This window comes from Phenylobacterium sp., from assembly GCF_036723115.1.
Classification (GTDB): domain Bacteria; phylum Pseudomonadota; class Alphaproteobacteria; order Caulobacterales; family Caulobacteraceae; genus Phenylobacterium.
On sequence record NZ_DAIMHV010000005.1, the window covers coordinates 1 to 52,869 of the forward strand.

The following is a 52,869-nucleotide window of genomic DNA, read 5'->3' on the forward strand; positions in this document are numbered from 1 at the left end:
ACCCCAGCCAGACCGCGGCGGCCGCAGCGCTCACCGCCATGATGGACGAGGGCGGGTTCCATGTGGCCCTGCTGGACGGGGTGACCGGATCAGGCAAGACCGAGGTCTATCTGGAGGCCGTGGCCCACGCCCTGGCGCAGGACCCGGCGGCCCAGATCCTGGTCCTGCTGCCCGAGATCGCCCTGACCCAGGCGGTGATCGCCAGGTTCGAGGACCGCTTCGGCGTGCGCCCCGGAGAGTGGCATTCCGACGTGGCGCCGCCGGCCCGCCGACGGGTGTGGGAGGCCGTGGCCACCGGCGCCTGCTCCATCGTGGTCGGCGCCCGCTCGGCGCTCTTCCTGCCCTTTACGCGGCTCAAGCTGATCGTGGTGGACGAGGAGCACGACACCTCGTTCAAGCAGGAGGAGGGCTTCATCTACCAGGCCCGGGACCTGGCGGTGGTGCGCGGCAAGATGGAGGCGGCCGCCGTGGTCCTGGCCTCGGCCACCCCGTCTCTGGAGACCCTGCGCAACGCCGAGACCGGCCGCTACCGCTGGCTTCGTCTGGCGGCCCGGCACGGGACCGCCCAGTTGCCCGAGATCGGCCTGGTGGACCTGCGCGAGACGCCGCCGGACAGCGGCCGCTGGCTTTCCCCGCCGCTTGTTTCTGCCATGGCCGAAACCCTGGCGCGGGGGGAGCAGACCCTGCTGTTCCTCAACCGCCGCGGCTATGCGCCGCTGGTCCTCTGCCGGGCCTGCGGGGAACGGCTGACGGCGCCCGACACCGATTCCTGGCTGGTGGAGCACCGCTATTCCGGCCGGCTGGTCTGCCACCTCACCGGCTTCTCCATGCCCAAGCCCAAGGCCTGCCCCCACTGCGGGGCGGTCGACAGCCTGGTCTCCATCGGGCCGGGGGTGGAGCGGGTGGAGGAAGAGGCGCGCAGCCTGTTCCCGGAGGCGAGGGTCGCGGTCTTCTCGTCCGACACCGTCTTCGACGCCCGCGAGGCCCGGCGGCTGGTGGAGTCCATGGCCGCGGGCGAGATCGACATACTGGTGGCCACCCAGGCTGCGGCCAAGGGGCACAACTTCCCCAACCTGACCCTGGTGGGCGTGGTGGACGCCGACCTTGGCCTGCGCGGGGGCGATCTTCGGGCCGCCGAGCGGACCTATCAGCTGCTGGCCCAGGCCACCGGCCGCGCCGGGCGGCGGGATCGGCCAGGCCGCGCCCTGTTGCAGACCTATGCCCCCGACCATGCGGTGATGCAGGCCCTGGCCGCCCAGGATCGGGACGCCTTCGTCGCCGCCGAGATGGAGGCCCGCGAACTGGCCGGCCTGCCGCCCTTCGGCCGCCTGGCCGCCCTGATCCTCAGCAGCGAGAACGCCCAGGCCCTGGAACAGGCGGGCCGCGACTTGGCCGCCGCCGCGCCCAATGCCGAAGGGGTGGAGATCTATGGTCCGGCCGATGCGCCCCTGGCCCTGGTGCGCGGCCGCAGGCGCAAGCGCTTCCTGGTCCGGGCCGACCGCAATGTGGACCTGCCGGCCTATCTGGCCGCCTGGCGGGCGCGGGTGAAGACCCCCGCCGCCGTGCGCCTGGTCATCGATATCGATCCCTACAGCTTTCTCTGAGCGCAGCCCTGTTCAGCCTGATCGTCCCGGTTAGAGCCCGGCACGGGCCTCTGAGGGCGCCGAGATCCGGCGGCTGGCGGCCAGCGTCGCCAGGCCGGTCAGGAGGCTGGCGATCGGAACGATGAGCAGGCCAAGCCCCAGGGTGTTGGTCATTCCGGCGGCCGCCGCCCCATCGCTGATGACGCCGACCAGGACGGGACCGAGCGCCGGACCCAGCAGGCCCGAGGCGATCAGCATCAGGCTGGTGGCCAGGGCCTGGCGGCCAGGACCCGCCACCAGATGGGCGACCCCGAACGCCCAGGGCAGCAAGAGGGCGAAGGCGAACATGGTCGGCATGAAAAGCAGGATCGACATCCAACCCGCCGGCGCGAACAGGGCCGCCGCCGTGATCGGCGCTGCGATCAGCAGCAGCCAGCCGGGCGGATCGATAAGCCGTCGCCGGCCGGACCGCAGGGTCCAGTCAAACCCCCTGCCGCCCAGGAGCGCGCCGACCACGCCGAGGCCGCCCTGGAGCAGGCCGAAGGAGAGACCGACCTCCCCGGCGCTCAGGCCATGGGTGCGGATCAGGAACGGCGCTGAAAAGGCGTAGAAGGGGACAGATGCAAAGCCGATCGCCAGGGCCGCCAGGATCAGGCCGCGGAATCCCGGCGCGGTCGCCAGCCGAAGGGCGTCGGCCAGCATGGGGCGGCGATCGGCCTCCGCGCGCGGCAGGGCCGGGGTGGGTCGTATGATCCGCCAGGCCAGCAGGAAGGCGATCGCGCCCAGGGCGCCGGCGCCGATCAGCGCCGTTCTCCAGCCGACGGTGTCGGCCATGGCGCCGCCGACGGCGAAGCCCACCATGGTCCCCAAGGGAATACCCATGGAAAATAGGCCCAGCGCCAGGCCTCGCCGTTCGGGCCGCACCTGTCGGGCGATCAGGGCGTGGCCGGCCGGCATGCCGCCGGCCTCGCCGAAAGCCACGCCGAAGCGTGTGAGCGCAAGCAGGAGAAAGCTGGCGGCGAACCCGCCGAGCGCGGTCATGGCGCTCCAGACCAGCAGACATCCCAAGAGGACGAGCCGCGGCGATCCCCGGTCGGCCAGCCTAGCCAGCGGCAGGGACAGGAGCGTGTAGCAGACGGCGAAGGCCGCGCCGGTGAGCAGGCCGATCTGGGTGTCGCTGAGCCCCAGATCGGCCTTGATGGCCTCGGCCAGGATGAAGGGCAGGATGCGGTCGATCTGGCTGATGGCGCTGATCAGCATCAGGGTCCCCAGCAGGGCCGCGAGCCGCCAGCCGGACACGAAGTCCATGGGAGTCGAAGGCGCGGTCATGAGCGCACCTCGAACCGCAGGCCGGTCAGGTCCTGGGCCAAGCGCCACAGGCGAACGCAGGCCTCCACGTCCTGCGCAGGTCGCGGGACCCGCGCCGGGGCGGGAAAACCGTTCAGTTCGGCCCGGCCGTCAGGACCGTAATAGCCGCCGCCTTGCGCCTCCGGCGCGGTGGCGGCGAACAATTGCGGCAAGGCGCCTTGCGGCACAGGCTGGAACATGAACCACAGCATGGCGCGCATGACCCGGCGCAGGCCGCCCGGTCCGCCGGGCGTATTGTACAGGAGGCCCGTGCGCGACACGCCGGGATGGGCGGCGATGCTGGCGATCCCCCAGCCTTGCGTCTGGCTCCGCCTTTGCAGTTCCAGGGCGAACATCAGGCAGGCGAGCTTGGACTGGGCATAGACCGGCATGGGGCGATAGCCGCGACGGGCCTGGAGGTCGTCGAAGTCGATGGCGCCCCCGCGGGCGGCGATGCTGGACACGGTCACCACCCGGGCTTGTCCGGCGTTCACCAGCAGGGGCAGCAGGCGGGCCGTCAGCGCGAAGTGACCGAGGTAGTTGGTCCCGAACTGAATCTCGAACCCGTCCTCGGTCTCCATCCGCCGCTGGGGCGTCATCACCCCGGCATTGTTGATGAGCAGGTCCAGCCCGTCGGTCTGGCTGCGCAGCCGATCGGCGAAGCCCGCGACGGAGGCGAGGCTTCCCAGGTCGAGGGATTCAAACCTCACCGACGCCTGCGGCGTTTCGGAGAGGATGCGGGCGACGGCTTCTGCGCCCTTGGTCGCGTTGCGGCTGGCCATGACCACATGGGCGCCGGCCCGGGCGAGCTCTCGGGCGGTTTCGAACCCCAGGCCGGCGGCGCCGGTCACGACGGCGGTCTTGCCGTGCTGGGATGGAATATCGGCTGCGGTCCAGCGGCTCATGGGGAAGCTCCAGTCTGTGACCGCCGCAAGGGGAGGACGGGCGGTCGCCAGCGCTCAGACTTGGCCAGGGAAGCGAGATTGCGAATGTCGGATGCCCCGCGATTTTTGCCTGAAACTCCAAGCCGCCTTGTGGGCCGCTGGGCAAGGGCGTAGCCCTTGAGGACCCAGGAAGGAGCGCCCCATGACCAGCCCTCTGACGCACGCCATCGCCGCAGTCCTTGACCGCGCAGGGGTCGAGAACGGCGGAATCGAGACGCAGGTCCCGGGGCTGCGGCTGATCCGCACCTATGGCTGCGTTCCCCCCCGGCACATGACCTACCGCCCGTCCCTTTGTCTGATCGCCCAGGCGGCCAAGCGGGTCATGGTGGGCGACAGCACGCTCGTCTATGGCCACATGCAGTCCCTGGTGATCACCGTGGAGGTCCCCGTCCTCAGCGAGATCATCGAGGCCACCCCGGAAAAGCCCTTCATCGGCGCCACCCTGGCGCTGGACCCTGACATCATCCTGGACGTGGTCACCCGCATGGAGGCGGCCGCGCGCCCGAAAGGGCCCGCAGGCCTGGGACTGGTGGTCGCCGATGTGGACGAACGCATCGCAGCGGCCATGCTGCGCCTGATCGAACTGGTGGAGCAGCCGGCCGCCGTGGAAATCCTCTATCCCGGCGTCATGCGCGAGATCGTCTATTGGCTGCTGACCGGCAGGGCTTCGGCCAATGTGGCCCGCATGGTTCTGCCCGAAGGCTCCCCCCAGAAAATCGCCGTGGCCATCCATCACCTGCGGGAGCACTTTGACGCACCGCTGAGCGTGGCCGACCTGGCGGGGCTGGCCGGGATGAGCCCCTCGGCCTTTCATCAGCACTTCAAGGCGCTGACCTCGATGTCGCCGCTTCAGTACCAGAAGCATCTTCGCCTGCTGGAGGCGCGTCGGCGCATGTTGACCGAAGGCGAACGGGCTGGGGACGCCGCCTTCTCGGTGGGCTATGAAAGCGTCTCCCAGTTCAGTCGGGAATATGCCCGCATGTTCGGCGCGCCCCCGCGCCGGGAAACCCAGAGGGCGCGCGAGAACCTGTCGGGCGCCTTCGCCGCCGCGGTTCCGATGGCTGAGGCCCTCTAGAATCCACTGAAGCGCCCGCCCGTCACCGGACGAAGATCGCTGGGGCTCAGGCCGCCGAGGGGGTGACGTCCTGGATCAGCAGGGCGTGGAGCGCGTCGGGCGTGGGGGCGGCGCGCAGATGCTCGCGCAGCTGGGGGTTGCGCAGCATGCGCGAAACCCGGGCCAGGGCGCGCAGATGCTCGGTCCCCGCCTCCAGCGGGGCCAGCAGGGCGAAGATCAGGTCGGCGGGCTGGTCGTCGATGGAGCCGAACTCCACCGGCTGGTCCACCCGCAGGAAGACGCCGCGAATCCGGTCCAGGCCGTCAATGCGGGCATGGGGCACGGCCACGCCGTGGCCGATGCCCGTGGAGCCGGCGGCCTCGCGCTCGCTGAGGCCGTCCAGCACCTTGCCGGCGTCCAACCCGAAGTTCCGGGCCGCCAGCTCGGCGATGTGCGCCAGAATCTGGCGCTTGTCTGTCGCGCTGACGCGCAGCGCGATCGCGCCGCGGTCAAGGAGATCGCCGATCTGCATGCGTGCTTCAGAACGCCTGTTCTACAAATGCCGAACCTTGCGCGAAGCCGCTGGTGAGCCGGAACGGTGGCGGACCTAAGCCGCGCCGAGGCTTCCGTTCCCGTTCACCGATTTCGTGCGTTCGGGGTCAATCCAGCCGATATTCCCGTCGGGCCGGCGATATACCACGGACAAACCGCCGTGAGCGGCGTTCCTAAACACGATTGTTTGAGTTCCCGTCAAGTCCAGCTCCGTGACCGCCATGGAAACGGTCATGGTGCGAATGGCCTTCTCGGTTTCGGCGATGACCATGGCCGCGGGGGCGTCGTCGGCGGCGGCTTCGGCCTCGTCGTCCCAGTCGGATTCGTCCTCGCCCTCGGGCGCGCGCAGAACGAAATAGGAGGCGGTCTCGGCCTGCTTGGCCAGGGCCTGCTGGTGATGATCCTTCAGCCGTCGCTTGTAGCGGCGCACCCGGGTCTCGATCTTCTGCAGGGCGGCGTCAAAGGCCGAGTGGGCGTCGGAGCCCAGGCCGTGACTCTGCAACTGCTGACCCGTGGCGAGCGTGAGCGCGCAGTCGACCTTGAAGGCGTGGCCCTCTCGGCTGACCACGACGTCGGCGCCGCCGCCTTCGCGATCAATATATTTGCCAATGCTTGTGGTGAGTTCGTCAGAGACCCGCTGACGCAGGGCCTCTCCGACATCGACATGTTTGCCGGTGACTTGGACTTGCATAGCACCATGAACGCGCCGGCGCCCGGTTGGTGTCAAGACTTCAGACGCCGGAGATGATCTGCATCAAAAGCCTGTGGATGACCCCGATCGCCACCCCCAGAACCCCCAGGCTGAACACCGCCACCGCATAGCCGGCGAGCGCCAGGACCCCGTCCCGCTGGATCAGCGCCATGCCGAACAGGCTGATGGCGGCGGCCGGCAACAGGTTTCCGCCGGGGATGGGCAGCATCAGGATCACCGCCAGAAGGGTGCAGACGAGGCCGATCAGCCGGTCACCCACCGGGCCGAACAGAAAGGTGAGCCTGGCCCTCGACACATGTTCGATCCGCTCCACCCAAGGCAGGAGGGCTTTGAACACCCCCCTCAGCCGGCCCATGTCGAACCGCTGCTGGCGCAGGGTCGCCGGCAGCCAGGGGGTCTTCACGCCGGCGGCCAGTTGCGGGGTGAAGAGGGCCAGGGGCAGGCCCAGCAGGGTGGAAGAGCCTGGCGGCAGCGGCAGGAGATTGGGGCCGGCGAACACGAACAGCAGCGCGCCGAAGGCCCGGCGGCCGAAGCGGGAAAGCACCTGGCCCAGGGTCTCCTGCGCATGGGATTCGTCGCACAGATCCCGCAGGATGTCCGACAGGCGCAGACGATGTTCGGTGGGGGCGGGCGACGGGTCCATGGGCCACAGCCCTAATCCCGTCGCCAGCTCCGGTGCAATCTGGCGTCGTCCCCAGGCTTTACTTTGCGCGCTCAGGGGCGTATCGGCCCAGCCATGCTGCATCTGGCCGCCATGACCATGATTATTAAAACCGCCGCGCCTCGGGGCGCGGGGGTTCGGTCGCGGCTGCTTCACGCCAGCTGACCACCCCTGCCAGACCCCGCCGGACGGACGGGGTCGCTGGATGGAACAGGGAACCTCGCCTCCGGATCGCCAATCCCCGGAGACGTCCCCATGAGCCTCGATCTTCTCGACCCCCAGCCCGCCGCCGCCGAAGGCCTGCGCCCGCGCGCCCTTGATGTCGCCGTGGTGGGCGCCACCGGCGCGGTGGGCGCCGAACTGCTCGCCTGCCTGGAGCGGCGGAACTTCCCTGTGGGCCGCCTGCGCCTGCTGGCCTCCCCCCGCTCGGCGGGCCAGACCCTCAGCTTCCGCGGCGCGCCGGTGACGGTGGAGGTTCTGGATCAGGACAGCTTCCAGGGCGTGGACCTGGCGCTGTTCTCCGCCGGGGCCTCGGTCTCCCGGGCCTATGCGCCGCTGGCCCTGGCGGCCGGCGCCTGGGTGGTGGACAACTCCTCGGCCTTCCGCGCCGACGAGGCCGTGCCCCTGGTGGTGCCGGAGGTGAATGGCCACAGGCTGGGCGACCAGGCTGGCCGGCTGGTGGCCAATCCCAACTGCGTGGCGGCCATCGCCTCGGTGGCCCTGGCCCCCCTCCATGCCCGCCGCCTGGTGGTGCGGATCATCGGCGCCACCTATCAGGCGGCGTCTGGCGCGGGCGCTGCTGCCATGGCCGAGCTTCAGGAGGCCACCGCCGCGGCCGTGGCGGGCCAGGACTATCCGCCCCAGGTCATGGCCCATCCCTACGCCTTCAACCTGTTCAGCCATGACGCCGCCGTCGATCCCGAAAGCGGCTACAACGGCGAGGAGCTGAAGGTGATGGCCGAACTGCGCCGCCTGCTGGCCGCCCCCGACCTGCCGGCCAGCTTCACCTGCATCCGGGTGCCGGTCCTGCGGGCCCACGCCATGGCGCTGACCGTGCGGTTCGCCGAGCCGGTCAGCGTCGAGGAGGCCCGCGCCTGGCTGGCCGAGGCGCCGGGGGTCCGCCTGGTGGACGACCGGGCGGCCAATCACTTCCCCATGCCCAACGAGGCCAGCGGAGCCGACGAGGTGCTGGTGGGCCGCATCCGCACCGACCTGTCCGATCCGTCGGGCCGCAGCCTGTCGTTGTTCGTGGCGGGCGATCAGCTCTTGAAGGGCGCGGCGCTCAACGCCGTGCAGATCGCCGAGGCCCTGGTGCGCAGCGGCGCGATCTGAGAACCGGCGAGGCCGGCGTCCGCGCCGGCCTCAGACGGCTTCCTTGAGCATGCGGCGACGTTCCACCGAAGAGGGGATGCGCATGGCCTCCCGATACTTGGCCACCGTGCGGCGGGCGATGTCCACGCCAGCCTCTTTCAGGATCTCCACGATCCGGTCGTCGGAATGCACCTCTGCGCCCCCCTGCTCGGCGTCGATGAGCTGACGGATGCGGTGGCGCACGCTCTCGGCGGAGTGGGCCTCCCCGCCGGCCGAGGAGGCGATGGCGGAGGTGAAGAAGAATTTCAGCTCGAACAGGCCCCGGGGCGTGGCCACGTACTTGTTGGCCGTCACCCGGCTGACGGTGGATTCGTGCATGCCGATGGCCTCGGCCACGGTCTTCAGGTTCAGGGGCCGCAGATGCTCCACCCCATAGGCCAGGAAGCCGTCCTGCTGGCGAACGATCTCGCTGGCGACCTTCAGAATCGTCTTGGCCCGCTGGTCGAGGCTGCGCACCAGCCAGTTGGCGCTGGCCAGGCAGTCGGCGACGAAGGTCTTTTCCTGGTCGCTGCGCGACCCGCCGGCCACCTTGGCGTGATAGCGCTGGTCCACCAGCACCCGGGGCAGGGTGTCGGTGTTCAGCTCCACCAGCCAGAGCCCGCCGGGGCCTTCGCGCACGAAGACGTCCGGGGCAACCGGCTGGCTGGGCTCTCCGCCGAAGGCCGCGCCGGGGCGCGGCGTCAGGGCGCGCAGCTCGGCCACCATGTCGCGCAGGTCTTCCTCGTCCACCCCGCAGACCCGGCGCAGGGCGGCCATGTCACGGCGGGCCAGAAGGTCGAGATTGTCCAGCAGGGCCATCATGGCCGGATCACAGCGGTCCCGGTCCTGGAGCTGAAGCATCAGGCATTCGCGCACGTCGCGGGCGAAGACTCCCACCGGCTCCAGCCCCTGCAGGCGCCCCAGCACCGCCTCCACCCGATCGACCCCGCAGCCCAGGCGCTCGGCGGTCTCGGCCAGGTCCAGGCGCAGATAGCCGCCCTCGTCCACCCCGTCGATCAGCACGCCGGCGAGGGCCAGGTCCGGGCCTGAGAGGCCCAGCAGGGCCGCCTGATCGGTCAGATGTTCGGCCAAGGTCTTTTCGTGGGCGGCCAGGGCGTCCATCCCGTCGCCGTCGCCTTCGAATCCGCCGCCCTTGCCCGCCTTCGACCAGTCGATGGCGCCGCCAGCCTCGCCGGCCTCCGAATCGCCTGTGGCCCGCTCCCCGGGGGAGGCCTCGTCATGGGCGGCGTCCAAGTCGGACTGGGCCTGGCCGGCGGCCACTTCGTCCAGGGCCGCCTCGGCGCGGGCCTCGCCCCCCTCGGCCTCGGGCGGCGCGGGCGGTTCGGCCTCGCCCTCGTCGCGGGCGAGCAGGGGATTGCGCTCCAGCTCGGCCTCCACATAGGCCTCGAGCTCGAGATTCGACAGCTGCAGCAGCTTGATGGCCTGCTGCAGCTGGGGGGTGATGACCAGCCCCTGTCCCTGCCGGATCTCGAGTCGCGCGCTGAGCGCCAAGGCTTAGCCCTCCTGGCCTGCTTCTTGCTTGACGAAGCTAGAGGGCGATCCCCACCGATTGGTTAACTGCGGCCCATCGCCGTGACTGACGGCGCCCGTGGGCGGTTTCGCCGCGCCCTTACGACATGCTAGGCCGCTTTCCCACCGAGAGACGCTTGAGCGCGTTCCGATAAGTGGGAACCGGTTATCGGATCGAAGCGCGCTCAAGTCTTTGAGTTCAGAGCCTGACTCAACGATCAGACGGTTCCGTCTGATCGCATCAGGCTCCAACGTCCATAAGGGAAAACGCTCCATGTCCGACACTGCGAACCTGCGCCCCGAAACCCTGGTGATTCACGCCGGCGCCGCCCCCGATCCGGTGACCAAGGCCCGCGTCACCCCGATCTATCAGACCACATCCTACGTTTTCGACGACGCCGACCACGCTGCGGCCCTGTTCAATCTGGAGGCCGCCGGCAACATCTATTCGCGCCTGGGCAATCCCACGGCCGGCGTCCTGGAAGCCCGGCTGGCGGCCCTGGAGGGCGGCGCCGCGGCCCTGGCGGTGGCCAGCGGCCACGCCGCCCAGCTGCTGGCCTTCCACACCCTGATGGAGCCCGGCTGCAACATCGTGGCCTCGCGCAAGCTCTATGGCGGCTCCATCACCCAGCTCAGCCAGAGCTTCAAGCGCATGGGTTGGGGGGTGACCTTCGTCGAGGAGATGGAGCCCGCAGCCTTCGCCCGGGCCATCAACGACAAGACCCGGGCGGTCTTTATCGAGTCCATCGCCAATCCCGGCGGGGTAGTGATGGACATCGCCGGCATCGCGGAGGCCGCCCACGCGGCCGGCGTGCCCCTGGTGGTCGACAACACCCTGGCCACCCCCTACCTCTGCCGGCCCATGGACCATGGCGCCGACATCGTCCTGCACTCCCTGACCAAGTTCCTGGGCGGGCACGGCAATTCCATCGGCGGGGCGATCGTGGACTCCGGCCGGTTCGACTGGAAGACCGGCGGCAAGTGGCCCAACCTGACCGCGCCCAATCCCGCCTATCACGGCAAGGTGTTCAGCGAAGCCTTCGGCCCCGTGGCCTTCATCGTCGGCTGCCGGGCCATCGGCCTGCGCGACCTGGGTCCGGCCATCTCGCCCTTCAACGCCTTCATGATCCTGACGGGAATGGAGACCCTGGCCCTGCGCATGGAGCGCCATGTGGCCAACGCCCAGAAGGTGGCCGAGTGGCTCAAGGCCCACGAGAAGGTGGCCTGGGTCTCCTATGCCGGCCTGCCGGACGACCCCAGCCACGCCCGGGCCCAGCGCTTCGCCCCCAAGGGCGCAGGGGCGGTGTTCACCTTCGGCCTCAAGGGCGGCTACGAGGCCGGCGTGAAGCTGGTCAGCGAGGTGAAGCTCTTCTCCCACCTGGCCAATATCGGCGACACCCGCAGCCTGATCATCCACCCGGCCTCGACCACGCACCGTCAACTGGAGGAGGCCGATCAGATCGGGGCCGGCGCGGGACCCGACGTGATTCGCCTGTCGGTGGGCCTGGAGCATGTGGACGACATCATCGCCGACCTGGACCAGGCCCTGGCGGGGATCTGACGTCTCGGGGGCGGTCGCCACGCGGCCGCCCTCATCCTTCCCGTCGCGCCGGAGGCTCAGCCCCCGAACCGGTCGCCCAGATAGACCCGGCGGACCTCGGCGTTCTCGACGATCTCGTGGGGATTGCCCTCGAAGAGCACCTCGCCCGCATGGATGATCGAGGCGCGGTCGATGATGTCCAGAGTCTCGCGGACATTGTGGTCGGTGATCAGAATGCCGATGCCCCGGCCCTTGAGATAGGTGATCACTTCGCGGATGTCGGAGATGGCCAGGGGGTCGATGCCGGCGAAAGGCTCGTCCAGCAGCATGAAGGACGGCTCGCTGGCGAGCGCCCGGGCGATCTCCACCCGCCGCCGCTCGCCGCCGGACAGGGAGATGGCCGGGGCGTCGCGCAGGTGCTCGATATGCAGCTCCTGCAGAAGCTGCTCCACCGTCTCGCGGGCCTTGGCGCCGTCCCGCTGGCGCAGTTCCACCACGGCCATGACATTCTGGCCCACGGTCATGCCGCGGAAGATCGAGGTTTCCTGCGGCAGATAGCCCAGGCCCATGCGGGCGCGCTGGTACATCGGCTGGGCGGTGATGTTCTCGCCGTCCAGATAGATGGCGCCATAGTCGGCGGCCACCAGGCCGGTGATCATGTAGAAGCAGGTGGTCTTGCCCGCCCCGTTGGGACCCAGCAGGCCCGCCACCTCGCCCCGGGCCAGCCGCAGGGAGACGCCCTTGACCACCGGTCGGCCGCGATAGGACTTGCCGATATTATCGACCACCAGCCCGTCGCCCGTCCGGGCGTGGGGGGACGGCGCCTGGGCCTCGACCTGCACCTGCGCCTCCGTCAACGCTTGGCCGCCGGCTGGGCCTGGTTGGGGTAGAAGACTCCGCGCACCCGGCCCGAGGCGCCGGTTCCCCGGGCGGCGGTCTCCATGCGCGCCTGGCCCGTGGCGACATTGATCACCAGCCGTTGGCCGCGAAGGACGTTCTGGCCCTGGGCGGCCACCACGTCGCCGGTCATGGTGATGGTCTGGCTGGCGGCCTCATAGACCGCGGCGTTGGCCCGCACCCGCTGCTGGGGCGTGACGTAATAGACCGGACCCTCGGCCTCCATCCGGTCCAGGTCGCCGCAGCTGGGCTCGGCGCCGGCGCGGGCGGGGCGGGCCGCCGCATAGCGGATGCGCAGCACGCTGGCGCGCAACCGGGAGCTGTCCTGCAGGGCCTCGGCCGAGCCGCGCCAGATGGCCAGGCACTGGCTGTTGATCACCTCAAGCTCATCGGCGGTGATGTCCACCGGGGCGTTGGAGCCGCCGGCCAGCTGGGCCTTGGCGGGGCCGGCCGCGCCCCAGCCGACCAGACCGGCCAGCACCAGCGCTGCGGCCAGTTTCGCCGCGGCGGGACCCGCGGCCGGGCGGGGAAGATGCATCGCAGAAGCTCTCATTGTCGCCCGCAGCCTCACTTCGGATTGATGCGGCCGCGAACGCCGCCCTTGAAGACCATGCGCTCGCCCCGGTCGTACACGCCATAGGACCTTGCATTGATTTCGCCAAGCGGCCCGGCGCCGGTGATCAGGCCTTCGCCCTCCAGGACCCCCGTGGCGGTGTCGAAGATGGCGCTGGCCGTATCGAAAGCCGCGTCCCGCTCGTCCAGCCGCACGTCGCCCTGCAACCGCAGGCGCCCGTCGCCCTCATGATAGACGCCAGACGCCGCCGACAGGCGCAAGGGGCTCATGCCGTCCTCGTCCAGCACCAGGGCCGGGCGGTCCAGCACCACCCTCTGATAGTCGGCCTCGTCGCGCACGGCGCTCTGGGCGGTGATGACGAAGGCGCGGCCCTGTTCGTCCCGGCCCAGAAAGCGCGGATTGACCAGACGGATGGGGGCGTCGGCCTCCGCCGGCCGCTCCGGGGGATCGACCAGGCTGCGATAGATCACCATTCCGCCCAGGCTCAGCACAATGGCGGCGATGACGAGCGGCAGCACGACCCGCAGTCGCCGGATCAGCCGCGAGCGCCGACGCCAGCGGGCCATGGCCCGGGCGTGGTCGGCGGCGGCGGTGTCCAGGGCGAAGGCGGTCATGGCCCGTCACATATGGGCGAAAATATCGGCGTCCTCCCAGCCGGCCACGTCCAGCAGGGCGCGGTGGGGGAGGAAGTCGAAACAGGCCTGGGCCAGTTCGGTGCGACCCTCCCGGGCCAGCATGGCGTCCAGCTTCGCCCGCACCGCATGCAGGTGAAGGACGTCGGAGGCGGCATAGGCCAGCTGGTCGTCGCTCAGCTTGTCAGCGCCCCAGTCGGAGCTCTGCTGGGCCTTGGACAGGTCGACGCCCGCCAGCTCACGGGTCACGTCCTTCAGCCCATGCCGGTCCGTATAGGTCCGGGCCAGCTTCGAGGCGATCTTGGTGCAATAGACGGGCGTGGTCACCACCCCCAGATGGAGATGGAACATGGCGATGTCGAACCGCCCGAAGTGAAAGATCTTGGTGATCGCCGGATCGACCAGCAGGGCCTTGAGGTTGGGCGCCTCATAGGTGGCTCGGTCGAGCTGCACCATGTGGGCGTTCCCGTCCCCGGCCGACAGCTGGACGAGACACAGGGGGTCGCGCCCCAGGCGCAGGCCCATGGTCTCCGAATCCACCGCCACCGCGGCGACGCCGTCGAACAGTCCGGCGGGCAGGTCGCCCTTGTGAAGGAAGTTGGCCAAGTCCGCTTGCTCCGCACCTGACGCAGCGACAGCTGCGTTCGGTTCTGACTACCCTACGGGGGAGCGAAAGACGACCACCCCGCGACTTCGAGAGAGGGGTGGTGCCCAGGAGAGGACTAGCCCTACCGCCGCGTAGGCTATTGTTTTTCCTTGGGTTTCCCCGACCACTGTGCACCCGTGTGTCCTAGGCCTGTGCCCAGGCGCTCGTTCCTACACCCCGCGCCTGCTCCGGGCAATCGGCGGACAGGCTGTATCTCCGGCCGACCGGCGCTCTCCGCGACCTCAATCGTTTGGCTGGTTTCACATTGAGTTTGGGTGGAAGGGTAACGCTACCGGTATTGCCCCCACCGCATCACTGCCCAGAACGAAGCACACCCGTCCGGCCCGGATATTGAGCTTTGGGGTTTTGGCGCCACCAGAACTCAACCTTTACCGGAATGTTCCACTTCTTGGCGAGACGATCTACTTCCTTCCAAGCATCTACCGCCGACTGTCCTTGGATCGAGATGCCAAGGTCGGAATGATAAGTGAAACCTTCATCCTCGTAGCGTTTCGCCTTTGCGGGGATGTTCAATTCTCGCACGAGCTTTTCACCGTCAAACCCCTTCGCCTTAACTTGAGCGATCGTTGCCAGCAGGATGCTCCGCCACCGTGGGCTCTGAATGGATTTGCCGTTCACCGACGCTGCCAGCGGCTTGGTGAACGTGAGACCGGGTGCGCTATCAAACTCCATCGCACCAGTGCTGGTCCTTGCGGTAACGACTTCAGGCTCATCATCGCGCTCGATGCCAAGTTCTTCCATCGCGTCTCGCACAATGCGGTCGATGGTTTCTCCGGGCGTCTTCGTTCCAAACCACCTTTTGAGCGCGCTCAAATCGTCGAAGGTGGCGTCGTTGATCCTAATCACAGGCATCATTTTGTTCTCCCGCGGCGACCGCAGAAAGAATGTTACATATTTCATGCCCGCCTTCAAGAGGAATATGTAACATATTCTGGGCGACGGTGGTAGGCGTTCACCCTCCCGCTCCCCCCATAGGCCGCGATGAGGTTATCCAGCGTCTTGGCTGCCGGCTCGGTGCGCCCGCCCGGCTCGGCCGCCTTCAGCTCCTCCAGGATCGGGTCGGCGGGCTTGCGCCCGAACTCGCCCCGCATCTTGGCCCAGGGCCGTCTCCTCAAGGGCGATCCAGGCGCGCATCAGGGTCTGGCACAGGAGCCCGAAGGACGGGTCCTCGCGGTCCACATTGAGCCCGGCGCGGGTCAGCAGGCCGTCCACGATGGGGTGGAGAGCGAAGTAGTCCCCCTCGCCCAGCTGGACGCGCCTGCGTGCGAGCTGTTCGTGCTTCTGCTCCAGGAGCGCGCTCCGGGCACGTCGCTCCTGGGGATCGTTGGTGCTGGGCTGAAAGGCGCTCTGCGCCTGCTCGAACCAGCGCGACACCAGCAGGGTGATCTCGCCAGCCCCCAGCGGACGCGGCTTGGCTTCAAGCTGTCGCGCCTTGGCCTTCTGGACGCGCGCCTGAAACTCTTGGAGCGCGCCGGGCAGCCTCAGGATCGCTTCGGCGCGACTATCGGTGCCTAGCGACTTCTTGAACGCGCCACCGCCGAGCGTCCCCCAGACCTCCTTGGGCCAGCGGATGCGGCAATACCAACGGCTACCGATCTGAATGAGATACTGGGTGTTCTTCACTGCAAACGCTTCCCTGTGTGTGCCAGCCTTGTGTGCCGGGGGTCAGGGAAACCTGAGGAAAATCAATCAGAACAACCACCTACCCAACGGTGGTGCCCAGGAGAGGACTCGAACCTCCACGGCCGTTAAGCCACTGGCACCTGAAGCCAGCGCGTCTACCAATTCCGCCACCTGGGCCCGTCCGTCGGATCGGGAGGCGGGACTACTAGGGAAAAGCCAGACGGGCGTCAACGGACCTTTTTGCAGTTCTTGCGACTTCGATTGCGAGGGGCCGCCGCATCGTCTATCCGGGCGGCTCTGGGACTTGAAGAAAAGCGGGCTGCGGCAATGCAGGATCTGGTCACCGTCTTCGGCGGATCGGGCTTCGTGGGACGTCAGGTGACCCGGGCCCTGGCCCGGGCCGGCTATCGCGTCCGGGTGGCGGTGCGCCGCCCCCATCTGGCCAACGACCTGAAGCTGGCCGGCGATGTGGGCCAGATCCAGATCGTCCAGGCCAATATCCGCAATCCCGACTCCGTCGCCCGCGCCCTGGAAGGCGCCAGCGCGGCGGTCAATCTGGTGGGCGTCCTCTATGAGAACGGCCGCCAGAAGTTCATGAGCCTGCACACCCAGGGCGCACGCAACATCGCCGAGGCGGCCCGCCAAGCGGGGATCGGCCGCATGGTCCAGGTTTCGGCCATCGGCGCCGATCCCCAGGGCGCGGCCAAGTACGCCCGCACCAAGGCCGAGGGCGAAGCCGCTGTCCGCGAAATCCTGCCCGAGGCGGTGATCCTGCGGCCCTCCATCATCTTCGGACCGGGCGACGGCTTCTTCAACCGGTTCGCCAGCATGGCCGTGCTCTCGCCGGCCCTGCCCCTGATCGGCGGCGGCCATACCCGCTTCCAGCCGGTCTTTGTGGGCGATGTGGCCCGCGCCGTGGCCAAGGCGGTGAGCGATCCGGCCTGCGCCGGCCAGACCTATGAGCTGGGCGGTCCGGCCATCCTGTCCTTCCGCGAGGTGATGGAACTGGTGCTCGAGGAAACCCAGCGCCGCCGCTTCCTGGCCCCCCTGCCCTTCCCGCTCGCCGGGCTCGTCGGCAAGGTCGGCGACCTGATTTCGGCGACGCCCTTCCCGCCGCCGCTCACCAGCGATCAGGTGGCCCAGCTCAAGGTGGACAATGTGGCCGACCCCGCCCTGCCGGGGCTCGAGGCCCTGGGCGTGCGGCCGACCCCCCTGCACGCGGTGGTGGGCTCCTATCTCTACCGCTATCGCAAGGGCGGCCAGTTCGCCCAGCCGCCGGTCCTGGACGAACCGGCTCAGGCCGACGCCGCCGGGCGCATCCCGGCATAGCGCGCCCGCGGCCGGATAAGGCCGCCGCCCTGCCCCTGTTCGATGGCGTGGGCGATCCAGCCTGCGCAGCGTCCCACCGCAAAGAGGGCGAAGGGCGCCTGGGCCGGCAGGCCCAGGGCCTCGGCCAGGGCGACGAGGGCGAAATCCACATTGGCCGCCTGGCCGGTGGCCGCCTCCACAGTCACGCGCAGCCGCGCCAGGGCGGGCGGCGGGTCGAACACTTCCAGCAGGGCCGCGGCGCGGGGATCGCCGTTCGGATAGAGGTTGTGGCCGAAGCCCGGCAGGCGCTGGTCCTGGGCCAGCCGCTCGGCCAGGGCCTGTTCGGCGCCCAGCCGCCGGGCGTCGTCGGCCAGGCGGCGCATGGCCTCGCCAGCGCCCCCGTGCCGGGGTCCGGACAGGGCCGACAGACCCGCGAGCGCGCTGGCCGCCAATGAGGCCCCCGTCGAGGCCGCCACCCGGGCGGCGAAGGTGGAGGGATTAAGCTCATGATCAGCCAGCAGGACCAGGGCCCGCCGGATCAGATCGGCTGACTTGCGGTCGGCGCCGCAGCCCCAGGCCAGGGCCAGGCGCTCATGGATGGCGCCGGAGGCCGAGACTCCGGCCACGGCGTCGCACATGACGTCCAGCAGGGTGGCCGCCTCCACGGCCAGGGCCAGGGGATGGCGGCCGATGGCGGGCGGATCGACGCCGGCCCGCTGCGCCAGGGCCAGGAAGGCGCGGGCGGCCAGGGTGTCGCCCTGCGGCGGCTCTCCCCGCTCGGCGCGTTTCAGCGCCGCCCCGTCCCCGCCCCGCAGCAGACGGGCCACGGCCTCCAGGGTCTGGTCCTTCGCCAGGACCGTCGCGTCCCGGCCCCGGTAATAGAGGCGGCCGCCCTCCACCGTGGTGATGGCCGAGTCCAGCACCGGCTCGCCCCAGGCGATGGCCCCGGCGGCCACGGCGGCGGGCTTGCGGCTGCGGCTGCGGCGCTCGGCCAGGACGTCCAGGTCGGCGGCGCGATAAAGGCTGCGACGGGGGTCCGCCGGATCGGCGCGCATCGAGACCCGCCCCCGGCTGACATAGGCATAGAGGGTCTGGGGCCTGACCCCCAGCCGCGCGCAGGCGGCCTGTCGCGTGATCCAATCCGGCATTTATATTGATTATATTGATCAAGATTGACCGTCAAATGGTGCGTCGCAACATGATCTCTCGAAAGTTCGCAACGGAGGTTCTCATGGCAGCGCAATCCCCATCCCCCGACGGCCTCGAAGGGGTCGTGGCCGCCCACACGGTGCTGTCGGAGGTGGACGGCCAGGCCGGCCGACTGATCATCCGCGGCTGCTCCTTGGACGATCTGGCTGGACGGACCAGCTTCGAAGCGCTGACCGGCCTGCTGTTCGACGGCTTCTTCCCCGACCTGCCCGAAGATCTCACCCCCGCCCTGGGGCAGGCCCGCGCCGAGGTGTTCGCCCAGGTGGCCCATCTGGACGCCGACCTGGCGACCCGCACGCCCGTCGAGGCGGTTCGCGCGCTCATGGCCCGGCTGGAGGACGGCGACGACCTGGCCACGGCGCTCAGGCTGGTGGCGGCGCCGGCGGTGTTCACCCCGGCGGTGGTGCGCGTCCAGGCGGGTCAGACGCCCCTGGCGCCGGATCCGGAGGCCGGCCATGCCGCCGACATCCTGCACATGTTGCACGGCGCGCCGGCCAGGCCCGAGGAGGTCGCGGGCCTGGACACCTATCTGGTGACGGTCAGCGACCATGGCCTGAACGCGTCGACCTTCGCCGCCCGGGTGGTGGCCTCGACCCGGGCGGGCCTCACCTCGGCGGCCCTGGCGGGCCTGAGCGCGCTGAAGGGTCCGCTGCACGGGGGCGCCCCTGGCCCGGTCATCGAGATGCTGGATGAGATCGGCGCCCCGCAGAACGCCCGGGCCTGGATCGAGGCCGCGCTCGCCCGCAAGGAGCGCCTGATGGGCTTTGGCCACCGCATCTACCGGGTGCGCGACCCCCGGGCTGACGCCCTGAAGGGACCGGTGCGCGCGCTCGCCGCCGCCACGGGCGGGGGCCGCGTCGCCTTCGCCGAGGCCGTGGAGGCCGCCGCCCTGGACATTCTGAAGGCCCACAAGCCCGACCGGCCCCTGGACACCAATGTGGAATTCTACACCGCCCTGCTGCTGGAGGCCCTGGCCTTCCCGCCCAGCGCCTTCACATGCGTCTTCGCCATGGGGCGGGTCGCCGGCTGGATGGCCCATGCCCGCGAGCAGATCGCCGGCGGACGCCTGATCCGGCCCCAGTCGGTCTATGTGGGCCCGGTTCCCCGTCAGGCCGCCTGAGGGCGAGACCTGCTCCAGAGTCCTGGAGCACGATCTGATTTCGCCAGGTCCGATCGTGCTCTAGGCTCGCCCCATGACCGCCGCCGACCCTCTGGCCCCTGCGCCTGCGGCCCCCGCTCCGCTGACCCCGGCGGAGGCCGCCCGCCTGACCCGCCGCATCACCCTGATGTCGGTGGGCGTGGCCCTGGTGCTGGTGGCCCTGAAGGCCGGCGCCTGGGCCATGAGCGGATCGGTGGCGGTGCTGGCCTCCCTGGCCGATTCGGCCATCGACCTCGTGGCCTCCCTCACCACCCTGTTCGCCGTGCGTTACGCCGCCACCCCGCCCGACGCCGAGCACCGCTTCGGCCATGGCAAGGCCGAGGCCTTCGCCGCCCTGATGCAGGCCGGCCTGGTCTTCGCCTCGGCCGCCCTGGTGGGGCGTGAGGCCATCGGCCGGCTGATCTCTCCCGAGCCCATGGCCGCCGGGGGCTGGGCCATGGGGGTGATGGCGGTCTCCATCCTGCTCACCTCCGGCCTCGTCTACGCCCAGACCCAGGTGCTCAAGAAGGCGCGATCGGTGGCCGTCACCGGCGACCGGGCGCACTATCTTTCGGACCTCGGCTCCAACCTGGCGGCGCTGATCGGCGTGGCCGGGGCCTTCCTGCTGGGGATCGTCTGGCTGGACGCGGCCGCGGGCCTGGTGGTCTGCCTGCTGCTGCTGTGGGCCGCCATCGGCGTCCTGCGGGAAGCCGCCGACCAGCTGATGGACCACGAACTGCCGCCGCAGGACCGCGCCGAGATCGTGGCCCTGGTGCTCAAGGACCCCCAGGTGAGCGACGTCCACCAGCTGCGGACGCGGGCATCGGGCCCCTATGTGCACATCCAGATGCATCTGGACCTTGACCCCGCCCTGACCCTGGAGGCGGCCCACGGCATCATCCTGGAGGCCGAGCAGCGCCTGCTGGCGCGCTATCCCGCCGCCGACATCCTGATCCATGCCGATCCGCGCGGGCGGGCGGGTCCCCACGCCGGGGCCTTCAGCGGGCGGCATGACGCCGCAGATCGCCCCCTGGAGGGTTCGTAAACGCGACCTTAAGACGGCCGGGCGCTTAAGCTGATTCCCTCGTCCCAACCGGCCGTCCGCGGCCAGAAACCGGCCATGAGCGTCGAACGCACCCTTTATCACTTCCCGCTGGACCCGGCCTCGCGGCAGGTTCGCCTGGCGCTCGGCGAAAAGCGCCTGGTGTTCGAGGATGTGGTGGTCCGCTACTGGGAGCAGCCCGAGGTCCTGGCCGAGCTCAATCCCTCGGGCCTGACCCCGGTGCTGGTGGAGACCTCGCCCGAGGGCCGGCTGGTCCTGTGCGAGAGCCGGGCCATCCTCGACCATCTGGAAGAACGCTATCCCGAGCCGCCGCTGCTGGGGCGCGAGGCCGCCGACCGGGCCGAAGCGCGCCGCCTGCTGCAATGGTTCGACCGCAAGTTCGACTACGAGGTGGGCTCCTTCCTGCTGCACGAGAAGATGGAGAAGCGGCTGCTGCGCATGGGCGCCCCGGATCTGGCGGCCCTGCGGCGGGGACGCGAGGCTTTGCGCCACCACCTGGCCTATCTCGCCCACCTGCTGGCCGAGCGCGACTGGCTGGCCGGCCGGCGGCTGAGCCTGGCCGATTTCGCAGGCGCGGCGCACCTGTCGGTGATCGACTATTTCGGCGATGTGCCCTGGCGCGACTTCTCCACCGTCAAGACGTGGTACATGACGGTGAAGTCCCGGCCGGCCTTCCGCCCGCTGCTCGCCGACCGATGGCCGGGGCTCGCGCCCGCGGCCCATTATGACGACCTCGACTTCTGACCCGACGCCCGCCTCGACCAAGGTCTCGCCCGAGACATTGATCCGCCAGGAGGCCCTGCGCCTGGGCTTCGATGACTGCCGCCTGGCCCGCGCGGACCAGCCCTGGGCGGCGGGCGAGCGTCTGTTCGACTTCATCGCCAAGGGCCGGCACGGCCAGATGAGCTGGATGGAGACCACCGCAGAACGCCGCGCCCACCCCCAGGCCATGTGGCCCGGCGCCCGCTCGGCCGTCCTCCTGGGGATGAACTACGGCCCCGATCACGACCCCCGGGCCGTGCTCGACCATCCCGACCGGGGCGCGATCTCGGTCTACGCCCAGGGGTCGGACTATCACGAGGTGATCAAGAAGCGGCTGAAGCAACTGGCCGGCTGGATGGTCCAGCGGTTCGGCGGCGAGGTGAAGGTCTTCGTCGACACCGCCCCCCTGCTGGAAAAGCCCCTTGCCGAAGCCGCCGGCCTGGGCTGGCAGGGCAAGCACACCAATCTGGTCTCGCGTCAGTTCGGCTCGTGGCTGTTCATCGGCTCGGTCCTGACCTCCCTGGATCTCGCCGCCGACCCGCCAGGCGAGGACGCCTGCGGATCCTGCCGCGCCTGCCAGGACGCCTGCCCCACCCAGGCCTTTCCCGCCCCCTATCAGCTCGATGCCCGGCGCTGCATCTCCTATCTGACCATCGAGCTGTCCGGTCCCATCCCGCAGGCGTTCCGCCAGGCCCTGGGCAACCGCATCTATGGCTGCGACGACTGCCTGGCCGTCTGCCCCTGGAACAAGTTCGCCCAGAGCGGCCGCGAGGCGAAGCTGGCCGCCCGCGAGGCGCTCAAGGCGCCGCGCCTGGCCGACCTGGCGGCCCTGGACGATGCGGGCTTCCGCGCCCTCTTCACCCAGAGCCCGGTCAAGCGCCTGGGGCGTGACCGGTTCGTGCGCAACGTGCTCTACGCCGTCGGCAACAGCGCCGATCCCCAGATGGCCCCGGTGGCGCGCCAGCGGCTGGAGGACTCAGCCCCCGTGGTCCGCGGCGCCGCGGTCTGGGCGCTGTCGCAGCTCGTTTCCCCCGAGGCCTTCGCCGCCGAGCGGAGCCGCGCCCTGGCCGTCGAGACCGACCCCCAGGTGCGCGCCGAGTGGGACGCGGCGGCCCTCTGAACGGTCCTCTGACCGGCCCTGTCGCCGGAGCCCCTGCGGGCGGCCTTAATCGGCATAGACGGCGGGGCGCTTCTCCACATTGGACATCACCGCCTCCTTCTGGTTCGGCGTGCCGATCACCGCCCCCTGCTCGGCGCTCTCGGCCAGCAGGATCTGGTGCTGGTCGACCGGGGTTTCGGCGAGCTCAATGAGCCGCTTGGCGCCCCGGATGGCGTCGGGGCTCTTGCCGGCGATCTCGTGGGCGAGCGCCAGGGCCTCGGCCCGGGGATCGGCGCAGACCCGGGTGGCGAAGCCCAGGCGCAGGGCCTCCTCGCCATCGAAGATGCGCCCCGAATAGGTCAGCTCGCGGATGACGTCGCCGCGAGCCAGGTGACGCATGAGCACCAGCCCGCCCATGTCGGGCACCAGCCCCCACTTGATCTCCATCACCGCCATGCGGGCGTCGGGGGTGACGAAGCGCATGTCCGGGGCCAGGGCCAGCTGGAAACCGCCGCCGAAGGCCACGCCGTGGATGGCGGCGATCACCGGCACGGGCTGTTCGCGCCAGACCATGACGGCATGCTGGGCGCGGTTGGAGCCGCCGGGCGTCCGCTGCGGGGTCAGCAGGGACGGGCCATCGGCGGTGTTGGGGCGGCGCTCGCCCGAGGCCATGGCCGCGAACGAGCCCATGTCCAGCCCGGCGCAGAAGGCCCGACCCTCGCCGGAAAGCACCACCGCCCGGACGCCCGGCGTGGTCTTCAGCGCCTCGCCGGTCTCGATCAGGGCCGAGAACATGGCGTCGTCCAGGGCGTTCATCTTGTCGGTGCGCACCAGGCGCACATCGGCCACCCCGCCCGAGATCTCCACCTTGACCCGATCGCTCATCTCCGTCCTCCCGTCTGGCCCGGCTGCGCGCCGGTGTTCGGGGCGAAGACTGTCACGGATCAACCGCCGGGGCGATGGCGGATGAGCGCCTCCTGGGCGGCCGAGGCCACCAGCCGGCCCTGGCGATCGAAGATGGAACCGCGGTTGAAGCCCCGTCCGCCAGACGCCGAGGGGCTGTCCTCCACATACAGATGCCAGTCGGAGAAGTCGCTGGGCCGGTGGAACCACAGGGCGTGGTCCAGGCTCGCCACCTGCAGTTCGCCGTGGGGGACAGGATGGGGCCGCAGGCTGGCGTCCAGCAGGCTCATGTCCGAGCCATAGGCCAGGGCGCACTGATTGACCGCCACGTCGGGTCCCACCGACTGGCGGGCCTTGAACCAGACATTGTAGAGCGGGGCCATCGGCTCGGTCTGGCCATGGCGCTGGGGATCGATGGGGCGCACCTCCACCGGCCACTCCCGGTCGCGGGGGGGCAGGCCGTCGGCCTCGCGCAGCTGCTCCTCGTTGAGCAGCGCCTCCGGCGGCGGGACGTCGGGGGCGCGGTCCTGATGCTCGAAGCCGGCCTCCGGGACCTGGAAGGAGGCGGCGAGATTGAAGATCTGCTTGCCGTTCTGGATGGCCACCACCCGGCGCACCGAAAAGGTGCCGCCGTCCCGCGCCCGGTCCACCTGGAAGAGGATGGGAACGGAGGGATCGCCCGGCCGGATGAAATAGGCGTGCATGGAGTGGCAGAGCCGCCCCTCGATGGTGCGATAGGCCGCCGTCAGCGCCTGGGCCACCACCTGGCCGCCATAGATGCGACGGCCGTCCCGGGCCGGGGTGAAGCCGCGATAGAGGTCCAGGTCGATCGGCTCAAGATTGAGGATCTCCACCAGTTCGTTGTCGGTTTCTGGGGTCGGGCGGGTCATCAGAAGCGGGCCTCCGGCATGTCCTTCAGGCGGGGCAGGACCTTGTCCTTGTCCGAGGTGACGGCCTCTTCGGCGGCCACCGGCCAGTCGATGGCCAGGTCTGGATCGTTCCACAGCACGCCGCCCTCGCACTCGGGGGCGTAGAGACCGTCCACCTTGTAGAAAAGCTCGGTGTCGTCGCTGAGCGTGCAATAGCCGTGGGCGAAGCCCCGGGGCACGAAGAGCTGCTCGCCCCGCTCGGCGGTGAGCCTCGCCCCCACCCAGGCGCCGAAGGTGGCCGAGCCCGGACGCACATCCACCGCCACGTCATAGATGGCGCCCTTAAGCACCCGCACCAGCTTGGCCTGGGGATGGGGGCCGGTCTGGAAGTGCAGGCCGCGCACCGTGCCCTTGCGGGCGTTGAAGGCCTGGTTGTCCTGCAGGAAGTCGCAGTCGAGACCGGCCGCCCCCAGGGTCCTGCGGCTCCAGGTCTCGGAGAACCAGCCCCGCGCATCGCCATGGCGCTTGGGCGTGATAAGCAGGACCTCAGGCAGGGCGAGGGGGGTGATTTCGGTCATGGAACTCGTCGTGGAACTTTGGAACGAGGCCCCCGCATGAACGAGGCGTCCGGCGATGGCAAGGCGCCCCCCGCGCTCAGCGTGGTCATCGTCGCCTATAACAGCGCCGCCAGCCTGCCCGCCTGCGTCCAGGCCCTGGCCGCCCAGACCTGGCGCGACTTCGAGCTGATCATCGTGGACAACGCCTCGCCCCAGGGGGAGGCCCAGGCCTGCGCCGCGGCCCACCCCTTCGCCCGGCTGGTGGAGGCCGGCGCGAATCTGGGCTTCGCCGCCGGGGTCAATCTGGGCGCGCGCACCGCCCTGGGGCGCTGGCTGGTGCTGCTCAATCCTGACGCCTATCCCGATCCCGACTGGCTGGAGGCGCTCGCGGGCGCCGCGGCGCGACATCCCAAGGTGGCCTCCTTCACCTCCCGCCAGGTGATGGCCGCCGACCGGCGCCTGCTGGACGGACTGGGAGATGTGATGTCGGCGCCGGCCATCCCCTACCGCGGCGGCTATCTCAACCCCGATCCGGGCGACACCGCCGAGGGCGAGGTCTTCTCCCCCTGCGGGGCGGCCATGATGGTGGACCGGCGGTTGTTCCTGACCCTGGGCGGGCTGGACGAGAGCTTCTTCTGCTATTGCGAGGATGTGGACTTCGGCTACCGCCTCCAACTGGCCGGTGAGCCCACCCTGCTGGTCCCCTCCGCCGTGGTGGCGCATGAGGGCTCGGCCACCTCCGGCGGACCCAAGTCGCAGTTCGCCGTCTTCCACGGGGTCCGCAACCGGTTCTGGGTGCTGATCAAGGACACCCCGGGGCTGTGGCTGCCGCTGGTCCTGCCCCTGCACCTGCTGGCGGTGGGCGTCATCGCCACCCGCAAGGAAGGCCGGCTGCAGGCGGCCATCACCTGGAAGGCCCTGAAGGCCGCCCTGGCGGGCCTGGGTCCGGTCTGGCGCGCCCGGCGTCAGGTGCAGGCTGGCCGGCGCGTGGGCGCGCTCGCCCTGGCCCGCCGCTGGACCTGGAATCCCCAGGACCTGCGGGGCCGCCGCCCGGTCATTCGCCCCTTGCGGCCCAGTCGACGAGGCGGCTCATAAAGGCCCCGCCCCGCTCCATCTGCGAAACCTCGACGAACTCATCGGGCTGATGGGCCTGGTCGATGGAGCCGGGGCCGCAGATCACGGTGGAGAATCCGGCCTCCTGGAACTGGCCCGCCTCGGCGGCGAAGGCCACCACCCGCGCCGGACCATTGTCCCCGGCCAGGCGGCGGGCGAAGGCCTCGGCCGCCCCGTCCTTTTCCGGCGCCAGCGGCGGGGTATGGGAGCGGCGCGTCACCGCCACCCCGGTGTGGGGGAACCGCGACTTCATGGCCAGGTCCGCCTGGCGCGCGGCCTCGAAGAAGGGTTCCAGCACCGCCATGGGGTCGAGCCCCGGCGGGCTGCGCAGGTCGAACAGGAAGACGCACTCCCGCGCGAGGATGTTCACCGCCGTGCCGCCCTGGACCTGGCCCACCGTGAGCGTGGCGTGGCCCGGCGTGAAGGGCGAGGCGGGATCGGCCTCCCGCTCCAGCCGCTCGGCCAGGTCGCACAGGACGCCCATCAGCCGGATGGCGACCATGTTGGCCGACAGGCCCAGCTGGGTCTGGCTGGAATGGGCCTCGTGTCCGGTGACCACGACGCGGAAGGTGGTGATGCCCTTGTGGCCGCTCACCGCCTCCATATTGGTGGGCTCGCCCACCACCACCAGGGCCGGGCGCGGCAGTTCGCTGGCGATGACCCTGATCATGTCCGGCGCGCCGAGGCAGCCCACCTCCTCGTCATAGGAGAAGGCCAGGTGCACCGGCTTCTGCGGCCGGGCGGCCGCAAGGTCTGGAACCGCCGCCAGGGCCAGCGCCAGGAAGCCCTTCATATCGCAGGTCCCGCGCCCATAGAGCCGGCCGTCCCGGGGGGTGACCTGAAAGGGGTCGCTGGTCCAGGGCTGGCCGTCCACGGGCACCACGTCGGTGTGGCCCGACAGGACGACGCCGCCGGGGATGGACGGCCCGATCGTGGCCATCAGATTGGCCTTGTCCCCCTCCCCGTTCGGAACCCGCCGGTGGGGCACGCCGTGGGTGTCGAGATAGGCCTCCACCCACGCCACGAGCGCGAGATTGGAGAGGCGCGAGGTGGTGTCGAAGGCCACCAGCCGCTCCAGAATGTCGAGGGCGCGGGCGGTGAGGTCGGGGGCGCTGGAAGGGGACATGGGACCAGCCTAGACCTTGCGACGCGCCGGCTCCAGCGCTCGCCGCCGCACCAATACCCCAGGCGCTCAGGCGCCGCGAAGTTCAGCTTCATTCGCCGTTAAGCGGCGCCGCTTAAGCTTAACACGTCTGAGGGGTAGCGGGCCGCCCGTGCGGCCGGAGTGCGGTGTCATGAGCGTGGGGGCCGAGCCGGGCTTTGTCGAGTTGGCGCGCCTGCGTCAGCGGGACGCCCGGATGATCCTGCCGCTGACCGCCCTGGCCGCCGTGGGCGCCCTGGCCTGGCTGCCCGGTCCCGTCGTCCTGACCTGGTTCGCCGTGAACCTCGCCTTCCGCCTGACGAGCGACCTTGTTTGCCGCGGCCTGTTGAGGCTTCCGGCGCCCGGGCGGCGGCATGAGATCGGGCTGGCGGCTTTCACCTTCGCCGGAACCGCCGCCTACGCCGCCCTGCCGGCCCTGTTCCTCATCCAGGGCGAACCCACCGCGCTGATCGCCGCCATGGCCATGTCGGCCGCCATCGCGCTCAGCGCCGGGTCGGAGCTGACCGCCTCGCGTCCCGTCGCGCTCGCCGCCCTGGGCGCCACGGCCGGCGCCCTGATCACGGGCCTCCTGTTCACCCCCGGCCACGACGGCCTGCCGGCCAGCGCCGCAGCCCTGATCGCGGTGACCGGCATGTTCGCCTATGTGCTGCAGGCGGCTTTCCACCGGGAGGCGGTGGAGCGCAGGCTCGCCCTGGCGCTCAGCCAGGCCCAGGCCCAGGAGGCCAAGGCCGATGCGGCCAACGCCGCCAAGAGCACCTTTCTGGCCACCATGAGCCACGAGATCCGCACCCCCCTGAACGGCGTGCTGGGCATGGCCCAGGTCATGGCCCGCGGCCCCCTCGATCCCATCCAGCAGCAGCGGCTGGAGGTGATCCGCCAGTCGGGCGAGGCCCTCACCGCCCTGCTCAACAATGTGCTGGACATCTCCAAGATCGAGGCCGGCCAGATGGAGCTGGAATCCATCCCCTTCGATCTGGCCGAACTGCTGAGCCATGCGCGCGCGGCCTTCCTGCCCCTGGCCGCGGAGAAGGGCCTGGACCTGAAGCTGGAGGTGGCGGCAGAGGCGCGCGCGACCGTCCAGGGCGACCCCACCCGGCTGCGCCAGGTGGTCTACAATCTCCTGTCCAACGCGGTGAAGTTCACCCCGGCCGGCGAGGTGCGGCTCAGCGCCGGGGCGGGGCCGAGGGGCCTGCGCCTGGTGGTGAGCGACACCGGCCCGGGCCTGGCGCCGGCCGATCAGGCCCGGCTCTTTCAGCGCTTCTCGCAGCTGGACGCCTCCACCACGCGCCGCCATGGCGGCAGCGGCCTTGGCCTGGCCATCGCCCGTCAGCTGTGCTGGCTCATGGGCGGCGATCTGCGCCTGGAAAGCGCGCCCGGCCAGGGGGCGAGCTTCATCGTCGAACTGCCCCTGCACCCTGTGCGCGAGCTCAAGGTCGAGGCTGCGCCCGCGGAGGCCCCTGTCGGCCCCGACCCCGCCGAGGGGGACGCGAGCGCGCCCTTGGCCGCCCTGCGGGTCCTGGCGGCCGAGGATAACCCGATCAATCAGAAGGTTCTGCGCGCCCTGCTGGCGCCCCTGGGCGTCGAGCCGCAGATCGTGGAGGACGGGGCTCAGGCCCTGGAGGCCTGGGCCGCCCAGCCCTGGGACCTGGTGCTCATGGACGTCCGCATGCCGGTGATGGACGGGCTTGAGGCCACGCGGCGGATCCGCGCCCGGGAACAGGCGGAGGGGCTGGCGCCCACGCCGATCATCGGCCTGTCGGCCGACGCCATGGCCCATCAGGTGGAGGCGCTCCTGGCCGCAGGAATGGACGCCCATGTGGCCAAGCCCATCGACGCCGCCCGCCTCTATGGCGTCCTTGAAAAAGTGGTCTGAGCCTCAGCCCTGCTGGACGCGGCCGGGCGCCGGCAGGACGTCGATCAGCTCGATACGGAAGATCAGCACGCTGTCGGGCGGGATCGGCCCCTGGCCGCGCTCGCCATAGCCCATCTCCGGCGGCACGGTGATCAGCCACTCGTCGCCGGGCCGCATGAGCTGGAGCACCTCGATCCAGGCCGGGATCAGGGCCTGCAGGGGCATGGCCGCGGGCACGCCGCGCTCATAGGAAGAATCGAACACCTCTCCGTCCACCAGGCGGCCCTCATAGTGGACCTTGACCTCGTCATGGGGGCCGGGCTTCAGCCCCTCGGCCGGGCCGGAGCGGACGATCTCGTACTGCACGCCCGAAGGCAGGGTGACGACCCCGTCCTTGCGGGCGTTCTTGGCCATGTGGGCCTTGGCCGCCTCCGCGCCTTCGCCGGCCTGCGAGCCGCCGCAGGCCGCAAGGCCGAGCACGAGGGCGAAGGCCAGGGCGGGGCCGAAGATCGGGCGGGTCATCATGGGGCGATCCTGAAGGGAGGTCAGACGGCCCGGGGCGGATAACCCCGCTCGCGCAGGGCGTCCATGATTTCCTGGGTGTGCTGGGCGTCGCGGGTCTCGATCATGATGTCGAACTCCGCCCCCTTGGCCGGCACGTCCAGCGCCAGGCGGTTGTGCGCCACCTCGATGATGTTGGCGCCCATCTGGCCGATGAGGGCCGAGACATTGGCCAGGAGGCCCGGCCGGTCGTCGCCGACGATGCGCAAGGAGACCAGGCGCTGGTCGCGGACCAGTTCGCGGGTGAGCACCGAGGCCAGAAGACGGGTGTCGATATTGCCGCCGGTGATGATCAGACCGGCCTTCTTGCCGCGGAACCGCTCCGGATAGGCCAGCAGGCCTGCGAGCGCGGCGGCGCCGGCGCCCTCGGCCACCGTCTTCTCCACATTGCAATAGAGGGCCACGGCGCGCTCGAAGAAGGGCTCCTCCACCAGGAGGACGTCATCGATCAAGGGACGGGCCACGCTGTAGCTGACATCGCCCACCTGCTTGACCGCGATGCCTTCGGCGATGGTCGCCCCGCCGGTTCCGCCGGCCCCGTTCACCCCGCGCATCCGGGCGGTGAAGGAGGGGTACATGGCTGGCTCCAGCCCCACCACCTGGATGTCGGACTTCAGGTGCTTGGCCGCCGTGGCGCAGCCGGCGATCAGCCCGCCGCCGCCGATGGGGATGGGCAGCACGTCCAGATCAGGGACGTCCTCCAGCATTTCCAGGGCCACCGTGCCCTGGCCGGCCATGACGTCCAGATCGTTGAACGGGTGGACGAAGACCAGGTCGCGGTCCTCGCACACCTTGCGCGCATGGGCCGAGGCGTCGTCATAGCCCTCGCCCTCCAGCACCACCTCGGCGCCGAAGGCGCGGGTCTGCTGCACCTTCACGAAGGGGGTGGACCTGGGCATGACGATGGTCACCGGAATGCCCAGCCGCGCGGCGTGATAGGCCAGGCCCTGGCTGTGATTGCCCGCCGAGGCGGCGATGACCCCGCGGCCCTTTTCGGCGTCGGTCAGCTGCATCAGCTTGTTGAGCGCCCCGCGCTCCTTGTAGGCGGCGGTGAACTGCTGGTTCTCGAACTTCACCCAGACCTCGGCGCCGGTGATGTCCGACAGGGTCTTCGACAGGCGGCAGGGCGTGCGCTCCACATGGCCTTTCAGCCGGTCGGCCGCGGCGCGGATGTCGTCGATGGATAGGCTCATGAGGCGGGGTCTGTCCGGGGAGGCCGCCAGCGGATCGGCGGAAAGGGGCGCAACCTATCCTTCGCCGCCGGGGCGGGCAATGTCAGGCCGAGCGCAGGCCGCGCAGGCGATCCATGCGCCGCATGGCCTTGGCCGGCAGCTGCGACACCCCGCCCAGCGGCAGGGCCTCGGCGGCGTGGCGCAGGCCATAGGCGGCCTGGCGCAGCAGGGTGGCGGGGGAGCGGACCCCGACGAAGCCGTGGGCCACCTCCACCTGGGTGTTGGAAAGCTCGCGCTTGAACCGGTAGTCGCCGGTTCCGAGATCCAGCCGGTGATAGGGCGTGGTCTCCATCCAGCGCAGGATGTCCTGGAAGAGCAGCAGGCCGGGGGAATAGCGCTCGAACTCGGCCTCGTGGGCGATCATCCAGGCGTGGATGGCGCCGCCGCCGCGCAGATGCAGATGAACCGCCGCCAGCCGCCCGCCGATATGCAGGGTGAAGAGCGCCCCGCCGAAGTCCGGATCGCGGCTGGCGAACAGGTCGCGGAACAGGCGCTGGGTCCAGCCCGGCGCGAAGATGTCGAACTGCCCGGTGGCGCGCAGCTGGGCGCGCTTCCACGCCACCAGCTGGTCGAAGTCGGCGCCGGCCCGCGAGAAGGGGGTGAAGACCACCGGCCCGGCCTCGCGCTCGACCTTGCGGCGCTTCTTGTCGCAATCCTTGAGGAGGCCGACGCCGGCGGCGCGGCGCTCGGCGGCATAGGCCTCATAGCCGTGGGCCAGGCTCACCACCTGCGAGCGGTCGGAGCCGCGGCCGAAGGCGGCGAAGGGCTGGGAGGCGGCCAGCATGTGGCAGAAGTCCAGGCGCTGCACCCCCAGGGCGGCCACCAGGTCACGGGCGGAAATCTCCAGCCCCGGCGCGGCCACCAGGCCCTGATAGTCGCAGAGCGGCGCGCCGGCGGGCAGGGCCGTGAGGCCGGCGACCTGGACGGGCAGAAAGGCGACATCGGCCTCGCCCTGGCGGACCACCGCCACACGCACGCCCCGGTCGTCGCCGGCGGCGCGGCCCTGGGCCCGCTCCACCGCCCGCGCCCAGTGGGGCGACAGGAAGGGGCTGTCGAAGTCCGGTCCCTGGGCGGCTTGGAGCGCCGACCACCGGGCGAGCCTGGCCGGCGTCAGGTCCTGGGGACGGACCACCTCGATCTGCAGGCCGGACATGAAGGCGATACTCGACGGGGTTGAGATGGGCCCAACCTACGCCTCAAGAGTTTCCGGCTGGTTGCCAGCCGGCGTCGCACCGAACGCCGGACGCGCGCCTCAGCCGCCGCGGGTGGCCCAGTCGGCGTCGAATTCCGAGACCAGATGGCCCGGCGCCACCTCGCTCAGCTGGGGCACATAGATGGGCGCGGTCGGATCAAGGGTCAGGCGCGAGGGCAGGAAACGCAGGGACGCCCGGGGATCCATGGGGCTGGGCGGCTCGCCGGTAAGCTTGAGGCGCTGGCGGCTGCGCTCCCGGTCCGGATCGGGGATGGGGGCCGCCGACAACAGGGCCTGGGTGTAGGGGTGCTGCGGGTCGGCATAGAGGCGGTCGCGCTCGGCCAGCTCCATGACCCGTCCCAGATAGAGCACCATGACCCGGTGGCTGATCTCGCGCACCACGGCCAGGTCGTGGCTGATGAAGATCATGGCCAGGCCCATCTCCTTCTGCAGCTCGATCAGCAGGTCGATGATCTGGGCGCGGATGGACACGTCCAGGGCCGAGACCGCCTCGTCGCAGATCACCAGGCTGGGCTTCAGGATCATGGCTCGGGCGATGCCCACCCGCTGGTTCTGGCCGCCGGACAGTTCGTGCGGATAGCGGTTGATCAGATCCGGGGCCAGGCCGGCCCGGGCCATCATGGCCGCCACCTCGGCGTCGCGCTCATCGCGGCTGAGGTTCGGTCGGAAGATCTTCAGGGGCTCGGCGATGGAATCGCCGATGGTCATGCGGGGATCGAGGCTGGCCAGGGGATCCTGGAAGACGATCTGCATGTCCTTGCGCGCCGCGCGCAGGGCCTCGCGCTCGGCCTGGGTGATGTCGCGGCCCATGAGGGTCACGGCGCCGTCCGTGGGCTTGATCAGGTTGAGCACGGCCCGCGACAGGGTGGACTTGCCGCACCCGCTCTCGCCCACCACGCCCAGGGTCTCACCCCGACGCACCTGGAAGGAGACCCCGTCCACCGCGCGAAGCTGCCGCTCGCCGCCCAGCAGGCCCTGGCGGATGGGGAACCAGACCCGCATGTCCTTGGCCTCCACCACCACCGGCGCGTCGGCCGGGACCTGTGCGATCATCGGCCGCCCGCCCCGGTCGGCCCGGTCCAGGCGCGGGATCGCATCCAGCAGGTTGCGGGTATAGGCGGTCTTGGGGGCGGAGAAGATGTCCCGCACGGGACCCTCCTCCACGTACTGGCCGTCCTTCATCACGCAGACCCGGTCGGCCAGTCGGGCGATGACCCCCATGTCGTGGGTGATCAGCACCATGGCCGTGCCCGTCTCGCGCCCCAGCTCCGCCATCAGGTCGAGGATCTCGGCCTGCACGGTGACGTCCAGGGCGGTGGTGGGCTCATCAGCGATCAGCAGTTCGGGGCCGCCGGCCATGGCCTGGGCGATCATCACCCGCTGGCGCATGCCCCCCGACAGTTCGTGGGGAAATTGCTTCAGCCGGCGGGCGGCGTCGGGGATGCGGACCTTTTCCAGCCATTCCCTGGCCCGCTTCATGGCCTCTGCGCCCGACAGGCCAAGATGCAGGCGCAAGGGCTCGGCGATCTGCTCGCCGATCTTCACGTGAGGGGTGAGCGCGGTCAGCGGGTCCTGGAAGATCATGGTCATCTTCGAGCCGCGGATGCGGTTCAGCGCCCGCGGCTTCAGGCCCAGGATCTCCTCGCCCTGGAACCGGACGGAGCCCGTGGCCCGGCCGTTCTGGGCCAGCAGACCCATGACCGTCATGAAGGTCTGGCTCTTGCCCGAGCCGCTCTCCCCCACCACGCCCAGGGTCTCGCCCCGGGCCACCTGCAGGCTGACCCCGCGCACGGCGGCCACCGGCCCGTCATGGGTGTCGAAGGTGACCTTCAGATCGTCGATCGCCAGGACGGGGGCGGCGGCTGGGGAAAGGGTCAAGGGCGAACTCCGGATGTTGCGGCAAGACCATAGACCGCAGGGGCCGCCTTGTGAAACAACCGCGCCGCCAAACGCCGCGCAAGAGCCAGACCATGCCCGAATTCGTCGAAAGGCCGATGCGACCCGCCCTGTTCCTGGACCGGGACGGGGTGCTGAACATCGACCACGGCTATGTCTCCCGCTGGGAGGACTTCGCCTGGGTGGACGGCGCCCGCGAGGTGGTGGCGGCCTTCAACCGGGCCGGCTGGTGGGTCTTCGTGGTCACCAACCAGTCGGGGATCGGTCGGGGCTACTATACCGAAGACGACATGCACGCCCTGCACGCCCGCATGGGTGAGGACCTGGCGCGGGACGGGGCGCGGATCGACGCCTTCTACTGGTGCCCGCACCATCCGGACGCCGCCGAAGCGCGCTATCGCCACCCCGACCCGCCTGACCGCAAGCCCAATCCCGGCATGCTGCTCCGCGCCATGGCCGAATGGCCCGTGGACCGGGCGGCCTCGCTCATGATCGGCGACAAGGCGGGCGACATGCAGGCCGCCGCCGCCGCCGGCGTCCAGGGCGTCCTGTTCGAGGGCGGGGACCTGCGGGTCTTCCTCAAGGCCCAGGGCCTGCTGCCCTAGCTACTCCGGCGAAGTGCGCGCCCGGACCTCGGCGAAGACCTCTTCGGTCTGTTCGCCCAGGCGCGGGGGGTGGCGACGGATGTTGGACGGCGTCTTCTCGAACTTCACCGGCGGGCGGATGGCCTTGTAGGGGCCGAGGTGCGGATGGTCGTAGCGCTCGAAGAGGCCGACGGCGGCCAGGTGCGGATCGGCCTCCAGGTCTTCAAAGCGGTTGGTCTTCTGCACCGGGATGGACAGGCCCTTGAGCAGGTCCAGCCATTCGGCGGTGGTCTTGGTGGCGGTCACCTCCTCCACCAGGCCGTAAAGCTCGCGGGTGTGCTTGGCGCGCTGGGCGTAATCGGAGAAGCGCGGGTCCTTGGCCACGGTCTCGCCCCAGCCGGCCACGGCGAAGAACTGGTCCCACTGCCTGTCGGTATAGGGCAGCAGGCCGATATAGCCGTCCTGGGTGCGGAAGGGCTTGCGGTTGGGATTGGTCACCCGCTGGTAGGACCACTGGCCGGTGGGCGGCTCATAGGCGTGGTCATAGAGGTTCTCCACCAGGTTGAAGCTGGTGACGCATTCCAGCATCGGCACCTCGACGAACTGGCCTTCCCCGGTGCGCTGGCGATGGAAGAGGGCGGCGGTCACCGCCTGGGCCATGAAGAGGCCCGAGACCTTGTCGGCCACCAGGGTCGGCAGGATGCGCGGAACCTCGTTCCCATCGGTGCGCGGCAGGAGATCGGCGAGCCCTGAGGCCGACTGAATCAGGTCGTCATAGGCCGGCTCTCCGGCATAGGGCCCCTCCGCGCCATAGCCCGCGGCATGGACATAGACGATATCGGGCCGGATCTTCTTCACCGCCTCATAGTCCAGGCCCAGGCGCTTGAGCCCCTCGTAGCGGATGGAGGCGGCGAAGACGTCGCAGGTGGCGATGAGCGCTTCCAGGGCCGGGCGCAGGGCGCCGTCGCGCAGGTCCACCAGGACGGAGCGCTTGTTGCGGTTGATGGTCAGGAAGATGGGGCCCAGGTCCCGCGGGGCGCCTTCGGGCACATGGCCCGCCCAGCGCATGATGTCGCCCCCGTCGCCGCGGCCCGAGCCGGGGTCCTCCAGCTTGATCACATCGGCTCCCTGGTCCCCCAGAATCTGGGTGGCGTAGGCGCCGAAGACCACGCTGGTCAGGTCCAGGATGCGCAGGCCCTTGAGCGGGCCGGTGGCCTCCGCCGCCAGTTGCTTGCCTTCCGCCACGGCGATCCTCCCTTATGGTTCTCGCCGGTGTTTATGCTGCGCCGGAGAGATCGCGCCAAGCGACGAGACCGCATGACGTAGAGGGAGGAGGCCATGGAATTTCAGCTGTCCGACGAGCACAGGATGCTCAAGGAGCTGACCGCCCGGTTCGTCCGCGACGAGCTGACGCCGCTGGAGGCCGGGGTCCTGGCCCGGGAGGCCGAGGGCAAGGGTCTCTACCTGGCCCCCGAAGAGCAGGCCCGCCTCGACGAGGTCTCCAAATCGCTCGGCCTGTGGGGCCTCGACGCGCCGGAGGATGTGGGCGGGTCGAACCTGCCCTATGTGGCCATGGTGGGGGTGGGCGAGGAGATGGGCCGCACCATCGTCCCCTACACCCTGCCGCCCGACAGCCCGAACCTGCGCATGCTGATGGCCACGGTGAACGAGCGCCAGCGCGAGGCCTATCTGGCGCCCTATGTGCGCGGCGAGACCGTCTCGGCCATCGGCATTTCAGAGCCCGGCGCCGGCGCCGATCCGGCGGCCATGACCACCAAGGCCGTCCGCGACGGGGACGACTGGATCATCAACGGCCGCAAGATCTGGATCACCCGGGCCGCCGACGCCGACTTCACCATACTGATGGCCGTGACCGACACCGAGAAGAAGGCCCGCGGCGGCGTCTCCGCCTTCCTGGTGGATCGCGACGCGCCGGGCTTCAACGTCCTGCGGCGCATCCCGATGATCGGCGGGCAATACACCTATGAGGTGGTCCTGGAGGACTGCCGGGTGGAAGGCTGGAAGCTGCTGGGCCAGGAGGGCGCGGGCTTCGCCCCCATGCAGATCCGGCTGGGCACGCGACGCATCGAAATGGCCGCCTGGTCCATCGGCATGGCCCAGCGGGCGCTGGACATGATGGTCGAATACGCGCCCCAGCGGTCCACCTTCGGCGCGCCGCTGTCGGAGCGCCAGGCCATTCAGTGGTGGGTGGCCGATGCGGCGACCCGCATCCATGCGGCCCGGCTGATGACCTATGACTGCGCCTGGAAGCTGGACCAGGGCCGCGACACCCGGGTGGAGATCTCCATGATCAAGGCCTACGCCACGGAAATGGCATGGGAGGTGGTGGACCACGCCATGCAGACCTTTGGCGCCATGGGCATGACCAAGGAGCTGCCCCTGCAGCTCATGGCCTCGCGCCTGCGCACCATGCGCATCTATGACGGCCCCACCGAAGTCCATAAGTGGGTGGTGGCCCGCAATCTTCTGGGAACCCGCAAATGAGCAGCAAGGCCGACCATCTCGTCATCAGCGTCCAGGACCATGTGGCCCAGCTGATCTTTCACAGGCCGCCGGCCAACCATGTCTCGGTGGAGCTGGTCAGCGACATCGCCGACACCCTGCTGGCCTTTGATCGCGACCCGGCGGTGCGCGCCACCGTGCTGGCCAGCGAGGGCAAGCCCTTCTGCGCCGGCGCCGACCTCGCCTCGCCCACCGGCATCGGCGGGGCGGGCATGGGCGGAGTCTCGGAGCTCTATGATCAGGCCGTACGGCTGTTCTCGGTGGAAAAGCCGGTCGTCGCCGCCGTCCAGGGGGCGGCGGTGGGGGCGGGCCTGGGCCTGGCCCTGGTGGCCGACTTCCGGGTGGCCTCGCCCGAGGCGCGGTTCTCGGCCAATTTCGTCAAGCTGGGCTTCCATCCGGGCTTCGGCCTCACCCACACCCTGCCGCGGGTGGTGGGCGCCCAGCGGGCCGATCTGATGTTCCTCACCGGGCGTCGCATCCGCGCCGACGAGGCCCTGGCCTGGGGCCTGGTGGACCAGCTGGTCCCCCATGAGGAGCTGCGCCAGTCGGCCTTCGCGCTGGCCGCCGAACTGGCGGAGAACGCCCCCCTGGCGGTGGTCGCCACCCGCAGGACCACGCGGGCGGCGCTCGCCCAGGCGGTGCGCGCGGCCACCGCCCACGAGCACGAACAGCAGACCCTTCTGCGGGCCACCGAGGACTTCGCCGAAGGGGTGCGCGCGGTGAACGAGCGCCGCCCGGGACAGTTCAAGGGGCGGTGAAGTCGAGCCCCGCCGCCTCATGCGCAGGCGCCAGCGCAGCGCGCCTCGAAGCCCGCTGCGCGCCTCGCCCCGTCAGGTGACCGGGAAGCCCTTGTTCCGCAGATAGGCGCCCACATCGGCGTCGCGGCCCCGGAAGGCCCGGTAGGCTTGCGTCTGGTCCACCGTGTCGCCCACCGACAGGACGTGGGCGATGAGGCGCTGAGCCACGGCCTGGTCGTACATGCCGCCCGGCGCCTCCATGAAGGCCTCGGTGGCGTCCTGCGACAGCACCTCGGCCCAGAGGTAGGAATAATAGCCCGCCGAATAGCCGTCCGAGGAGAAGATGTGGGCGAACTGCGGCGTGCGGTGGCGCATGGGCAGCTCGGCGGGCATGCCGAGCTTGGCCAGCTCCTCGCGCTCGAAGGCGTCGGGATCGATATCGGCGTCGCCGGCCAGGTGCAGCTTCATGTCGATCAGGGCCGAGGCCATGAACTCGGTCACCTCGAAGCCCTGGCGGAAGGTCGAGGCGCGCTCGATCTTGTCCGACAGCTCCTGGGGCATGGGCTCGCCGGTCACATGGTGCAGGGCGAAGCGGTTCAGCACCTGGCGGGTGGGCAGCCAGGCCTCGAGCACCTGGCTCGGGAACTCCACATAGTCCCGCGGCACCCGGGTGCCCGACAGGCTGGGATAGGTGACGTTGGACAAAAGCCCGTGGATGGCGTGGCCGAACTCGTGGAACAGGGTGGTGGCGTCGTCCCAGGAGATCAGCACCGGCTGGCCCGGCGCGCCCTTCACGAAGTTGGAGTTGTTGGAGACGATGGGGGTGATGGTCTGATCCATCCTCTGCTGGCTGCGATAGGCGTTCATCCAGGCGCCCGACCGCTTGCCCGCCCGGGCATAGGGGTCGAAGTAGAACAGGCCCAGATGTTCGCCCCCGCGGCGGACCTCCCAGACGCGCACGTCGGGGTGATAGACCGGCAGGCCGGTGACCGGCTGGAAGTCCATGCCGAACACGTCGCTGGCGACCCAGAACATGCCGTCCACCAGCTTGTCGAGCTGCAGATAGGCCTTCACCTCGTTCATATCGAGGTCGTAGCGGGCCGCCCGCACCTTCTCGGCATAGAAGCGATAGTCCCAGGGCTCGATCTTGACCCCGCCCTTCTCGGCGTCGGCGATGGCCTGCATCTCGGCCACCTCTTCGGCCACCCGGGCGGTGGCCGCCGGCCAGACGCGCAGCATCAGCTCCATGGCCGCCTCGGGCGTCTTGGCCATGGCGTCTTCCAGGCGCCAGTGGGCGTGGGTCTCATAGCCCAGCAGCTTGGCCCGCTCGGCGCGAAGCTTCAGGATCGTCTGGATGACGCCGTTATTGTCATGGGCGTCGCCATTGTCGCCGCGGCTGTAATAGGTCCGCCAGACCTTTTCCCGCAGGTCCCGCCGCTCCGAATAGGTCAGGAAGGGATCCATGGAGGACCGGGTGTTGAGGATGGCGAACTCGCCTGGACGGCCCCGCTCCTCGGCGGCGGCGGCGGCGGCGGCGCGGACATCGGCGGGCAGGCCGCGCAGTTCGGCCTCGGTCTTCAGATAGAGGACGTAGTTGGTTTCATCGGCCAGCAGGTTCTGGCTGAAGGTGGTGAAGGCCTGGGCCAGTTCGCCGTTGATCTGGGCCACCCGGGCCTTGGCGGCGGGGTCAAGCTTGGCGCCGGCGCGGACGAAGCGGTTCCAGTAGCGCCAGGTCAGCCGCGACTGCTCGGGCGTCAGGCCGGCGGCCTCGCGGCCCTCATAGACGGCCTCGATGCGCTGGAAGAGCCGGGCGTTCTGCAGGATGGCGTCCCCATGGGCGGCCAGCTTGGGCGCCATGGCCGTCTCGACAGCGCGCATCTCCGGCGTGGAGAGGGTGCCGCCCCAGATGCCGTAATAGGTGGTGACCCGGTCCAGGGCCTGGCCCGAGCGTTCCAGGGCCGCGATGGTGTTGTCGAAGGTCGGCGCGGCGCGATTGTCGGCGATGGCCGCCACCTCGCGCAGCTCCTCGGCCATGGCCGCCTCCAGCGCCGGGGCGAACTCGGCCACCTGCACCTTGTCGAAGGCGGGTACGCCGCCATAGGGGCCGGTCCAGGGCGCCAGCAGGGGGGCGCCGGTGGCGGCCAGGGCGGGAAGCGGCAGGGTCGCAGCGCCGAGGGCGGCGGTGGAAACGACCATGAACATGCGCCGGTCCATGAAAACTCCGAGGCTTGAAAGGGATTTGGCGGCGACCTTAGTCATTCCCGGCGCCACGTCACATGACAGGGTTGTAATGTTACGTCGGCCCCAGGTCCATCAGCCTGCGCCATCCCCCCTGGCCTCAGGGACGGACGAGGGCTAATCCCCCTCCATGGCCATCGGCGTCTTTGATTCCGGAGTGGGCGGCCTGACCGTCCACCGCAAGCTGGTCGAGCGCTTTCCCAGCGCCGACCTCGTCTATCTGGCCGACCAGGCCAACGCCCCCTATGGCGGCCGGCCGGGCGAGGAGATCGTGGAGCTGACCCGGGCCGGGTGCGAGCGGCTGTTCGCCGCCGGCTGCGACCTAGTCGTGCTGGCCTGCAACACCGCCTCGGCCATCGCCCTGCGACGCCTGCAGCAGACCTGGCTGCCGGTCCGCCGGCAGGAGCTGGGCCGTCCGGTGAACGTGCTGGGGCTGATCGTGCCCACCATCGAGGCGGCCACGGGCCTTCCCTGGGAGCATGAGGCCGAACGGCGCGGCGACAAGGTGGAGAAGCTGGACGTGCTGGCGGTGTTCGCCACCCCGGCCACGGCGCTCAGCCGCGTCTATGAGATCGAGATCGACAAGCGCCGCCAGGACGTGGCCGTCTTCGTCGAGCCCTGCCCCGATCTCGCCCGGATGATCGAGACCAACGCCGGGGCGGTGCAGTTGGCCGCCGAGGTGGAGAAGCATGTGGCCCAGATCACCGCGCGGATCGGACGGGCCCCCGACCGGGCCATTCTCGGCTGCACCCACTACGAGATCATCGCCGATATCTTCCGCGCCGCCCTGCGGCCGGGCACGCCGCTGATCCACCAGCCCGACGCCACCGCCCAGGCCTTGGCCGCCTATCTGGAGCGCCACCCGGAATATGACCCGGGCGCCGGCGGCGGTCGGCTGTTCCTGACCACCGGCCGTCCCGGCGCTCAACACGACCTGGTGGAGACCTTCTGGGAAGCGCCCCTGCGGTTCGACCCAGCCTAAGCAAAAGGCGGCCAAGGGGTATCGGCCCGGACACGCGCGGGGATGGGGGGACGCGGCGCCTCCGAGCCTTGCGGCGGGCCGTGGGAGAGCGCCCGCCTGTGACCGCGATACGGTCGCGAAAGACCAGGGTCCAATCGATAATAATTGAAACTTCTATAGGCGCAAACTATGTTCGCCCCATGCTGCCCACCATCCGCCAACTCCAGTACCTCAAGCTCCTGGCCGAGCACGGCGCTTTCGGGCGCGCCGCCGAGGCCGCCCATGTGACCCAACCCACCCTGTCGGCGGGGATCCAGGAGCTGGAGAAGACTCTGGGCGCTCCGGTGGTGGACCGGGCCCGCACCGGGGTGATCCTCACCGAGGTGGGCGAGGCGGCCCTGCGCCGGGCGGGCGTCATCCTCAATGAGGCCGAGGAGATGGTCCAGGAAGCCCACCGGGCCGGCCAGCCCCTGACCGGCCGCTTCCGCCTGGGGGTGATCCCCACCATCGCCCCCTTCCTGTTGCCCCGGGCCCTGCCGGCCCTGCGCCAGCGCTATCCGGCCCTGCGGCTCTTCCTGCGGGAGGACCAGACCCAGCGGCTGATCGCGGGCCTGAAGGCCGGCCACCTGGACGCGGCCCTTATCGCCCTGCCCTATGACACCTCGGGCCTGGACTACGCCCATGTGGCCGATGACGAGCTGGTGGCCGCCCTGCCGGCCAATCATCCGCTGACCCAGATGAGCGCCACGCCCCCCGATGAGCTGACCAGCGAGGAGCTGATCCTGCTGGAGGACGGCCACTGCCTGCGCGAACACGCCCTGGCCGCCTGCGGCCTGAAGCCTCCGCGCCTGTCGGCCGATGACAGCGGCGGCTTTGCGGCCACCTCCCTGCCGACCCTGGTTCAGATGGTGGGGTCGGGCCTGGGAGTCACCTTCCTGCCGGCCATGGCGGTGGAGGCGGGGCTGACCGACCAGGTGGCCGTCGCCATCCGCCCCCTGGCCACCGCCCATCCCAGCCGCGAGATCGTCGTGGTCTGGCGCGCCGGCTCCAGCCGGGCGGCCGAGGGGCGGCTCCTGGCCGACATCATGCGCGCCATGCTGGCCCAGACGCACCTGGCCTAAATCCCGCCCGCTCTTGACGCCGGCCGCTTTCGATATATCTATTGTTTCGACATATCGAAATAGGATCGAAACATGCATCGACACTTTGGATGGCACGACCATCGCCGGGGCAGCCGGCACGGCTTTGGCGGCATGGGCGGCGGCCGGGGCCGGGGCGGCCCGCGCCTGGGCCGCTTCCTGGAGCACGGGGACCTGCGCTTCGTGCTGCTGGCCCTGATCGAAGAGGCGCCGGCCCATGGCTATGAGCTGATCCGCACGCTCGAGGCGCGCTCCGGCGGGGTCTATCGGCCGAGCCCCGGCGTCATCTATCCCACCCTGTCCCTGCTGGAGGACGAGGGGTTCGTGGTCCAGGCCCAGGGCCAGGGCGCGCGCAAGCTCTATGAAATCACCCCCGAAGGCCGCCAGGCCCTGGAGCCCCAGCGCCCCGCCGTGGCCGCGGTCTTCGCCCGCATGGGCGAGGGCGGCGACGACGCCGGCCGCTACCGGATCCGCCGGGCCATGGAGAATGTGAAGACCGCCCTGAAGCTGCGCGCCGCCCGCGGCCTCGATGAGGCCCAGACCGAGGCGATCTGCGCCATTCTGGACGAGGCCGCCGGCCGCATCGAAAAGGTGGCGCCATGAGCCCCGGCGCCGCCCGCTCGCAGGCCAGCGTGGTCACCGCCCACGCCCGTCGCTACATGATCCAGCTCTGCAAGCACTTCGGGCACAAGGTCCAGGCGCGGTTCGACGACGAGACCGGCGAGATCGCCTTCGACGGGGGCGTCTGCCGCCTGGGCGCCGGCCCCGTGGCCCTGGACCTGGAGATCGAGGCGGCCGGCGCCGAGCTGCGGGCCAGGCTCGAAGGGGTGATCGACAGCCACCTCAGGCGATTCGCCTTCCGCGAGCCCGACCTGTCGGTCAACTGGCGACCCGCAGCCTAATCCCTTAGCACCACCACCCCGTCGGCGTCGGCGAACAGCCGATCGCCCGGCCGGAAGATGACGCCGCCGAAGGCCACGGGAACGTCGATCTCCCCCAGGTCGCGGCGCACGCTGCGCAGGGGCATGGTCCCCAGGGCCTTCACGCCCAGGTCCAGGCCCGCAAGGACGGCGGCGTCGCGGACCGCCCCGTGGACCACCACCCCGGCCCAGCCGTTATCGACCGCGCTCTGGGCGATCAGATCGCCCACCAGGGCGCAGTTCAGCGAACCGCCCCCGTCCACCACCAGCACCGCGCCTTCGCCCGGGGTGGCCAGCAGGGCCTTCACCTTGGAGTTGTCCTCATGGCAGCGCACCGTGCGGACCGGGCCGGAAAAGGCCCGCCGCCCGCCCAGGTCGCGCATCTGCAGCCGCAGGACCTGGGCCCGGCCCTCGTTCTCGTCGGACAGATCGGCGGTGGAGACGGCGTCGGACATGAGAGCCCCTGAAGAGATGAAACGGGTCTGGTCTTAGCGCCTGGGGGCATGGTCTTCCAACCCCTTGCCAGGCCAGGCCCTGGCGAGGGAAACTCTTGCCGCCGCCGCGATATTGGGCGGCGCTTCATTTTCACCGACCCCGGCCGCGAAACGAGCCGCGGGCGACCTCCATTCAGGGAAGAGACCATGTCCGACGAGATGATTTCGCTGGGCGCCCGCCTGGCCGATCTGGCGCGCGAAAAGCCCGATGCGCCGGCGGTGTCCTGCGGCGACCAGACCCTGACCTACAGCCAGTTCCACCGCCGCACCAACCGCCTGGCCCGAGGGCTGAGCGCCCTGGGGGTGAAGCACGGGGACCTGGTGACCCTGGGCCTGCCCAACAGCATCGGCTTCGTGGAGGCCTGCTGGGCGCTCTGGAAGATCGGCGCCACCCCGCAGCCGGTGTCCTTCCGCCTGCCCAAGGCCGAGCTGGAGGCGATCATGGCGCTGGCCGCGACACCCATCGTCATCGCCGCCTTCGACCACGCCATCGACAAGCCCCTGGTCAATATCGACGACATCGCCGCCCGGGCCGACGACGACTCAGACCTGCCCGACGCCATCGCCCCGGTCTCCAAGGCGCCCACCAGCGGCGGCTCCACGGGCCGGCCCAAGCTGATCCTGGCCGGTCAGCCGGGCGTGACGGCCAAGGTCGCGCCGGAGGTGGGGGGCTGGCAGCTACGGGCGGACTCCGTCGCCCTGCTGCCGGCGCCCCTCTATCACAACGCCGGCTTCGGCATGATGATGTCGGCCATCAACATGGGCGCGCACATCGTGGTCATGCCCCGCTTCGACCCGGAAAAGACCCTGGCCGAGATCGAGCGGTGGAAGGCCACCTGGGTCTATATGGTGCCCACCATGATGAACCGGGTCTGGCATCTGCCGGAAGAGACCCGGAGCCGCTACGACCTGTCCTCCCTCCAGACCCTCTGGCACCTGGCCGCCCCCTGTCCGCCCTGGCTGAAGGAGGCCTTCATCCACTGGCTGGGGGGCGAGGTGATCCAGGAGCTCTATGCCGGCACCGAGGCCCAGGCCTCCACCGTGATCTCGGGAACCGAGTGGCTGGCCCACAGAGGCTCGGTGGGCAAGGTGCGCATGGGCGAGATGATCGCCATGAGCGAGGACGGAAAGCCCCTTCCCCCCGGCGAGGTGGGCGAGATCTACATGCGCCGGCCCGAGGGCGCGCCGCCCAGCTACAAGTATCTGGGCGCCACGGCCAAGACCCTGCCCGGCGGCTGGGAAAGCCTGGGGGACATCGGCTGGTTCGACGAGGACGGCTATCTCTATCTGGCCGACCGGCGCACCGACATGATCCTGGTGGGGGGCTCCAACGTCTATCCCGCCGAGATCGAGGCCGCCCTGGACGAGCATGAGGCGGTGATGTCCTGCGCGGTGATCGGCATCCCGGACGACGACCTGGGGAACAAGATTCACGCCATCGTCCAGGTCAGCCGACCCACGACGGAGGTGGAGCTGCGGGACTACCTGTCCACCCGGCTGGTCACCTACAAGCAGCCCCGAACCTATGAGTTCGTGGACGAGCCCCTGCGCGACGACGCCGGCAAGGTCCGCCGCTCGGCCCTGCGGGAGGCCCGCATCGCGGCGCTGAAGGCCCCGCAGGCCTGAGGCGCGCGACCATCGGGGCGGCGAGGCGGCGCGCCATCCGATCACCGGGTCATCGCTGGGCCATCACTGGGCCATCACTGGGCCATCACTGGGGATGACAGCCTGCCCGCGCGCGGATAAGGCGGTCCCCATTCATCGAAAACATAATCCGGGAAGGGACATGAGCATTAAAGGCAAGGCCTATATCATGGGGGCCTACGAGCATCCGCTCCGCAACGCCCCCGACAAGTCCACCCCGCAGATCCACGCCGAGTGCGCCAAGGGCGCCCTGGAAGATGCGGGCCTCACCAAGGACGATGTGGACGGCTATTTCTGCGCCGGCGACGCCCCGGGCTTCGGCGGCATGTCCATGATCGACTATATGGGCCTGCGGAACGTCCGGCACATGGACTCCACCGAGACCGGCGGCTCGTCCTACATCCTGCACGTGGGCCATGCGGCCCAGGCCATCGCCGAGGGCAAGTGCAAGGTGGCCCTGATCACCCTGGCCGGCCGGCCGCGCCAGAACCAGTTCGGCGGCTTCGGCGGCGGCGGCCGCCCCGGCCAGCTCACCGACGGCCCGCCCGAGGCCGGCTATGAGAACATCTACGGCGGCACCACCCACAACACCTACGGCATGTGCGCCATGCGCCACATGTACGAGTACGGCACCACCTCCGAGCAGCTCGCCTGGATCAAGGTGGCCGCCAGCCACCACGCCCAGTGGAACGAGCACGCCATGCTGCGCGACGTGGTCACGGTGGAGGACGTGCTGAACTCCCCCATGATCGCCGATCCGCTGCACCGGCTGGACTGCTGCGTGGTCTCCGACGGCGGCGGCGCCCTGATCGTCACCAGCCCGGAGATCGCCCGGAGCCTCAACCGGCCCAAGGTGAAGATCCTGGGCGCCGGCGAAAGCCCCAAGGGTCCCATGGGCGGCCACGATCTGGACCTGACCCATTCGGGCGCCCTGTGGTCCGGGCCCATGGCCTTCGAGGAGGCGGGCGTGAAGCCGGCCGACATGAAGTACGCCTCGATCTATGACAGCTTCACCATCACCGTGCTGATGCAGCTGGAAGACCTGGGCTTCTGCGAAAAGGGCCAGGGCGGCAAGTTCGTCGCCGACGGCAACCTGATCTCCGGCGTCGGCAAGCTGCCGTTCAACACCGACGGCGGCGGCCTCTGCAACAACCACCCCACCAACCGCGGCGGCATCACCAAGGTGATCGAAGCCGTCCGCCAGCTGCGCGGCGAGGCCCACCCCAAGGTGCAGGTCGAAAACTGCGATCTGGCCATCGCCCACGGCACGGGCGGGTCGCTGGGCACCCGCCACGGCTCGGCCACCCTCATCATGGAACGGGAGTAGGTCCCATGAGCGATACGAAAACCGCCCCCGAAACCACCCGCCGCAAGATCCCCGCTCCGCCGGTGACGGTGGAATCCAAGCCCTTCTGGGACGCCGCCGCCGAAGGCCGCTTCATGATCAAGCGGTGCAATTCCTGCGGCAAGGCCCACTGGTACCCGCGGGCCATCTGCCCGATCTGCTTCTCTGAAGACACGGTCTGGGAAGAGAGCCCGGGGGAAGGGGAGATCTACACCTTTTCGGTCATGCGCCGCTCGCCCGGCGGTCCCTACGCCATCGGCTATGTGACCCTGAATGAAGGCCCCGCCGTCCTGACCAACTTCGTGGACTGCGACTTCGATCAGCTGGCCATCGGCCAGAAGGTGAAGGTGACCTTCCAGGAGACCGAGAACGGCCCCCCAGTCCCGGTCTTCAGCCCCGTCTAAGGGGCCACGCAAGCGCCGTTAAGGGGGCGCGACGGACACGAAGGGATCGCGAAGGCCGCGAAGCGGGACCACCCCATCCTTTGCGCCCTTCGTGTGATCTTCGTGTCCTTTGCGCCCCCGCCTTTGGCCAGGGCTGCGCGCGGTCAGCCGTCCGCCCCGCCGGTGCTCGACAGGGCCAAGCCGGCTGTGCGCTTATGCGCGAAAGTTCCGGAGTCGCCGCCCCTTGCGCCCACCGCCGCTGCGCCTGCTCATTCCGCTCCTCGTCGCCCTGGCGCTTGCCGCCTGCCAGGAGGGGCCGAGCCGTCCGGCCTGTCCGGCCGGCCAGGTCTGCCTGGAGTTCGGCAACAACACCGAGCCGGCGACCCTGGACCCGCAGCAGTCCAATCTGATCGACGAGTTTCAGGTCATCGGCGACCTGAATGTGGGCCTGACCACCGACGCCCCGGACGGCACGCCCATTCCGGCCCTGGCCGAGCGGTGGGAGGTGAGCGCCGACGGTCTGGTCTGGACCTTCCATCTGCGCGAGGCGCGCTGGTCGGACGGAGCGCCCATCACGGCGGACGACTTCGTCTTCGCCTACCGCCGGATCCTCGCGCCGCAGACCGCCTCCATCTACGCCTACCTCGTCTTCCTGCTGAAGAACGGGGCGCAGGTGAACGCCGGCGAGGCCCCGCCGCAAGCCCTGGGGGCGCGCGCCCTGAACCCCCGGACCCTGGAGCTGACCCTGGACCATCCGGCGCCCTACCTGCCCGAAATGCTCAAGCACCTGTCCTTCTTTCCCGTGCCGCGCCACGTGGTGGAGGCCAAGGGCGAGGCCTGGGTGCGGCCTGGAAACTATGTGAGCAGCGGCCCCTACCAGCTCGTCTCCTGGCGGCTGGGCGAGTACATCGAGGTCACCCGGAACCCCTACTTCTGGGACGCCGACAAGGTCTGCGTGGACACGGTCCGCTACTATCCCACCCCCGACCAGGTGACCGCAGAGCGGCGGGTGGCGGCCGGCGAGCTGGACATCAACACCGGCTTTCAGTCCAACCGCCTCTCGCGCATCCGTGAGGCCATGCCCGGCTACGCCCGCACGCATATCTCGCTGGCCACCTCCTATCTGTCTTTCAACACCCGCGGCGTGCCCGCCTTCCGCGACCCGCGGGTGCGCAAGGCCCTGTCGGCGGCCATCGACCGGGACTTCATCACCGACAAGCTGCTGCGCGCCGGCCAGGTCCCGGCCTACGCCTTCGTGCCGCCGGGCACGGCCAACTATGTGGCCAGCGGCCCCCAGACCAGCTTCGCCGGCCAGACCCTGGAGGCCCGCCAGGCCCTGGCGCGGGACCTGCTGCGCCAGGCCGGCTATGGCCCCGAGTGGCCCCTGGAGGTGGAGATCAAGACCGGCAACACCCCTGACAGCACGCTGATGATGCAGGCTATCCAGGCCGACTGGCAGGCGGTGGGGGTCAAGGTGCGGCTGGTGCAGAACGAAGGGCAGATCGCCTTCGCCGCCTATCGGATGCGCGATTTCCAGGTGGGCGCCATGAGCTGGTACGCCGACTACAACGACCCCCTCACCTTCCTGGAGCTGCTGAAGTCCGACACCGGGGCGCAGAACTATGGCGACTACGCCAATCCGGCCTATGACGCCCTGCTGGCGGCGGCCAACGGCGAGCCGGACCTGGAGGCCCGGGCGCGCCTGCTGGCGGAGGCCGAGGCCCTGATGCTGTCGGAGGACGCCCTGGTCCCCCTGCTCTTCGTGGTCAACAAGGCCCTGGTGGCGCCCAGGGTCACCGGCTGGGTGGACAATATCGCCAACTTCCACCGCGCCCGCTGGCTGTGCGTGGCCGGCGCCGAGGCCCGCGCCGGAGCCCCGGACGCTTGACCGGCGCGCGGCGCAGGCCCAAAGGCGCGGCGTGAGCCAGAGCCCGCCCCTCGATTCCCCGCCTAACGCCGCCGCCGCGAGCGCGGCCCCGAGCGCGGCGCAAAGCCCTCCGCCGCGGCGGCCGGGCCTGCTCAAGTCGTCGGTGATCTTCGCCACCCTCACCCTGCTCAGCCGGGTCCTGGGCCTGGCCCGCGACCTGGTGGTCACTGCCCGCCTGGGCGCCAGCCTGACCATCGCCGCCGACGCCTATTACACGGCCCTGGCCTTCCCCAACCTCTTCCGACGCATCTTCGCCGAGGGCGCCTTCGCCGCGGCCTTCGTGCCCGACTACGCCAAGCGGCTGGAGGGCGAGGGCGAGGCCGAGGCCAATCGCTTCGCCGCCGACGCCGCCGCGGGCCTGGCGGCGGTGACCGTGGCCTTCTGCCTGGTGGTCCAGCTGGCCATGCCGTGGCTGATGTACGTCATCAATCCGGGCTATGTGGACGAGCCGGACAAGTTCCGCCTGGCGGTGATCCTGACCCAGATCACCATGCCCTACCTGCCCTGCATGGCCATTGCGGCCCTGTTCTCGGGCATATTGAACGCCCATGGCCGGTTCATCGTCTCGGGCTTCTATCCGACCATTCTGAACGTGGTCATGCTGGCCATCGTCTGGCCCCAGACCGAGCCCGTCACCGCGGCCTATGCGGCCTCCTGGGGGGTGCTGGTGGCGGGCGTCGGCCAGGCGGCCCTGGTCATCTGGGCGGCCCGCAAGTCGGGCGCTCGGGTCAGGCTCGTGCTCCCCCGGCTCACCCCGGAGATGAAGGCCCTGACGCGGCGGGCCATTCCTGCGGCCATCGCCAACAGCGCCACCCAGATCAACATCTTCATCTCCGGCATCCTGGCCTCGCAGGTGGCCGGCGCCCGGGTCTGGCTGAACGTCGCCGACCGGCTCTATCAGCTGCCCATGAGCCTGGTGGGGGTGGCCATCGGGGTGGCCCTGCTGCCCAGGCTCGCCCAGTCCCTGCGCCGCGGGGACGTGGCCGACGCCCGCGGGGCCATGGACCAGGGCCTGATCTTCGGCCTGGCGCTCAGCCTGCCGGCCGCCGCGGCCCTGATGGCCATGCCGGTCTATCTGATCGACGGCCTGTTCACCCGCGGGGCGTTCGTGGCCGCCGACGCCGCGGCCACCGGCGCCCTGCTCTTCCATTACGGCTGGGGGACGCCGGCCTTCGTCCTGCAGCGGATCCTGCAGCCGGCCTTCTTCGCCCGCGAGGACACCAAGACCCCCATGCGCTTCGCGCTCATCTCGGTGGCGGTGAACATCGTGGCCGGAGTCATCCTCTATCTGCTCATCGGCATTCCCGGCATCGCCATGGCCACCAGCCTGGCCGCCTGGATCGCGGTGATCCAGATGCTGCTGGCGCTCTGGCGGCGGGGGGACTACCGGCCCAGCCCCTGGGTGATGTCCAAGATCGCCCGCACGGCCGCCGCCAGTCTGGTCATGGGCGGGGCGCTGGCCGTGGCGGCGGCGCAGCGCGCGGCCATCGAGGCCGCCCTGGGGAGCCTCGGCCTGCCCCTGCTGGGCAGCAAGGAGGCCGGCGTGCTGATCCTGTCGCTGGCGGGGTTCGTCCTCTATGGGCTGCTGGTCTTCCTGTTCGGCGGGGTCACCCGGGCCGAGCTGCGCGCCGCCCTGACCCGTCGCGCCGGAACGCCGGCCGCCCCGCCCGCCGATCTCGCCTGAGCCAAGCCTTGCCAGGGCGGGCGGCGGCGACTATGCGCAGGGCCATGGCTTTTCCGGCTCGCAGAACCTGGCGATGGCGCCGCGCGTCCTGAACGCAGCCGCCGCCCATGCGGCGAGGCCTGCCGCCGGCCTGCCCTTTCATTCGTAGTCGAAGCCTGACCCCATGACCGACCAAGCCCCCGTCGCCTATAGCGGCCCCGAACGCGTGCTCTCCGGCGTCCAGCCCTCAGGCGCCCTGCATCTCGGCAACTATCTGGGCGCCCTGGTGAAATTCACGAAGCTGCAGCACGAGATGGACACCTTCATCTTCGTGGCCGACCTGCACGCCATCACCGTCTGGCAGGAGCCCGCCCGCCTGGCTGACCAGGTGCGCGAGATCACCGCAGCCTATCTGGCCTCGGGCCTGGACCCGGAAAAGGCCACCATCTTCCCGCAGTCCGCCGTGCCCGCCCATGCGGAGCTGGCCTGGATCTTCAACTGCGTCGCGCGCCTCGGCTGGCTCGACCGCATGACCCAGTTCAAGGAGAAGTCGGGCAAGCACAAGGAGCGCTCCAGCGTCGGCCTCTATACCTATCCGGTGCTGCAGGCCGCCGACATCCTGCTCTACAAGGCCACCCGCGTGCCCGTGGGCGACGACCAGCGCCAGCACCTGGAGCTGACCCGCGATATCGCCGCCAAGTTCAACCACGACTTCGGCGCCGAGGGTTACTTCCCCCTGCCCGAGGCTCTCACCCAGGGGCCGGGTTCGCGCATCATGTCCCTGCGCGACGGAAGCGCGAAGATGTCCAAGTCCGATCCGTCGGACAATTCGCGCCTCAACCTGCTCGATGAGCCCGATCTGATCGCCCAGAAGATCCGCAAGGCCAAGACCGACCCCGAGCCCCTGCCGGAAACCCTGGACGAACTGAAGGGCCGGCCGGAGGCGGAGAACCTCATCGGCATCTATGCCGCCCTGGACGGGCGCAGCGCCGAGCAGGTGCTGGCCGAGTTCGCCGGCCAGGGCTTCGGCGCCTTCAAGCCCAAGCTGGCCGATCTGGCGGTGGCTCGTCTGGGCCCCGTGGGCGACCAGATGCGCCGGCTGATGGCCGACCCCGCCGAGATCGACAAGGTCCTGGCCCGGGGGGCGGAGCGCGCCCGCGAGGCGGCCGCCCCGACCCTGGCCGAGGTCCGGCGGCAGGTGGGCTTCTGGGGCGCCTGAGCGCGTCGGCCGTCCGCCTCTTGCCGAACGGCGCGGGGCGGGCCACCGTCGCCCCATGAGCCAGCGCAAGTTCCTCGTCATCGCCGACGACACCCCGGAATTCCAGGTCGCCCTGCGGTTCGCCTGCCGCCGGGCGCGCTCCACCGGCGGCCATGTGGCCCTGTTGCGGGTGATCGAACCTGCGGTGTTCGAGCACTGGTCCGGCGTGCGCGACGAGATCGAGCGTCAGACCCGCGCCGAGGCCGAAGCCTTTCTGCAGAAGATGGCCGAGTTCGTCCTGGCCGAGACCGGCGCGCCGCCGGAATTCATCATCCTGAACGCCGAGAGCCCCCGCCAGGCGCTGAAAAGCGTCCTGGCCGACGATCCCGACATCAAGATCCTGGTCCTGGCCGCCGCCCCCCAGGGGCGCGGCCCCGGCCCCCTGGTCACCTCCATCGCCAAGGAAGGGGTCAAATGGGGCGGCCGCAAGCTGCCGGTGACCGTGGTGCCCGGCGACCTCACCGACGAGGAAATCGCCGATCTGGCCTGACGAGGCCGCAAGGCAATAACCAAGCATGGCCAGGGGTCTTGCGCGGCGGGCCTGAACACGCCAAATGAGCGGCATGTTCATCCAGACCGAAACCACGCCCAACCCCGAGGTGCTGAAGTTTCTGCCCGGCCGTGAGGTCGCCGGAGACGGCTCGCACGACTTCCGCACCCTGGACGAGGCCCAGGCCTCGCCGCTGGCGGCCGACCTGTTCGACATCGAAGGGGTGGAGCGGGTCTTCTTTGGCCCCGACTTCATCACCGTCGGCAAGGGTCCGCACCACGCCTGGCCTCATCTGAAGGCGCCGGTGCTGGCGGCCATCATGGACCACTTCACCTCCGGCCGGCCCCTGGTCGCCGGCGATGCGGGCCAGGGCGGCGAAGCCGAGCCGGTCTATGAGGGCGAGGTCGCCCAGATCGTCAGCGAGATCAAGGACCTGCTGGACAGCCGGATCCGCCCGGCCGTGGCCCAGGACGGGGGCGACATCGTCTTTTCCCGCTTCGAGGCCGAGACCGGCGTGGTCTGGCTGCACATGAAGGGCGCCTGCGCCGGCTGCCCCTCCTCCACCGCCACGCTCAAGTCCGGGGTGGAGAATATGCTCAAACACTATGTGCCCGAGGTGACCCGGGTGGAGCAGACGCTCTAGCGCGCCACGAGGGCCGACGTCAGGGGCCGGCGGCGGGCGACGTTGGTGGCCGACCAGACGAGAACCGAGGTCGAGAGCAATATGCCAGAGACCAGGCCGCCGATGGCCAGCAGGCCTGCAGGGGTCACGGACACCTTGGCGACCATGCGGGATTCCCCGATCCTGAGGCTTACGGCGGCTGTGTTCGACTTCGGACGGTCCATGGCGCTCTCCCTGGCTGCAGAAGCCAACCCCTGTCGCTGCGCCGCCGTTCCCGCCGCCTGCGCCGCAGTGCTTTCCAATCGCCTGCGGGCCTGATAGCGCCGGGCGCCCATGAT

At 70.1% G+C, this 52,869-nt stretch carries 51 protein-coding genes and 1 tRNA gene; 26 read left to right on the forward strand and 26 right to left on the reverse strand.

Annotated features, from left to right (window positions below; genetic code table 11):
* On the forward strand, positions 1–1,604 hold a 1,604-nt coding region (gene priA, locus V7D28_RS01160), incomplete at its 5' end, for a replication restart helicase PriA (RefSeq protein ID WP_333585519.1).
* A 30-nt stretch (positions 1,605–1,634) separates the two neighbouring features.
* On the opposite strand, the gene V7D28_RS01165 is transcribed toward priA, so the two are convergent.
* Positions 1,635–2,912 (reverse strand): MFS transporter, encoded by a 1,278-nt coding sequence (locus tag V7D28_RS01165; RefSeq protein WP_333585520.1) that lies wholly within the window; start codon positions 2,910–2,912, stop codon positions 1,635–1,637.
* The gene (locus tag V7D28_RS01170) at positions 2,909–3,835 is read right to left on the reverse strand and encodes an SDR family oxidoreductase (protein ID WP_333585521.1); all 927 of its coding nucleotides are present in this window, start codon (positions 3,833–3,835) and stop codon (positions 2,909–2,911) included. Before V7D28_RS01170 ends, V7D28_RS01165 begins: the two co-directional genes overlap by 4 nt.
* 181 nt (positions 3,836–4,016) lie before the next feature.
* Here V7D28_RS01170 and V7D28_RS01175 point away from each other — a divergent pair, with 181 nt between their 5' ends.
* Entirely contained in the window at positions 4,017–4,949 is a 933-nt protein-coding gene (locus tag V7D28_RS01175) for an AraC family transcriptional regulator (protein WP_333585522.1), read from the forward strand.
* 46 nt (positions 4,950–4,995) lie between these two features.
* Here V7D28_RS01175 and V7D28_RS01180 read toward each other — a convergent pair whose 3' ends face one another.
* The 3 genes from V7D28_RS01180 to V7D28_RS01190 form a co-directional block, all read right to left on the reverse strand.
* Positions 4,996–5,460 carry a PTS sugar transporter subunit IIA gene (locus tag V7D28_RS01180; RefSeq protein ID WP_333585523.1) on the reverse strand — a complete coding sequence of 155 codons (465 nt, stop codon included), beginning with the start codon at positions 5,458–5,460 and terminating at the stop codon, positions 4,996–4,998.
* Between the two features lie 75 nt (positions 5,461–5,535).
* Positions 5,536–6,171 carry a ribosome hibernation-promoting factor, HPF/YfiA family gene (gene hpf, locus V7D28_RS01185; RefSeq protein ID WP_333585567.1) on the reverse strand — a complete coding sequence of 212 codons (636 nt, stop codon included), beginning with the start codon at positions 6,169–6,171 and terminating at the stop codon, positions 5,536–5,538.
* A gap of 40 nt (positions 6,172–6,211) precedes the next feature.
* Entirely contained in the window at positions 6,212–6,835 is a 624-nt protein-coding gene (locus V7D28_RS01190) for an exopolysaccharide biosynthesis protein (protein ID WP_333585524.1), read from the reverse strand.
* Between the two features lie 273 nt (positions 6,836–7,108).
* Between V7D28_RS01190 and V7D28_RS01195 the strand changes: the two genes are divergently transcribed.
* Entirely contained in the window at positions 7,109–8,185 is a 1,077-nt protein-coding gene (locus V7D28_RS01195) for an aspartate-semialdehyde dehydrogenase (protein ID WP_333585525.1), read from the forward strand.
* Positions 8,186–8,215: 30 nt separating this feature from the next.
* Here V7D28_RS01195 and rpoN read toward each other — a convergent pair whose 3' ends face one another.
* Positions 8,216–9,715 carry an RNA polymerase factor sigma-54 gene (gene rpoN, locus V7D28_RS01200; protein ID WP_333585526.1) on the reverse strand — a complete coding sequence of 500 codons (1,500 nt, stop codon included), beginning with the start codon at positions 9,713–9,715 and terminating at the stop codon, positions 8,216–8,218.
* 292 nt (positions 9,716–10,007) lie between these two features.
* Between rpoN and V7D28_RS01205 the strand changes: the two genes are divergently transcribed.
* On the forward strand, positions 10,008–11,294 hold the full coding sequence (locus tag V7D28_RS01205) for an O-acetylhomoserine aminocarboxypropyltransferase (protein ID WP_333585527.1): 1,287 nt from the start codon (positions 10,008–10,010) through the stop codon (positions 11,292–11,294).
* A gap of 56 nt (positions 11,295–11,350) precedes the next feature.
* On the opposite strand, the gene lptB is transcribed toward V7D28_RS01205, so the two are convergent.
* The 7 genes from lptB to V7D28_RS01240 all read right to left on the reverse strand — a co-directional run bounded on the left by lptB (position 11,351) and on the right by V7D28_RS01240 (position 15,843).
* The gene (gene lptB, locus V7D28_RS01210; protein WP_333585528.1) at positions 11,351–12,115 is read right to left on the reverse strand and encodes an LPS export ABC transporter ATP-binding protein; all 765 of its coding nucleotides are present in this window, start codon (positions 12,113–12,115) and stop codon (positions 11,351–11,353) included.
* Between the two features lie 11 nt (positions 12,116–12,126).
* Positions 12,127–12,708: an LptA/OstA family protein gene (locus tag V7D28_RS01215; protein ID WP_333585529.1), complete on the reverse strand. Its 582-nt coding sequence runs from the start codon at positions 12,706–12,708 to the stop codon at positions 12,127–12,129.
* Between the two features lie 29 nt (positions 12,709–12,737).
* Positions 12,738–13,358, reverse strand: coding sequence for an LPS export ABC transporter periplasmic protein LptC (gene lptC, locus V7D28_RS01220; RefSeq protein ID WP_333585530.1), 621 nt, complete (start codon positions 13,356–13,358; stop codon positions 12,738–12,740).
* A 6-nt stretch (positions 13,359–13,364) separates the two neighbouring features.
* Positions 13,365–13,982 carry a ribonuclease D gene (locus V7D28_RS01225; protein ID WP_333585531.1) on the reverse strand — a complete coding sequence of 206 codons (618 nt, stop codon included), beginning with the start codon at positions 13,980–13,982 and terminating at the stop codon, positions 13,365–13,367.
* 352 nt (positions 13,983–14,334) lie between these two features.
* Positions 14,335–14,898, reverse strand: coding sequence for a T4SS efffector SepA family protein (locus V7D28_RS01230; RefSeq protein WP_333585532.1), 564 nt, complete (start codon positions 14,896–14,898; stop codon positions 14,335–14,337).
* Positions 14,899–15,030: 132 nt separating this feature from the next.
* Positions 15,031–15,666, reverse strand: coding sequence for a DUF6538 domain-containing protein (locus V7D28_RS01235; protein ID WP_333585533.1), 636 nt, complete (start codon positions 15,664–15,666; stop codon positions 15,031–15,033).
* A 90-nt stretch (positions 15,667–15,756) separates the two neighbouring features.
* Positions 15,757–15,843, reverse strand: a tRNA-Leu gene (locus V7D28_RS01240).
* A 150-nt stretch (positions 15,844–15,993) separates the two neighbouring features.
* Between V7D28_RS01240 and V7D28_RS01245 the strand changes: the two genes are divergently transcribed.
* Positions 15,994–16,995 carry a complex I NDUFA9 subunit family protein gene (locus tag V7D28_RS01245; protein ID WP_333585534.1) on the forward strand — a complete coding sequence of 334 codons (1,002 nt, stop codon included), beginning with the start codon at positions 15,994–15,996 and terminating at the stop codon, positions 16,993–16,995.
* On the opposite strand, the gene V7D28_RS01250 is transcribed toward V7D28_RS01245, so the two are convergent.
* A complete protein-coding gene (locus V7D28_RS01250; protein ID WP_333585535.1) occupies positions 16,962–18,122 on the reverse strand; it encodes a citrate synthase in 1,161 nt (386 codons plus the stop codon). The two genes, V7D28_RS01245 and V7D28_RS01250, sit on opposite strands and share 34 nt — an antisense overlap.
* A gap of 83 nt (positions 18,123–18,205) precedes the next feature.
* On the opposite strand from V7D28_RS01250, the gene V7D28_RS01255 reads away from it, so the two are divergent.
* The 4 genes from V7D28_RS01255 (at position 18,206) to queG (ending at position 22,266) form a co-directional block, all read left to right on the forward strand.
* Positions 18,206–19,303 carry a citrate synthase/methylcitrate synthase gene (locus tag V7D28_RS01255; RefSeq protein WP_333585536.1) on the forward strand — a complete coding sequence of 366 codons (1,098 nt, stop codon included), beginning with the start codon at positions 18,206–18,208 and terminating at the stop codon, positions 19,301–19,303.
* Positions 19,304–19,376: 73 nt separating this feature from the next.
* Positions 19,377–20,366 (forward strand): cation diffusion facilitator family transporter, encoded by a 990-nt coding sequence (locus V7D28_RS01260; protein ID WP_333585537.1) that lies wholly within the window; start codon positions 19,377–19,379, stop codon positions 20,364–20,366.
* Between the two features lie 75 nt (positions 20,367–20,441).
* Positions 20,442–21,128, forward strand: a complete 687-nt coding sequence (gene fzlA, locus V7D28_RS01265) for an FtsZ-binding protein FzlA (protein WP_333585538.1) — start codon at positions 20,442–20,444, stop codon at positions 21,126–21,128.
* Positions 21,109–22,266, forward strand: a complete 1,158-nt coding sequence (queG, locus tag V7D28_RS01270) for a tRNA epoxyqueuosine(34) reductase QueG (protein ID WP_333585539.1) — start codon at positions 21,109–21,111, stop codon at positions 22,264–22,266. Before fzlA ends, queG begins: the two co-directional genes overlap by 20 nt.
* A gap of 45 nt (positions 22,267–22,311) precedes the next feature.
* On the opposite strand, the gene V7D28_RS01275 is transcribed toward queG, so the two are convergent.
* From V7D28_RS01275 to rfbC, 3 genes are read right to left on the reverse strand one after another with little or no spacing between them, the layout of a single operon-like run.
* A complete protein-coding gene (locus V7D28_RS01275) occupies positions 22,312–23,130 on the reverse strand; it encodes a crotonase/enoyl-CoA hydratase family protein (RefSeq protein ID WP_333585540.1) in 819 nt (272 codons plus the stop codon).
* Positions 23,131–23,189: 59 nt separating this feature from the next.
* The gene (locus tag V7D28_RS01280) at positions 23,190–24,038 is read right to left on the reverse strand and encodes an acyl-CoA thioesterase (protein WP_333585541.1); all 849 of its coding nucleotides are present in this window, start codon (positions 24,036–24,038) and stop codon (positions 23,190–23,192) included.
* A complete protein-coding gene (gene rfbC, locus V7D28_RS01285) occupies positions 24,038–24,595 on the reverse strand; it encodes a dTDP-4-dehydrorhamnose 3,5-epimerase (protein WP_333585542.1) in 558 nt (185 codons plus the stop codon). Before rfbC ends, V7D28_RS01280 begins: the two co-directional genes overlap by 1 nt.
* Before the next feature lie 36 nt (positions 24,596–24,631).
* On the opposite strand from rfbC, the gene V7D28_RS01290 reads away from it, so the two are divergent.
* Positions 24,632–25,669 (forward strand): glycosyltransferase family 2 protein, encoded by a 1,038-nt coding sequence (locus V7D28_RS01290; RefSeq protein WP_333585543.1) that lies wholly within the window; start codon positions 24,632–24,634, stop codon positions 25,667–25,669.
* Here the strand turns inward: V7D28_RS01290 and argE are convergent.
* Entirely contained in the window at positions 25,629–26,813 is a 1,185-nt protein-coding gene (argE, locus tag V7D28_RS01295; protein WP_333585544.1) for an acetylornithine deacetylase, read from the reverse strand. The two genes, V7D28_RS01290 and argE, sit on opposite strands and share 41 nt — an antisense overlap.
* 169 nt (positions 26,814–26,982) lie before the next feature.
* Here argE and V7D28_RS01300 point away from each other — a divergent pair, with 169 nt between their 5' ends.
* Positions 26,983–28,722, forward strand: a complete 1,740-nt coding sequence (locus V7D28_RS01300; protein ID WP_333585545.1) for an ATP-binding protein — start codon at positions 26,983–26,985, stop codon at positions 28,720–28,722.
* 3 nt (positions 28,723–28,725) lie between these two features.
* On the opposite strand, the gene V7D28_RS01305 is transcribed toward V7D28_RS01300, so the two are convergent.
* The 4 genes from V7D28_RS01305 to V7D28_RS01320 all read right to left on the reverse strand — a co-directional run bounded on the left by V7D28_RS01305 (position 28,726) and on the right by V7D28_RS01320 (position 33,585).
* Positions 28,726–29,223 carry an FKBP-type peptidyl-prolyl cis-trans isomerase gene (locus V7D28_RS01305; RefSeq protein ID WP_442957884.1) on the reverse strand — a complete coding sequence of 166 codons (498 nt, stop codon included), beginning with the start codon at positions 29,221–29,223 and terminating at the stop codon, positions 28,726–28,728.
* Between the two features lie 23 nt (positions 29,224–29,246).
* Positions 29,247–30,455: a threonine ammonia-lyase gene (locus V7D28_RS01310; protein ID WP_333585547.1), complete on the reverse strand. Its 1,209-nt coding sequence runs from the start codon at positions 30,453–30,455 to the stop codon at positions 29,247–29,249.
* A gap of 82 nt (positions 30,456–30,537) precedes the next feature.
* Positions 30,538–31,647 (reverse strand): GNAT family N-acetyltransferase, encoded by a 1,110-nt coding sequence (locus tag V7D28_RS01315; protein WP_333585548.1) that lies wholly within the window; start codon positions 31,645–31,647, stop codon positions 30,538–30,540.
* 99 nt (positions 31,648–31,746) lie between these two features.
* Positions 31,747–33,585 carry an ABC transporter ATP-binding protein gene (locus tag V7D28_RS01320; protein ID WP_333585549.1) on the reverse strand — a complete coding sequence of 613 codons (1,839 nt, stop codon included), beginning with the start codon at positions 33,583–33,585 and terminating at the stop codon, positions 31,747–31,749.
* 92 nt (positions 33,586–33,677) lie between these two features.
* On the opposite strand from V7D28_RS01320, the gene V7D28_RS01325 reads away from it, so the two are divergent.
* Positions 33,678–34,208 (forward strand): D-glycero-alpha-D-manno-heptose-1,7-bisphosphate 7-phosphatase, encoded by a 531-nt coding sequence (locus V7D28_RS01325; RefSeq protein ID WP_333585550.1) that lies wholly within the window; start codon positions 33,678–33,680, stop codon positions 34,206–34,208.
* Here the strand turns inward: V7D28_RS01325 and V7D28_RS01330 are convergent, their stop codons facing one another.
* Positions 34,209–35,432: a CaiB/BaiF CoA transferase family protein gene (locus tag V7D28_RS01330; protein ID WP_333585551.1), complete on the reverse strand. Its 1,224-nt coding sequence runs from the start codon at positions 35,430–35,432 to the stop codon at positions 34,209–34,211. It abuts the gene before it with no gap.
* Between the two features lie 93 nt (positions 35,433–35,525).
* Here V7D28_RS01330 and V7D28_RS01335 point away from each other — a divergent pair, with 93 nt between their 5' ends.
* Positions 35,526–36,692, forward strand: a complete 1,167-nt coding sequence (locus V7D28_RS01335) for an acyl-CoA dehydrogenase family protein (RefSeq protein ID WP_333585552.1) — start codon at positions 35,526–35,528, stop codon at positions 36,690–36,692.
* Positions 36,689–37,468 carry an enoyl-CoA hydratase/isomerase family protein gene (locus V7D28_RS01340; RefSeq protein WP_333585553.1) on the forward strand — a complete coding sequence of 260 codons (780 nt, stop codon included), beginning with the start codon at positions 36,689–36,691 and terminating at the stop codon, positions 37,466–37,468. The genes V7D28_RS01335 and V7D28_RS01340 overlap by 4 nt, the downstream gene beginning before the upstream one ends.
* Before the next feature lie 72 nt (positions 37,469–37,540).
* Here the strand turns inward: V7D28_RS01340 and V7D28_RS01345 are convergent, their stop codons facing one another.
* Positions 37,541–39,661, reverse strand: coding sequence for a M3 family metallopeptidase (locus tag V7D28_RS01345; RefSeq protein WP_333585554.1), 2,121 nt, complete (start codon positions 39,659–39,661; stop codon positions 37,541–37,543).
* A gap of 154 nt (positions 39,662–39,815) precedes the next feature.
* On the opposite strand from V7D28_RS01345, the gene V7D28_RS01350 reads away from it, so the two are divergent.
* From V7D28_RS01350 to V7D28_RS01365, 4 genes are all read left to right on the forward strand, one after another.
* Entirely contained in the window at positions 39,816–40,667 is an 852-nt protein-coding gene (locus V7D28_RS01350; RefSeq protein WP_333585555.1) for a glutamate racemase, read from the forward strand.
* A 179-nt stretch (positions 40,668–40,846) separates the two neighbouring features.
* The gene (locus V7D28_RS01355; protein ID WP_333585556.1) at positions 40,847–41,767 is read left to right on the forward strand and encodes a hydrogen peroxide-inducible genes activator; all 921 of its coding nucleotides are present in this window, start codon (positions 40,847–40,849) and stop codon (positions 41,765–41,767) included.
* 72 nt (positions 41,768–41,839) lie between these two features.
* Positions 41,840–42,388: a PadR family transcriptional regulator gene (locus V7D28_RS01360; protein WP_333585557.1), complete on the forward strand. Its 549-nt coding sequence runs from the start codon at positions 41,840–41,842 to the stop codon at positions 42,386–42,388.
* Positions 42,385–42,687 (forward strand): DUF2218 domain-containing protein, encoded by a 303-nt coding sequence (locus tag V7D28_RS01365; protein WP_333585558.1) that lies wholly within the window; start codon positions 42,385–42,387, stop codon positions 42,685–42,687. The genes V7D28_RS01360 and V7D28_RS01365 overlap by 4 nt, the downstream gene beginning before the upstream one ends.
* On the opposite strand, the gene rraA is transcribed toward V7D28_RS01365, so the two are convergent.
* A complete protein-coding gene (gene rraA / locus V7D28_RS01370) occupies positions 42,684–43,160 on the reverse strand; it encodes a ribonuclease E activity regulator RraA (protein WP_333585559.1) in 477 nt (158 codons plus the stop codon). The genes V7D28_RS01365 and rraA overlap by 4 nt on opposite strands.
* Positions 43,161–43,346: 186 nt before the next feature.
* Between rraA and V7D28_RS01375 the strand changes: the two genes are divergently transcribed.
* The 8 genes from V7D28_RS01375 (at position 43,347) to V7D28_RS01410 (ending at position 52,552) form a co-directional block, all read left to right on the forward strand.
* Entirely contained in the window at positions 43,347–44,825 is a 1,479-nt protein-coding gene (locus V7D28_RS01375) for an AMP-binding protein (protein WP_333585560.1), read from the forward strand.
* A gap of 160 nt (positions 44,826–44,985) precedes the next feature.
* Positions 44,986–46,170, forward strand: coding sequence for a thiolase domain-containing protein (locus V7D28_RS01380; protein ID WP_333585561.1), 1,185 nt, complete (start codon positions 44,986–44,988; stop codon positions 46,168–46,170).
* Positions 46,171–46,175: 5 nt separating this feature from the next.
* Positions 46,176–46,592: a Zn-ribbon domain-containing OB-fold protein gene (locus tag V7D28_RS01385; protein ID WP_333585562.1), complete on the forward strand. Its 417-nt coding sequence runs from the start codon at positions 46,176–46,178 to the stop codon at positions 46,590–46,592.
* A 223-nt stretch (positions 46,593–46,815) separates the two neighbouring features.
* Positions 46,816–48,459 carry a peptide ABC transporter substrate-binding protein gene (locus tag V7D28_RS01390; RefSeq protein ID WP_333585563.1) on the forward strand — a complete coding sequence of 548 codons (1,644 nt, stop codon included), beginning with the start codon at positions 46,816–46,818 and terminating at the stop codon, positions 48,457–48,459.
* Between the two features lie 31 nt (positions 48,460–48,490).
* Complete coding sequence (murJ, locus tag V7D28_RS01395) at positions 48,491–50,182, forward strand: murein biosynthesis integral membrane protein MurJ (protein ID WP_442957883.1); 1,692 nt, start codon at positions 48,491–48,493, stop codon at positions 50,180–50,182.
* A gap of 163 nt (positions 50,183–50,345) precedes the next feature.
* Entirely contained in the window at positions 50,346–51,380 is a 1,035-nt protein-coding gene (gene trpS, locus V7D28_RS01400; protein WP_333585564.1) for a tryptophan--tRNA ligase, read from the forward strand.
* A gap of 55 nt (positions 51,381–51,435) precedes the next feature.
* On the forward strand, positions 51,436–51,909 hold the full coding sequence (locus tag V7D28_RS01405; protein ID WP_333585565.1) for a universal stress protein: 474 nt from the start codon (positions 51,436–51,438) through the stop codon (positions 51,907–51,909).
* Positions 51,910–51,982: 73 nt separating this feature from the next.
* Entirely contained in the window at positions 51,983–52,552 is a 570-nt protein-coding gene (locus V7D28_RS01410; RefSeq protein WP_333585569.1) for a NifU family protein, read from the forward strand.
* On the opposite strand, the gene V7D28_RS01415 is transcribed toward V7D28_RS01410, so the two are convergent.
* The coding region (locus tag V7D28_RS01415; RefSeq protein WP_333585566.1) for a hypothetical protein at positions 52,549–52,869 on the reverse strand (321 nt) is incomplete at its 5' end. The two genes, V7D28_RS01410 and V7D28_RS01415, sit on opposite strands and share 4 nt — an antisense overlap.

Coding starts and splice junctions, on each gene's coding strand:
- V7D28_RS01260 (WP_333585537.1), top strand. CDS start 19,377: ATGACCGCCGCCGACCCTCTGGCCCCTGCGCCTGCGGCCCCCGCTCCG.
- fzlA (WP_333585538.1), top strand. CDS start 20,442: ATGAGCGTCGAACGCACCCTTTATCACTTCCCGCTGGACCCGGCCTCG.
- V7D28_RS01380 (WP_333585561.1), top strand. CDS start 44,986: ATGAGCATTAAAGGCAAGGCCTATATCATGGGGGCCTACGAGCATCCG.
- rraA (WP_333585559.1), bottom strand. CDS start 43,160: ATGTCCGACGCCGTCTCCACCGCCGATCTGTCCGACGAGAACGAGGGC.
- V7D28_RS01355 (WP_333585556.1), top strand. CDS start 40,847: ATGCTGCCCACCATCCGCCAACTCCAGTACCTCAAGCTCCTGGCCGAG.
- V7D28_RS01165 (WP_333585520.1), bottom strand. CDS start 2,912: ATGACCGCGCCTTCGACTCCCATGGACTTCGTGTCCGGCTGGCGGCTC.
- V7D28_RS01195 (WP_333585525.1), top strand. CDS start 7,109: ATGAGCCTCGATCTTCTCGACCCCCAGCCCGCCGCCGCCGAAGGCCTG.
- V7D28_RS01385 (WP_333585562.1), top strand. CDS start 46,176: ATGAGCGATACGAAAACCGCCCCCGAAACCACCCGCCGCAAGATCCCC.
- V7D28_RS01290 (WP_333585543.1), top strand. CDS start 24,632: ATGAACGAGGCGTCCGGCGATGGCAAGGCGCCCCCCGCGCTCAGCGTG.
- V7D28_RS01365 (WP_333585558.1), top strand. CDS start 42,385: ATGAGCCCCGGCGCCGCCCGCTCGCAGGCCAGCGTGGTCACCGCCCAC.
- rfbC (WP_333585542.1), bottom strand. CDS start 24,595: ATGACCGAAATCACCCCCCTCGCCCTGCCTGAGGTCCTGCTTATCACG.
- V7D28_RS01350 (WP_333585555.1), top strand. CDS start 39,816: ATGGCCATCGGCGTCTTTGATTCCGGAGTGGGCGGCCTGACCGTCCAC.
- V7D28_RS01245 (WP_333585534.1), top strand. CDS start 15,994: ATGCAGGATCTGGTCACCGTCTTCGGCGGATCGGGCTTCGTGGGACGT.
- trpS (WP_333585564.1), top strand. CDS start 50,346: ATGACCGACCAAGCCCCCGTCGCCTATAGCGGCCCCGAACGCGTGCTC.
- V7D28_RS01280 (WP_333585541.1), bottom strand. CDS start 24,038: ATGACCCGCCCGACCCCAGAAACCGACAACGAACTGGTGGAGATCCTC.
- V7D28_RS01190 (WP_333585524.1), bottom strand. CDS start 6,835: ATGGACCCGTCGCCCGCCCCCACCGAACATCGTCTGCGCCTGTCGGAC.
- V7D28_RS01250 (WP_333585535.1), bottom strand. CDS start 18,122: ATGCCGGATTGGATCACGCGACAGGCCGCCTGCGCGCGGCTGGGGGTC.
- V7D28_RS01175 (WP_333585522.1), top strand. CDS start 4,017: ATGACCAGCCCTCTGACGCACGCCATCGCCGCAGTCCTTGACCGCGCA.
- V7D28_RS01375 (WP_333585560.1), top strand. CDS start 43,347: ATGTCCGACGAGATGATTTCGCTGGGCGCCCGCCTGGCCGATCTGGCG.
- V7D28_RS01300 (WP_333585545.1), top strand. CDS start 26,983: ATGAGCGTGGGGGCCGAGCCGGGCTTTGTCGAGTTGGCGCGCCTGCGT.
- V7D28_RS01360 (WP_333585557.1), top strand. CDS start 41,840: ATGCATCGACACTTTGGATGGCACGACCATCGCCGGGGCAGCCGGCAC.
- V7D28_RS01230 (WP_333585532.1), bottom strand. CDS start 14,898: ATGATGCCTGTGATTAGGATCAACGACGCCACCTTCGACGATTTGAGC.
- V7D28_RS01405 (WP_333585565.1), top strand. CDS start 51,436: ATGAGCCAGCGCAAGTTCCTCGTCATCGCCGACGACACCCCGGAATTC.
- V7D28_RS01215 (WP_333585529.1), bottom strand. CDS start 12,708: ATGCATCTTCCCCGCCCGGCCGCGGGTCCCGCCGCGGCGAAACTGGCC.
- V7D28_RS01255 (WP_333585536.1), top strand. CDS start 18,206: ATGGCAGCGCAATCCCCATCCCCCGACGGCCTCGAAGGGGTCGTGGCC.
- V7D28_RS01180 (WP_333585523.1), bottom strand. CDS start 5,460: ATGCAGATCGGCGATCTCCTTGACCGCGGCGCGATCGCGCTGCGCGTC.
- argE (WP_333585544.1), bottom strand. CDS start 26,813: ATGTCCCCTTCCAGCGCCCCCGACCTCACCGCCCGCGCCCTCGACATT.
- V7D28_RS01170 (WP_333585521.1), bottom strand. CDS start 3,835: ATGAGCCGCTGGACCGCAGCCGATATTCCATCCCAGCACGGCAAGACC.
- V7D28_RS01340 (WP_333585553.1), top strand. CDS start 36,689: ATGAGCAGCAAGGCCGACCATCTCGTCATCAGCGTCCAGGACCATGTG.
- V7D28_RS01325 (WP_333585550.1), top strand. CDS start 33,678: ATGCCCGAATTCGTCGAAAGGCCGATGCGACCCGCCCTGTTCCTGGAC.
- V7D28_RS01335 (WP_333585552.1), top strand. CDS start 35,526: ATGGAATTTCAGCTGTCCGACGAGCACAGGATGCTCAAGGAGCTGACC.
- lptC (WP_333585530.1), bottom strand. CDS start 13,358: ATGACCGCCTTCGCCCTGGACACCGCCGCCGCCGACCACGCCCGGGCC.
- V7D28_RS01305 (WP_442957884.1), bottom strand. CDS start 29,223: ATGACCCGCCCGATCTTCGGCCCCGCCCTGGCCTTCGCCCTCGTGCTC.
- V7D28_RS01345 (WP_333585554.1), bottom strand. CDS start 39,661: ATGGACCGGCGCATGTTCATGGTCGTTTCCACCGCCGCCCTCGGCGCT.
- V7D28_RS01275 (WP_333585540.1), bottom strand. CDS start 23,130: ATGAGCGATCGGGTCAAGGTGGAGATCTCGGGCGGGGTGGCCGATGTG.
- hpf (WP_333585567.1), bottom strand. CDS start 6,171: ATGCAAGTCCAAGTCACCGGCAAACATGTCGATGTCGGAGAGGCCCTG.
- V7D28_RS01310 (WP_333585547.1), bottom strand. CDS start 30,455: ATGAGCCTATCCATCGACGACATCCGCGCCGCGGCCGACCGGCTGAAA.
- V7D28_RS01315 (WP_333585548.1), bottom strand. CDS start 31,647: ATGTCCGGCCTGCAGATCGAGGTGGTCCGTCCCCAGGACCTGACGCCG.
- V7D28_RS01410 (WP_333585569.1), top strand. CDS start 51,983: ATGTTCATCCAGACCGAAACCACGCCCAACCCCGAGGTGCTGAAGTTT.
- queG (WP_333585539.1), top strand. CDS start 21,109: ATGACGACCTCGACTTCTGACCCGACGCCCGCCTCGACCAAGGTCTCG.
- V7D28_RS01205 (WP_333585527.1), top strand. CDS start 10,008: ATGTCCGACACTGCGAACCTGCGCCCCGAAACCCTGGTGATTCACGCC.